Origin of the sequence: Pseudomonas koreensis (assembly GCF_012986595.1) — a bacterium.
Lineage (GTDB): Bacteria > Pseudomonadota > Gammaproteobacteria > Pseudomonadales > Pseudomonadaceae > Aquipseudomonas > Aquipseudomonas koreensis.
The window spans coordinates 168,887-226,557 of record NZ_JAAQYM010000001.1 but is presented as its reverse complement, the minus strand read 5'-3'; the positions used below and the strand labels follow the sequence as shown (position 1 = coordinate 226,557).

The 57,671-nt window shown below is 61.1% G+C and carries 50 protein-coding genes (2 of these 50 running past the window's edge); 27 read left to right on the top strand and 23 right to left on the bottom strand.

Features of this window, described 5'->3' with window-relative positions:
• The 3 genes from HBN98_RS01075 to HBN98_RS01065 form a co-directional block, all read right to left on the bottom strand.
• On the bottom strand, positions 1–3,973 hold the 5' portion of the coding sequence (locus HBN98_RS01075) for an RCC1 domain-containing protein (RefSeq protein ID WP_083366639.1). The gene continues 14 nt to the left of window position 1, outside the view; the window shows 3,973 of its 3,987 coding nt (coding positions 1–3,973); it begins with the start codon at positions 3,971–3,973; its stop codon lies beyond the left edge, outside the window.
• Between the two features lie 212 nt (positions 3,974–4,185).
• Positions 4,186–4,581: a YbaN family protein gene (locus HBN98_RS01070; protein WP_064586516.1), complete on the bottom strand. Its 396-nt coding sequence runs from the start codon at positions 4,579–4,581 to the stop codon at positions 4,186–4,188.
• Between the two features lie 10 nt (positions 4,582–4,591).
• Positions 4,592–5,179, bottom strand: coding sequence for a UPF0149 family protein (locus tag HBN98_RS01065; protein WP_064586517.1), 588 nt, complete (start codon positions 5,177–5,179; stop codon positions 4,592–4,594).
• A 400-nt stretch (positions 5,180–5,579) separates the two neighbouring features.
• Between HBN98_RS01065 and recQ the strand changes: the two genes are divergently transcribed.
• The 3 genes from recQ (at position 5,580) to HBN98_RS01050 (ending at position 10,177) form a co-directional block, all read left to right on the top strand.
• Positions 5,580–7,709, top strand: a complete 2,130-nt coding sequence (recQ, locus tag HBN98_RS01060) for a DNA helicase RecQ (RefSeq protein WP_083366638.1) — start codon at positions 5,580–5,582, stop codon at positions 7,707–7,709.
• A gap of 133 nt (positions 7,710–7,842) precedes the next feature.
• Positions 7,843–8,277: a MarR family transcriptional regulator gene (locus tag HBN98_RS01055; RefSeq protein ID WP_064586519.1), complete on the top strand. Its 435-nt coding sequence runs from the start codon at positions 7,843–7,845 to the stop codon at positions 8,275–8,277.
• 127 nt (positions 8,278–8,404) lie between these two features.
• Positions 8,405–10,177, top strand: a complete 1,773-nt coding sequence (locus HBN98_RS01050) for a type IV pilus assembly protein FimV (RefSeq protein WP_083369362.1) — start codon at positions 8,405–8,407, stop codon at positions 10,175–10,177.
• Positions 10,178–10,300: 123 nt separating this feature from the next.
• Here the strand turns inward: HBN98_RS01050 and HBN98_RS01045 are convergent, their stop codons facing one another.
• A complete protein-coding gene (locus HBN98_RS01045) occupies positions 10,301–12,502 on the bottom strand; it encodes a patatin-like phospholipase family protein (RefSeq protein ID WP_083366637.1) in 2,202 nt (733 codons plus the stop codon).
• Between the two features lie 71 nt (positions 12,503–12,573).
• On the opposite strand from HBN98_RS01045, the gene HBN98_RS01040 reads away from it, so the two are divergent.
• On the top strand, positions 12,574–12,861 hold the full coding sequence (locus HBN98_RS01040) for an Rdx family protein (RefSeq protein ID WP_083366636.1): 288 nt from the start codon (positions 12,574–12,576) through the stop codon (positions 12,859–12,861).
• Here the strand turns inward: HBN98_RS01040 and HBN98_RS01035 are convergent.
• Together HBN98_RS01035 and HBN98_RS01030 are read right to left on the bottom strand one after the other, a co-directional pair.
• Positions 12,855–13,748: a DMT family transporter gene (locus HBN98_RS01035; RefSeq protein WP_083366635.1), complete on the bottom strand. Its 894-nt coding sequence runs from the start codon at positions 13,746–13,748 to the stop codon at positions 12,855–12,857. The two genes, HBN98_RS01040 and HBN98_RS01035, sit on opposite strands and share 7 nt — an antisense overlap.
• 173 nt (positions 13,749–13,921) lie before the next feature.
• Positions 13,922–14,686, bottom strand: a complete 765-nt coding sequence (locus HBN98_RS01030; RefSeq protein WP_083366634.1) for an AraC family transcriptional regulator — start codon at positions 14,684–14,686, stop codon at positions 13,922–13,924.
• Positions 14,687–14,819: 133 nt separating this feature from the next.
• Here HBN98_RS01030 and HBN98_RS01025 point away from each other — a divergent pair, with 133 nt between their 5' ends.
• Complete coding sequence (locus HBN98_RS01025) at positions 14,820–15,635, top strand: UDP-2,3-diacylglucosamine diphosphatase (RefSeq protein ID WP_064586524.1); 816 nt, start codon at positions 14,820–14,822, stop codon at positions 15,633–15,635.
• An 87-nt stretch (positions 15,636–15,722) separates the two neighbouring features.
• Here HBN98_RS01025 and HBN98_RS01020 read toward each other — a convergent pair whose 3' ends face one another.
• Together HBN98_RS01020 and HBN98_RS01015 are read right to left on the bottom strand one after the other, a co-directional pair.
• A complete protein-coding gene (locus HBN98_RS01020; protein WP_083366633.1) occupies positions 15,723–16,313 on the bottom strand; it encodes an HD domain-containing protein in 591 nt (196 codons plus the stop codon).
• A 26-nt stretch (positions 16,314–16,339) separates the two neighbouring features.
• Complete coding sequence (locus HBN98_RS01015; protein ID WP_083366632.1) at positions 16,340–16,651, bottom strand: Mpo1-like protein; 312 nt, start codon at positions 16,649–16,651, stop codon at positions 16,340–16,342.
• Positions 16,652–16,815: 164 nt separating this feature from the next.
• Here HBN98_RS01015 and HBN98_RS01010 point away from each other — a divergent pair, with 164 nt between their 5' ends.
• On the top strand, positions 16,816–17,871 hold the full coding sequence (locus tag HBN98_RS01010) for an AraC family transcriptional regulator (protein ID WP_198402858.1): 1,056 nt from the start codon (positions 16,816–16,818) through the stop codon (positions 17,869–17,871).
• Here the strand turns inward: HBN98_RS01010 and HBN98_RS01005 are convergent.
• Positions 17,828–19,282, bottom strand: a complete 1,455-nt coding sequence (locus HBN98_RS01005) for a TrkH family potassium uptake protein (protein WP_064586528.1) — start codon at positions 19,280–19,282, stop codon at positions 17,828–17,830. The genes HBN98_RS01010 and HBN98_RS01005 overlap by 44 nt on opposite strands.
• A gap of 122 nt (positions 19,283–19,404) precedes the next feature.
• Between HBN98_RS01005 and HBN98_RS01000 the strand changes: the two genes are divergently transcribed.
• Complete coding sequence (locus HBN98_RS01000; protein ID WP_083366631.1) at positions 19,405–19,971, top strand: nitroreductase family protein; 567 nt, start codon at positions 19,405–19,407, stop codon at positions 19,969–19,971.
• A gap of 109 nt (positions 19,972–20,080) precedes the next feature.
• Here the strand turns inward: HBN98_RS01000 and HBN98_RS00995 are convergent, their stop codons facing one another.
• From HBN98_RS00995 to HBN98_RS00970, 6 genes are all read right to left on the bottom strand, one after another.
• Positions 20,081–21,421 (bottom strand): sensor histidine kinase, encoded by a 1,341-nt coding sequence (locus tag HBN98_RS00995; protein ID WP_083366630.1) that lies wholly within the window; start codon positions 21,419–21,421, stop codon positions 20,081–20,083.
• A 169-nt stretch (positions 21,422–21,590) separates the two neighbouring features.
• On the bottom strand, positions 21,591–22,040 hold the full coding sequence (locus tag HBN98_RS00990) for a Spy/CpxP family protein refolding chaperone (protein ID WP_047600020.1): 450 nt from the start codon (positions 22,038–22,040) through the stop codon (positions 21,591–21,593).
• A gap of 279 nt (positions 22,041–22,319) precedes the next feature.
• Positions 22,320–22,997 (bottom strand): response regulator transcription factor, encoded by a 678-nt coding sequence (locus tag HBN98_RS00985; protein WP_064586531.1) that lies wholly within the window; start codon positions 22,995–22,997, stop codon positions 22,320–22,322.
• A gap of 7 nt (positions 22,998–23,004) precedes the next feature.
• A complete protein-coding gene (locus HBN98_RS00980; RefSeq protein ID WP_064586532.1) occupies positions 23,005–23,415 on the bottom strand; it encodes an SH3 domain-containing protein in 411 nt (136 codons plus the stop codon).
• A gap of 283 nt (positions 23,416–23,698) precedes the next feature.
• Positions 23,699–23,998, bottom strand: a complete 300-nt coding sequence (locus tag HBN98_RS00975; RefSeq protein ID WP_007966019.1) for a YciI family protein — start codon at positions 23,996–23,998, stop codon at positions 23,699–23,701.
• A gap of 1 nt (position 23,999) precedes the next feature.
• Positions 24,000–24,596, bottom strand: coding sequence for a septation protein A (locus HBN98_RS00970; protein ID WP_064586533.1), 597 nt, complete (start codon positions 24,594–24,596; stop codon positions 24,000–24,002).
• An 87-nt stretch (positions 24,597–24,683) separates the two neighbouring features.
• Between HBN98_RS00970 and HBN98_RS00965 the strand changes: the two genes are divergently transcribed.
• The 6 genes from HBN98_RS00965 to rluB all read left to right on the top strand — a co-directional run bounded on the left by HBN98_RS00965 (position 24,684) and on the right by rluB (position 29,704).
• Positions 24,684–25,547 (top strand): PHP domain-containing protein, encoded by an 864-nt coding sequence (locus HBN98_RS00965; RefSeq protein WP_064586534.1) that lies wholly within the window; start codon positions 24,684–24,686, stop codon positions 25,545–25,547.
• Between the two features lie 13 nt (positions 25,548–25,560).
• Complete coding sequence (locus HBN98_RS00960; protein ID WP_007966016.1) at positions 25,561–26,190, top strand: L-threonylcarbamoyladenylate synthase; 630 nt, start codon at positions 25,561–25,563, stop codon at positions 26,188–26,190.
• Between the two features lie 123 nt (positions 26,191–26,313).
• Positions 26,314–27,012, top strand: coding sequence for a segregation and condensation protein A (locus HBN98_RS00955; protein ID WP_169841264.1), 699 nt, complete (start codon positions 26,314–26,316; stop codon positions 27,010–27,012).
• A gap of 11 nt (positions 27,013–27,023) precedes the next feature.
• Complete coding sequence (gene scpB, locus HBN98_RS00950; protein ID WP_083366629.1) at positions 27,024–28,004, top strand: SMC-Scp complex subunit ScpB; 981 nt, start codon at positions 27,024–27,026, stop codon at positions 28,002–28,004.
• A 145-nt stretch (positions 28,005–28,149) separates the two neighbouring features.
• Positions 28,150–28,341: a DUF1289 domain-containing protein gene (locus HBN98_RS00945; protein WP_003222773.1), complete on the top strand. Its 192-nt coding sequence runs from the start codon at positions 28,150–28,152 to the stop codon at positions 28,339–28,341.
• Positions 28,342–28,483: 142 nt separating this feature from the next.
• Complete coding sequence (gene rluB, locus HBN98_RS00940; RefSeq protein ID WP_083369361.1) at positions 28,484–29,704, top strand: 23S rRNA pseudouridine(2605) synthase RluB; 1,221 nt, start codon at positions 28,484–28,486, stop codon at positions 29,702–29,704.
• Positions 29,705–29,902: 198 nt separating this feature from the next.
• Here rluB and HBN98_RS00935 read toward each other — a convergent pair whose 3' ends face one another.
• Complete coding sequence (locus HBN98_RS00935) at positions 29,903–30,868, bottom strand: M29 family metallopeptidase (protein WP_083366628.1); 966 nt, start codon at positions 30,866–30,868, stop codon at positions 29,903–29,905.
• 71 nt (positions 30,869–30,939) lie between these two features.
• On the bottom strand, positions 30,940–31,077 hold the full coding sequence (locus tag HBN98_RS00930; protein ID WP_003222780.1) for a hypothetical protein: 138 nt from the start codon (positions 31,075–31,077) through the stop codon (positions 30,940–30,942).
• An 893-nt stretch (positions 31,078–31,970) separates the two neighbouring features.
• Here HBN98_RS00930 and HBN98_RS00925 point away from each other — a divergent pair.
• Positions 31,971–33,389, top strand: coding sequence for an amino acid permease (locus tag HBN98_RS00925; RefSeq protein WP_064586539.1), 1,419 nt, complete (start codon positions 31,971–31,973; stop codon positions 33,387–33,389).
• Positions 33,390–33,562: 173 nt separating this feature from the next.
• Positions 33,563–33,976 carry an alternative ribosome rescue aminoacyl-tRNA hydrolase ArfB gene (gene arfB, locus HBN98_RS00920; RefSeq protein WP_083366627.1) on the top strand — a complete coding sequence of 138 codons (414 nt, stop codon included), beginning with the start codon at positions 33,563–33,565 and terminating at the stop codon, positions 33,974–33,976.
• On the opposite strand, the gene HBN98_RS00915 is transcribed toward arfB, so the two are convergent.
• From HBN98_RS00915 to phhA, 6 genes are all read right to left on the bottom strand, one after another.
• Positions 33,973–35,160: an MFS transporter gene (locus tag HBN98_RS00915; RefSeq protein WP_169844032.1), complete on the bottom strand. Its 1,188-nt coding sequence runs from the start codon at positions 35,158–35,160 to the stop codon at positions 33,973–33,975. The genes arfB and HBN98_RS00915 overlap by 4 nt on opposite strands.
• A gap of 115 nt (positions 35,161–35,275) precedes the next feature.
• Entirely contained in the window at positions 35,276–35,458 is a 183-nt protein-coding gene (locus tag HBN98_RS00910; RefSeq protein ID WP_003222790.1) for a hypothetical protein, read from the bottom strand.
• A 70-nt stretch (positions 35,459–35,528) separates the two neighbouring features.
• Positions 35,529–35,660, bottom strand: coding sequence for a hypothetical protein (locus HBN98_RS27870; protein ID WP_257737112.1), 132 nt, complete (start codon positions 35,658–35,660; stop codon positions 35,529–35,531).
• Positions 35,661–35,936: 276 nt separating this feature from the next.
• Positions 35,937–37,136, bottom strand: coding sequence for an amino acid aminotransferase (locus tag HBN98_RS00905; RefSeq protein ID WP_083366625.1), 1,200 nt, complete (start codon positions 37,134–37,136; stop codon positions 35,937–35,939).
• The gene (locus tag HBN98_RS00900; RefSeq protein ID WP_003222798.1) at positions 37,136–37,492 is read right to left on the bottom strand and encodes a 4a-hydroxytetrahydrobiopterin dehydratase; all 357 of its coding nucleotides are present in this window, start codon (positions 37,490–37,492) and stop codon (positions 37,136–37,138) included. Before HBN98_RS00900 ends, HBN98_RS00905 begins: the two co-directional genes overlap by 1 nt.
• A 118-nt stretch (positions 37,493–37,610) precedes the next feature.
• A complete protein-coding gene (phhA, locus tag HBN98_RS00895) occupies positions 37,611–38,402 on the bottom strand; it encodes a phenylalanine 4-monooxygenase (RefSeq protein WP_047292472.1) in 792 nt (263 codons plus the stop codon).
• Between the two features lie 383 nt (positions 38,403–38,785).
• Here phhA and HBN98_RS00890 point away from each other — a divergent pair, with 383 nt between their 5' ends.
• From HBN98_RS00890 to rfbG, 12 genes are all read left to right on the top strand, one after another.
• Entirely contained in the window at positions 38,786–40,348 is a 1,563-nt protein-coding gene (locus tag HBN98_RS00890; protein WP_064586545.1) for a sigma-54-dependent transcriptional regulator, read from the top strand.
• Positions 40,349–40,620: 272 nt separating this feature from the next.
• The gene (locus tag HBN98_RS00885) at positions 40,621–41,361 is read left to right on the top strand and encodes a flagellar basal body rod protein FlgF (RefSeq protein ID WP_007965507.1); all 741 of its coding nucleotides are present in this window, start codon (positions 40,621–40,623) and stop codon (positions 41,359–41,361) included.
• Positions 41,362–41,406: 45 nt separating this feature from the next.
• On the top strand, positions 41,407–42,192 hold the full coding sequence (gene flgG / locus HBN98_RS00880; protein ID WP_003222804.1) for a flagellar basal-body rod protein FlgG: 786 nt from the start codon (positions 41,407–41,409) through the stop codon (positions 42,190–42,192).
• Positions 42,193–42,244: 52 nt separating this feature from the next.
• Entirely contained in the window at positions 42,245–42,940 is a 696-nt protein-coding gene (flgH, locus tag HBN98_RS00875; protein ID WP_027613958.1) for a flagellar basal body L-ring protein FlgH, read from the top strand.
• 27 nt (positions 42,941–42,967) lie between these two features.
• Positions 42,968–44,056, top strand: coding sequence for a flagellar basal body P-ring protein FlgI (locus HBN98_RS00870; protein ID WP_150113624.1), 1,089 nt, complete (start codon positions 42,968–42,970; stop codon positions 44,054–44,056).
• An 11-nt stretch (positions 44,057–44,067) separates the two neighbouring features.
• Positions 44,068–45,351: a flagellar assembly peptidoglycan hydrolase FlgJ gene (gene flgJ / locus HBN98_RS00865; RefSeq protein WP_083366624.1), complete on the top strand. Its 1,284-nt coding sequence runs from the start codon at positions 44,068–44,070 to the stop codon at positions 45,349–45,351.
• Between the two features lie 21 nt (positions 45,352–45,372).
• The gene (gene flgK / locus HBN98_RS00860) at positions 45,373–47,418 is read left to right on the top strand and encodes a flagellar hook-associated protein FlgK (RefSeq protein WP_083366623.1); all 2,046 of its coding nucleotides are present in this window, start codon (positions 45,373–45,375) and stop codon (positions 47,416–47,418) included.
• Between the two features lie 13 nt (positions 47,419–47,431).
• Positions 47,432–49,003 carry a flagellar hook-associated protein 3 gene (locus tag HBN98_RS00855; protein WP_083366622.1) on the top strand — a complete coding sequence of 524 codons (1,572 nt, stop codon included), beginning with the start codon at positions 47,432–47,434 and terminating at the stop codon, positions 49,001–49,003.
• Positions 49,004–49,112: 109 nt separating this feature from the next.
• Positions 49,113–52,715 carry a glycosyltransferase gene (locus HBN98_RS00850; RefSeq protein WP_083366621.1) on the top strand — a complete coding sequence of 1,201 codons (3,603 nt, stop codon included), beginning with the start codon at positions 49,113–49,115 and terminating at the stop codon, positions 52,713–52,715.
• A 229-nt stretch (positions 52,716–52,944) separates the two neighbouring features.
• The gene (locus tag HBN98_RS00845) at positions 52,945–56,613 is read left to right on the top strand and encodes a beta strand repeat-containing protein (protein ID WP_169844024.1); all 3,669 of its coding nucleotides are present in this window, start codon (positions 52,945–52,947) and stop codon (positions 56,611–56,613) included.
• Between the two features lie 255 nt (positions 56,614–56,868).
• Positions 56,869–57,642 carry a glucose-1-phosphate cytidylyltransferase gene (gene rfbF / locus HBN98_RS00840; protein WP_083366620.1) on the top strand — a complete coding sequence of 258 codons (774 nt, stop codon included), beginning with the start codon at positions 56,869–56,871 and terminating at the stop codon, positions 57,640–57,642.
• Positions 57,624–57,671 carry the start of a CDP-glucose 4,6-dehydratase gene (gene rfbG, locus HBN98_RS00835; RefSeq protein ID WP_083366619.1) on the top strand. It continues 1,035 nt past the right edge of the window, so the window shows 48 of its 1,083 coding nt (coding positions 1–48); it begins with the start codon at positions 57,624–57,626; the stop codon falls past the right edge of the window. Before rfbF ends, rfbG begins: the two co-directional genes overlap by 19 nt.

The following is a 57,671-nucleotide window of genomic DNA, read 5'->3' as shown; positions in this document are numbered from 1 at the left end:
AGAGCATCGCCCTGCGACTGGCTTTCAGTGCCAGCCCCCTTGTAGCAGCGGTGGCCAGGTAAGAGACCTTGCCTCTCAGAAGCTCCTGCACTGTGCTGCTGTCGCCACCGCCGCCAGCTACGCCCCAGGTGACAACACGGCCGTCGGACGTCAGGGCGGTGAACCCGGTGGTGTTGCTGTAAAGCGTCACCACGTTGATCAATTGATCCGCCACAGGCGTTGTATCCCCGCCCACCGTGACATCGCCCCAAGCGACCACCGTGCCGTTTTTGCGCAGTGCTGCGAACGCCTGGGAAGACCCACATACCTGCACAATGTCATCCAGAGTGGCGATGGGACCCGGCACCGAGCCGCCCTCTGCTGGCCTGCCCCATGCCACCACGCGCCCGTTGCCGCGACGGGCGGCAAAGGCGCGCCAGGTTGAGCTGACTTCGACAATATCTGTCAAGCCCTCGATCAGAGGGTCGATGGTGCCGCCATACTCCGGTGTGCCCCAGGCCACAACCTGGCCGGTGGCACGTCGCGCGACGAACGCCTGAGCGTTGGCGCAACTCAATTCGATGATGTCGGTCAAGACTGCGATGGCGGCAGGCACATCTCCGCCATAAGTGGCGTTGCCCCAACCGACAATCCGGCCGTTGGCCCGGTGTGCGGCGAAGGCCCCGAAGCTGCCGATCAATGTCTTGATATCGGTCAGCCCGGCAATTTCGCCCGGCACGCTTCCACCATTGGTTTCCAGCCCCCACGCCACCACGTGACCGGTGGCCCGCAACGCGGCAAACGCCTGCCCGGCAGACACCACCTGAGTAATGTCACTCAGTGCACTGACGGGGTCCGGTACGGTGCCACCATTGGCAGCGTCGCCCCATGCGACCACTTGCCCTGTCAACTTCAAGCCGGCGAAGGCGACGGAGTTGCCCACCACCTGTTTGAAGCCCAGAGGTGCAATACCGGCCATGCTGCCACCTTCGGCGGCGGTGCCCCAGACCACGACCGCACTGTTGGCGCGGCGGGCGGCAAAGGCACTGCGGGTGCAACTCACCTCGACAATGTCATCCATGGTGATGATGGTCGAGGGTATCGCTGCCCCGTAGGCAGCAAGGCCCCAGCCCACGACATCCCCCACATTGCGATGCGCAACATAGGCAGACTGCCCGGTGAGCGTTTGGTCATTGCCGTTGCCGAAGATGTTCGCCGGGTTCAGAGTCAGTGCGTCGTCCGTCGTGCGCACTTGCAGCGGCTGTTCCGGATGCGTGTCATACCAGGTACTGGCGGTCGTCCAGTGGCTGTCGTCCGGATATTTCCACTGCGCCTGCAATGGTTGGCCGCTTGTGGCATTGAACGCACTCAACACATGTGAAGCACCGGAGGACCTGTAGGTGCTGCGGTTGAAGCGGGCTCCCATGACTTTCAACAAACCTGCGCCAATCACCTCGCGGACATCGTAGACCGTCGGATCAGACGGTCCATCGGTCCCGCCTGCCTTGCGGGTGACCGTATAGGTGAGGGAAAGGCTGCGATCAAGGTTTTCGACAATGAACGCATGATTAACCCTGCCCACCGCCAGTTCGTTATCTTCCTGATCCTCCAGGACCGTGTGGGACTCTATGAATGTGGTATTGCCTTCCACTTTTATATGCACCTGATCGCCGGACTTAAGTGCGGCACTGGCTGCAATGATCACCGTAGCGCCCAGGGGGTAAACATCGTGAGGATTGATCTGGTCTTTTTGCGGGCCGCTGGCTTCCCGGAACGTGGCCACCGGCAGTTTCACGCCAGGCGCCGCTTCCACGCGCAATGTGTAATCCTCGCCGGTGGAGGTGCCACCTTCGAACAGCTCGACGTGATAACTGAGGGTGACGGTCTGGTTCAGGCTGGCCAGCACAATGGACCGAGCAATCCCAAACTCCACCTCCTTGCCCTTGTTGTTACCGGAAATAGTCTTGTCATAGTCCTCATTGACGCTGCCATCAGCGGTGCGCCACTTCATGTAAAAGTGATCGCCGGCATTCTCCGCACGGTTGGCGGCAATCAGCACGGTAGCCGAGACCGGCACGTCGGCCGGGTCGAGCACGCCATCAGGCGCTTCGCGTACTTTTGCCGGATCCAGCAATTGCTCTTGTGCCTGACCCACCGTGAATACCAACGGGTTTGAATAGCTGATCTTGCCCGTCGCAACGCGCAGAACCTGGTAGCGGACGGTGATTGTCTTGCCGCGGTTGGGTTCGATGTGCGTGGCAACGAACGCGACACTGAGAGTGATTCTCAGGTCCCCTCCGGCGGTCACGGCATTGAGTGTGATTGTGTTGCCTGTGGTGCCTGAGTTCTCGCCAGTCCAGGTGTAAGTCACTTGATCCTGAGACTGCCACGGAGATGCGATGGGCCGGGGGCAGGTGAGCACGCTGGTGCCAAAGGGCAGATCGTTCGGCTCCAGGGCGCCGTCTTTCTCACCCTCGACGCTTGGTTTGATCAGTTCAAACTGTGGCTCGCCCACCTGGAGCACCGCCGCGTGCACGGACTCCCGCTCGACGACCTGACCATTCTCGTCCGTCAGCAGAAGGTACCAAAACTCCAGGGTTCCGCCTTCGACGGTCTTGAGGTGTGTGCCTTCAACGACGATGAAGAAACCGTTGGGGTCGTCCGCTTGTTCGTCGTCCGGAACATGTAGGGGAATATCAGGCAGATAGGTGCTGCCGTCGGGACGGGTACCGAGCAAGAGCAGTTTGATACCGGTATCGGACTTGATGAGCTCGTCAAACGGTATGCGGATGCGGGTGCGCGGCAAATCGGGGTCGAGGGCGCCTTGTTGCGCATCTTCGGCAATCGGCGCCGACAGACGTTTGGCCTGCCCGATGACATTTACAAACTGCCCCCTGGATCGCAAGGGCTTGGAGCTGCCCGGACGTTGCAGCCAGAATGAGAAAACGATCTGGGTCTTGACCAGCTTGCGTACGGCTGCGATGGGCAGCTTGAAATCGTAATTGTGCGGGAGGTTGTCGATGGTCTGGGTGGGCGCAACGACTTCGATGGTTTCGCCCTCCACGGTGGTGCCACGCATCCGCACGTAGATGACGTCGTCAAGCTCGAACAGTGGGGGTTTGGCCGTGACCTGAACCGTGATGTCGTTATCGCCCAGTTTGTCGATATCAAGCACGTTGTTGAAGGCCTCATGGACGATAGGGGCGTCCAGCAAGTCCGTAGCCGTACTGACAAAGATGCGGGTTGCCTTGCTCCAGTCCTGCGATTGATTGCCGACGATGTCGCGCACCATGAAGCTGACCGCCAATCCTGTTTCGTTGGTGTCACCGGCACGCGCAATGACCTCAGGGGTGATTTCCACTTGGATGGGGTGGTTGGCCGGGTCGCTGATCTGTTCCGCAGTGACCGGAGTGGACTGCACCAAGAAACCACCCCAGCTCATGAAGATGACATCGCCCACGGCTATAAGCGGATACAGCAAGATGGTAATCAAGAAGCCTTTTTCGGCGATTGCCTTGTCCACGCCCTGGTCGATGATTGCCTGCGGGATCGACATCGACAGATTGGAGTGGCCATCCCCAGGGTCAGTGTCCTGGCCTCCGGGAAGTTCAAGTTTGACGTAGAGTTTGAGGGGCTGATCCGGGCGCTCTTCCTTCTGGCCGAATTGTTTTACTTCGTAGGTGAGCTCGTATGAGCCGGACTCCATTTTTTTTGGCGGTACCCATAAGGTAGAGGGCTCCCTGGTCTCGGCCGTATCTGCAATGGTGTGCTGGTCGACCTGCTCATGATTGAGAAACAGCTTGAGGCTGTCGCCGATAGCTTTACCGGGCCAGATGGGGATCTGGACTTGCAGGCCTTTCTCGGGAAAGTTGAGTCGTGCCGCCGCCAGGTTTATACCCCACCCGAGATCAGGCAGGATGGGCTGGGTACGCCCGGGGATTACCGGGTCTAGCAAGGACAGGGGGGCAAGGTTTTGCTGAGGCTGAGTGACCATGGTCAGAACTCCGGGCGAACTGTCGGGGACAAAGGACGTGGAGTTATTCAGCGCTGAAAGCGTCTCGGCTGGCTACTGTCAGAAATAACAGGTAGGAAGCTTTTTCTGACGAAAGGTCGTCGTCGATGTCAGTGGTTTCTGACTCGAAACCCTTGCGATAGAAGGGTGGCGTGTTGTTTTTGGATAAAACCGGAAATGTCGAGGAGATGGGGTCAGGATTTGTCCAGCGTCTTCTGGCGCAGGATATACACCGTCACCAGCACCGCACTGGTCAGCATGAACCCCCGCGCCCACGGCAGTGGCACCAGATAGCAGGAGAACAGAATGCTCGCCCACATCAGCCCGATCGCGTAGACCTTGCCCTTGAGTGGAATGCCATTACCGTCGAGGTAGTCGCGGATCCATGGGCCGAGTTTCGGATGTTCGACCAGCCAGCGATAGAAACGCGGAGAGCTGCGCGCGAAGCAGGCCGCTGCGAGCAGAAGGAAAGGAGTGGTGGGCAGGACCGGCAGGAATATCCCGATCACCCCCAATGCCACGCTGAGCCAGCCGATGGCCAGCAGGATGTAGCGCAACATCAGGGGGCGGTTGCCTATGGGGTTGTCCATAGGCCGGATCTTAGTGGTGACGTGGCTTGAGGATCGCCGGTTTTTCGTCTGGCGCCTGGCACAGCAGGTACAGCGCGGTCAGGGCTTCCGGGATCTGCACGATCATGTCGTCCATCAGGTTGGCGTCCTTGGCGATGTCTTCGAACTCTGGCTGTTCGTCGAACAGGCCCGAACCGACCATGATCGGCAGGAGCATTTCGCTGACTTCTTCTTCGGCGGTTTCGAACCAGGCGGCTTCACGCAGGAACACGCCTTCCATGAAACCGATGCACCAGCCGCGCAGTTCGGAGTCGTCCGGGTCGTCGCCCAGGTCCAGTTCGCACGGCAGCTCGAACTCTTCATCGGACGCCAGTTGACGGGCGATGTGCGCCTTGAGGCCGATCAGGGTGGCTTCGATCTCTTCGCGCTGCGCGTCGCTGCTGTAATGCGGCTCTTCGGCGAACAGGGCGTCGATCCACTCGCGCTCCGGCACTTCTTCTGCACAGATCGACAGCGCGGTCAGGTAACCGTGGGCGGCCACGTAATCCAGCGCCTCTTCGTGCAGCTCGTCGGCGTCGAGAAAGACTTGCAGGCGGGTTAGTTGCTCAGCGAAGGACATTACGGGGCTACCTTGGGGGAATAAACAATGCGGGAATTCTAGGCCTTCTTGAGCGCTCAAGCCAGCCGCACGGCAGATTTGCCCCGTCACGGCCTGGCAGATCCACCGCCTATCCCTGCAGGAGCTGCCGAAGGCTGCGATCTTTTGATTTTGTTTTTCAAGATCAACATCAAAAGATCGCAGCCTTCGGCAGCTCCTACAGGGGGAGCAGGGAGTTGTGTCTGGATGAGTCTTCTCAGCGGCACCCCCTGCCGGGGAGGGCTCGGGTATACTGCCGCGTTTTGCGCTCCCTGCTCGTATTGCGGTGGTCTGGCAATGCGCTCTTACGTTTTGTTTAAGCAGCTGTGGCTGTCCTGAACCAGCCTGTGCAGGGATGTTTCGGTAGATTTTTGGAGTTTCTATGCTCGAACAGGCTCAACGCGTCCTCAAGGACATCTTCGGCTACGACAGTTTCCGTGGCCGTCAGGGTGCAATCATTGAGCGCGTGGCCAGCGGCGGTGATGCGCTGGTGCTGATGCCTACCGGTGGCGGCAAGTCCTTGTGCTTCCAGGTGCCAGCGCTGTTGCGCGACGGCCTGGCGGTGGTGGTGTCGCCGTTGATCGCCTTGATGGACGATCAGGTCGCCACCCTCGAAGAGCTGGGCGTGGCCGCTGCGGCGCTGAACTCCACGTTGAGCGCCGAACAGCAGCGCGACCTCGCGGCGCGGATCAAGCGTGGCGAAGTGAAGATGCTTTATCTGGCGCCGGAACGTCTGGTGCAGCCGCGCATGCTGGCCTTCCTGCAAAGCCTCGAGATCGCCCTGTTCGCCATCGACGAAGCGCACTGCGTGTCGCAATGGGGTCATGACTTCCGTCGTGAATACCTGCAACTGGGGCAGTTGGCGGAGTTATTCCCGAATGTCCCGCGCATCGCCCTGACGGCCACGGCTGACAAGCGCACCCGCGAAGAAATCGTCGAGCGCCTGCACCTGCAGAACGCCGAGCGCTTCCTGTCGAGCTTCGACCGGCCGAACATTTTCTACCGCATCGTGCCCAAGGAGCAGCCGCGCAAGCAGTTGCTGGCGTTCCTTGCCGAGCGGCGCAGCGATGCCGGCATCGTCTATTGCCTGTCGCGCAAGAAGGTCGAGGAAGTGGCCGCATTCCTGAGCGAGCAGGGCTTCCCGGCGCTGCCGTATCACGCCGGTCTGCCCAATGATCTGCGTGCCTATCACCAGAAACGCTTCCTCAACGAGGAAGGCCTGATCATGGTTGCCACCGTGGCGTTCGGCATGGGCATCGACAAGCCCAACGTGCGTTTCGTCGCGCACCTCGATCTGCCGAAATCCCTTGAAGCCTATTATCAGGAAACCGGTCGCGGCGGTCGGGATGGCCTGCCGGCGGATGCGTGGATGGCCTACGGCCTGCAAGACGTGGTGATGCTCAAGCAGATGCTGCAGAACTCCGAAGGCGACGAGCGCCACAAGCGTCTGGAGCAGCACAAGCTCGACGCCATGCTCTCGCTCTGCGAAGAGACCCGCTGCCGGCGGCAGACCCTGCTCGCGTATTTTGACGAGGACATGCCCGAACCATGCGGCCACTGCGACAACTGCGTTGATGGCGTGCAGACCTGGGACGCCACCGAGCCGGCGCGTCAGGCACTGTCAGCGATCTATCGCACCGGTCAGCGCTATGGCGTCGGCCATCTGGTCGACGTGCTGCTGGGCAAGGACAACGAAAAGGTCCGCAGCTTCGGCCATCAGCACCTGTCGGTGTTCGGTGTTGGCAAGGCGCTGAGCGAGAGCGAATGGCGCTCGCTGTTCCGCCAGTTGGTGGCGCGCGGTCTGGCGGATGTCGATCATGAAGGCTATGGCGGCTTGCGCCTGAGCGACACCTGCCGGCCGCTGCTCAAGGGTGAAGTGACCCTGGAACTGCGCCGCGACCTCAAGCCGCAAGCCACCGCCAAAACCGCCAGCAAGAGCCCGGCCAGCCAACTGGTGCGCTTTGAGGAGCGCGAACAGTGGGAAGCCCTGCGTGCCCTGCGGCGCAAACTGGCCGAAGAACATGGCGTGCCGCCGTACGTCATCTTCCCCGACTCGACGCTGCTGGAAATGCTCCGCAGCCAGCCGACCTCGCTGGCCGACATGGCCCGGGTCAGCGGTGTCGGTGCGCGCAAGCTGGAGCGTTACGGCGAGGCCTTCCTCGAAGTGCTCGGCGGCGAGGCCGAAGCGCCGAAGGTGGTGGCCGACGTGCGTCACGAACTGATCACCCTGGCCCGCGCCGGCATGACCCCGATGCAGATCGCCGGGCAGCTGCAGTGCTCGGAAAAGAACGTCTACACCATGCTCGCCGAGGCCATCGGCAAGCAGCAGCTGTCGCTGGAACAGGCGCTGGATCTGCCTGAAGAGCTGATGGGCGAAGTGCAGGACGCGTTCCTCGACGGCGAGGGCGAGTTGCCGTCGGTCGCTGAAGTCGCCGAGCTGTTCGCCGGTCGGGTTCCGGAAGGCGTCCTTTACTGCGTAAGGGCTGCGCTGCAATCTGAATTCGAAATGTAAGATGGCGTTTGCGCCAACCGTCAGGCAGTTGTAACGATTCAGTACAGGTCGGCTCTTGCCTATAGCCAAATGTCATGCTTAGCTGACTAATAATTAGTTTTTCTCTATTTGTCAGTCTACTCATGAGTGTTTTATGCCGTTAACCGATCAACACCGCTTTGGCATGCAACTGGCCCAGATGTCCCGCGGCTGGCGTGCCGAACTGGACCGCCGGCTGGCGGGTCTGGGGTTGTCCCAGGCGCGCTGGCTGGTGCTGCTGCATCTGGCGCGTTTCGAAGACGCACCGACCCAACGCGAGCTGGCGCAAAGCGTCGGCGTCGAAGGCCCGACCCTCGCGCGCTTGCTCGATAGCCTGGAGAGTCAGGGCCTGGTGCAACGCCAGTCCGTGATGGAAGACCGCCGGGCGAAAAAAATCGTTCTGTGCGCGCCGGCGCTGCCGCTGATCGAACAAATCGAGACCATTGCCACGCAACTGCGCAGCGAACTGTTCGTCGGTATCGATGAGGCGGATATGAAGGTGTGCATGCGCGTTCACGGGCACATTCTGGCCAACCTGGAAAAATCTTGAGGCATAACTGCGCGCCGCTTTTTTGAGGGATTGCGCTGAGCAGACTATAAGAACTACTGGGCAATATCGTGTTCGTACCGGATGTGCGAACGCATAGAAGTCGGTTTTGCTTATTTAAGGGATGCTCATGCTCGCAAGTCGGCACGTGGTACTGCGCGGTGGCGCCAAATGGCTGCTGGTCGCTGGCGTATTCAGCTATTCGACCTGGTCGATGGCTCTGGGCCTGGGGGACATCACTGTTCACTCGGGCCTCAATCAGCCGCTCAAGGCCGACATCGCGCTGGTCGATGCCGGTGGCCTCAGTACCAGCGACCTCTCGGTGAGCCTGGCCACGGCCGATGAGTTCGGCCGGGCCGGGGTCGAGCGGGTGTTTTTCCTAAACGACCTTCAGTTCGCGCCGATCCTGCATGGCAATCGCCAGATGATCCGGGTGACCTCGCGCAAACCGGTCAAAGAACCCTTTCTGAATTTTCTGCTGCAGCTCAATCAGCCCAACGGCCGCTTGCTGCGCGAGTACACGGTGCTGATCGATCCGCCCGGTTCGCCGAACATCGTGCCGGCCACGGACGAGCCCGAGCCACGCCCGCAATCTTCTGAATTTCCCGCCGTTGAACCCGCCACGGCGGCGCCCCAGGCTGCCCAAGGCAAGCGCGACGTCGCACCTTCTGCGCCAGTGCCATCCACGCCTGCCGCACCGGCCAACGCGGCACTGACCGAGCAGTTGGCGGCCAGCGTGCTGCAGAACCAACAATTGCAAAAGACCGTCGATGAGCTGAACGCGAAACTGCAGGCGCAGGATGCCCAGATTGCCGATGGCAAAAAACAGGTCAGCGATCTGCAAACGCGTTTGACCGAGCTGCAAAAGCCGCCGGCACCGGCCATCACGCCGCCGGCACCTGCGCCAGCGCCCATCGCGCCGCCAGCCGAAGACGAAGGTCTCAACTGGCCGCTGCTCGGCGGTTTGCTGCTGTTGCTGGGATTGTTGGGTGGCGGGCTATTGATGCGCCGTCGCCGGCAACAGGCTCAGGATGTTGCGCCGCTGGCGATTGTCCCGGCAGGTCTTCCCCCGGACCTGGATGACACACCGGTCGCCCCCTCGGCCGGCATCAGCGCAGCACCCGAGCATCGTGAAGAACCGGCGGCGGGTGATGTGCTGGAGGCGGTGGGCATTTACTTGGCCTATGGGCGCCTGAACGAAGCCGTCGGGCTGTTACGCAATGCCTTGGACAAGGAGCCGGAGCGCGCCGATCTGGGGGTGCAATTGCTCGAAGTGCTGGGGCGCCAGGGTGCCAGCGCAGAATATGAGCAACAGGAACACCGGTTGCGCGGGGCGGGGGTTGATCCGCAGCAACTGGAGGCGATTCGTGCGCGGCATCCGAAGCTCAACAGTGTGGCTGCGATAGCGCCAGTGTTGCCTGTCATCGCCGCTGCACCGATTGCGGCGGCACAACCGGCGCCGGAGGATGAATTCGAGTTGAATCTGGGTGAGCTGTCGATGGCGTCCAGTTGGGATCTGGAGGACGGCCGCGCGACAGCCGATCAAACTTCAGCAAGCCCCTCCGCGTCGGGTTCGAGCCTTGAGATGTTGCCGACGGACTTCGAATTGCCCGAAAGCGTGAGTGACGAGGCCGAGCTGGAATGGATCCCCGAGCCGGACGCGCAGCCGCTGGACGATGACTTTCTCAATGCGTTCAGCGATCCACCGTCTTCACTCACCCTGGAGCCGCTGACGTTGCAGGAGCCGGAGCCGGCTGGCGGCTCGGAGAAACTCGAACAGGCGCAGACCTGCATCGATGACGGCGACATCGACAGCGCGATTGCCTTGCTCAATGAACTGCTCAAGGAAGGGGATGAGCCGCTCAAGCAAACGGCCAGAACCCTATTGGCCGGTATCCGTTGATCTGAGTGTCATGCGCTGCTGCGGTGCCCGTCCTGACGCCTTCGCGAGCAGGCTCGCTCCCACTGGGGTACGTTTTCCCCGTGGGAACGACGGTGCGACGATTCGACCTGCTCGCAAAAGTGGTTAGAACGTCTGCCCCAGGTTCAGATAAACCGCCTGCTCATTCGCATCGTTCAAGCCATAGGTGAAATTCAACGGCCCCAGCGGCGTATCGAAACCGATGAACACGCTGGCGGCGTTGATGTAGCCGCTGTCGAATTCATTGTCGTTGTTCCACGCCCGGCCCCGTTCCAGCGAGGCGCCGGCGTAGAGCGGGAAGTCCAGCGGCAGGTACGAACGCGGCGTCAACCGGCGGTAATACACCGCGCGCATCAGGCTGACGTTCTGCCCGGAAATCGAGTCCTGGCGGAAACCCGAGAGCTGTCGCGCTCCGCCGAGCAGGAAGCTCGAGGTCACCACATTGGTATCGTCCAGCGTACGGCCATAGCGCCCACCGAGAATCAGCGTATCCGGACCACGGCTCATGGCCTTGTCCAGTTTGAACTCCCACTGCCGGTAGCGCGTGTCCGAGCCCAGGCTCGGTTCGAATTGCAGCAATGTCAGGCTGATGTCCTTGCCCTCATGGGGGTAATAGACGTTGTCCAGCGAGTCGAACGAATATTTCAGCGAATAGAAGCCTTCGTTGAAGTGTTCGCTCGGCAGGTCCTGGTCGCCAATGCGCACGTCGGCCTTGCCCCAGGCCTCGCCCACGCCAAAACGCACTTCGCCGTTATTGCCGATCTGTCGACCGACATTCAGCGCCAGACCGTAGCGTTCGACCCGGTACTGGGCGACCGGATCATTGTCGAGCACCGCATCGACGTTCTGTGCCTCGAAGACCACCGAGGGTGCGATGAAATAGCGCGAGCCGACATCCAGCGGCTGGTAGAACTCGCTGTACAGCTCCTGTTTGTCGCCGATCTGCGCCCGGGTCAGCCATTCGGCGCCGAGGCGGTTGATGCCGTTGATGCGGTAGCTGGCGCCGAGGTTGAAGGCGCTGGAGCCACGCATGTCGTCCGACAGGTTCAGGCCCACCCGCAGGTAATCGGTGCCGCTGCGCTTGCCTCGCGCGCTGATCACCAGGGTGTGATCCTGGCCCTTGTGCACCACGCGATACTGCACCTGCTCGAAGTAGTCCAGGCCGTACAGCGTGCCCATGTCCGAGTGCAGCCGGCCGAGGTCCAGCGGCTCACCGATGGGCTGCCGGATGTAATAGCGAATCACGTCGTCGCCGACTTTCGAATCGTTCTCGACCTTGATCGCGGTGATGATCGGCGTGCGCTGCCCCGGAGCGCGGGCGGCAGCGAGTTCGGCGTCCTGGGATTGTTGGGGTTTGAGCAGGGCGAGACGCGCATCGAGAATCCGCGTGGCGCGGTAACCGGCGTCGATCATTTCCTGGGCCTTGCCGAAATCGGTGACGCCGAATGCCGCCAGCGCCGGCTGGATCAGCACGTCCGACGGCTTGAGGGCTGCCAGTTGCTCTTCGGAGTTGCGCCGGGTCATCAGGGTGATCGACTGGTTCAGCACGTCGACCACGGTGCTCAGTTGCTTGCGGTTGCGCAGCGGGGTACCGATGTCGACCACGATTGCTACGTCGACGCCCATTTCCCGCGCGACGTCGAGCGGAATGTTGTCGGTCATGCCGCCGTCCACCAGCAGTCGCCCGTCCAGTTCGACCGGGGCAAATACGGCCGGGATCGACATGCTGGCGCGGATCACCTGCGGCAGGTGGCCTTTGCGGAACACCACTTTTTCGCCGTTGGCGATGTCCGTGGCGACGGCGCGGAACGGGATCGGCAGTTTGTCGAAGTCCCGGGTATCACTGGTGTGCGCCAGCAGGCTTTCCAGCATCAGCGCCAGGTTCTGACCCTGAATCACCCCCAGCGGCAGGCCGAGGCTGCCGTCATCGCGAAAACTCAGTTGCTGTTTCACCAGAAAGTCGCGGTCGTCCTGCTTGCGGCGAAATGGCACGTCTTCCCGGGGTGGCGCGTCGGACAGCGCCTGTTGCCAGTCGATGTTCAGCGCGAGTTTTTCCAGTTCATCGATCTTGTAGCCCGAGGCATACAGGCCGCCAACCACTGCGCCCATGCTGGTGCCGGCAATCGCATCGATCTTGATGCCTTGTTCTTCCAGTGCCTTGAGCACGCCGATGTGCGCCAGGCCACGGGCAGCACCGCCGGACAGCACCAGGCCGACTTTCGGGCGAGGCGTTTCGGCAGCATGAACGCTGATATCAACAAAAAACGGCAGGAAGCCCAGCAGCAGGCAGAACAGCAATCGGCGCATGGTGAGTCTCGGGGCAAGCGATAAAGCCGGCTATTATAGCGGCGCCCTCTGTCTCAGGAGTTTCAGCGAACATGACCGTCGCCAAAGCGGAAATCGTCATCACCTATTGCACCCAATGCCAGTGGCTGCTGCGCGCCGCGTGGCTGGCGCAGGAGCTGCTCAGCACCTTTGGCGATGACCTCGGCAAGGTCTCGCTGGTGCCCGGCACCGGCGGGGTATTTCACATCAGTTGCGACGACGTGCAGATCTGGGAGCGCAAGGCGGACGGCGGTTTCCCGGAGGCCAAGGTGCTCAAGCAGCGAGTGCGCGATCAGATCGACCCTGACCGCGACCTCGGTCACAGCGACCGTACTCAGTGAGCCGCGGCTTCGGCGGCGACGGCTTTTTTGCTGGCGCTGCCTGACATCCGCGCCGAGACCACGATGGCGACGATGATCAGCGCGCCGCCGAGGAGCATGCGCAGCGTCGGGTTTTCATCGAACAGCAGCCAGGCGATGGTGATGCCGTAGACCGGTTCCATGGCGAACACCACGGCGGCGGTGCGTGCCTTGATCACCGCCAGGCTGGCGACGAACAGGCTGTGGGCGACGCCGGTGCAGAAAACCCCGAGCAGGCCGATCCACAGCCAGTCCAGAGCCCGCACTTCGCTGAGCTGTGGGGCGGCGACCGGCAGCAGACACAGCGCCACCACCACGTTCTGACACAGCGCTGCCTGCACCGCCGGAATACGCCCGGAGCTGGCGCGGTTGGTCAGCGAGAGCAGGGCGAACAGCAGGCCTGACAGCACCGCCCAAAGCAGGCCGGTGGTGGCACCGCTGGCGAGGTCGAACGCGGGGGTGACCAGCACCAGACCGACACTGACCAGCACAACCAGCACGATTTCATTGGCGCGGATGCGCTCGCGGAAAATCAGCCCTTCCAGAATCACCGTGAACGCCGGAAAACTGGCAAAGCCCAGCGTCGCGATCGCCACGCCGGCCACTTTCACCGCGATGAAAAAACTCACCCAGTGCCCGGCCAGCAACACGCCGCTGAGTGCCAAGCGCCGCCAATCGACCGCCTGCAGTTTCTGCCAGCCGTGTTGGCTGGCGAAGCGGGCAAAGAAGGCCAGGGCGAGCACGGCGAACGCGGCGCGTCCGAAGACGATCACCGCCGGCGACGCGGCAGCGAGTTTGCCGAACACACCGGTCAGGCCGAACATCAGAGCGCCGATATGCAGGGCGCCGAGGGCGGTACGCGGAGTCATTGCAATCCTTCTTGAGTCTGTCGATACACAACACCATCACTGTAGGAGCTGCCGCAGGCTGCGATCTTTTGATCTTGAAAAGCCAAAATCAAAAGATCGCAGCCTGCGGCAGCTCCTATAGGGGAACATGGGAGACATTGAAGCGTGTTGCGGCTCAGAAGTCTGTCGGCAGGCTATCGTCTTTTGTTGTAGGAATCGCGCCGAAGTCGTCCGGGCGAGGCACCGAATTCGCGCAGGACGGCGGCGCAAAAGGCACTTTGCGAACTGTAACCGACACGACTGGCGATCTCGCCGACGGGCAGGGCCGTCTCGCGCAACAGGCTGACGGCCTTGTGCAGGCGGCGACTGCGGATGTAATCCATCGGCGTCTGCCCGCATTCGGCCATGAACCGGGCGTGCAGGCGCGCGCTGGACAGGCCGGCAACCCGAGCCAGATCGGCGACTTGCAACGGATACGCGGCGTATTGATCGATGTGCGCATCCAGCGCCGCGTAAGGCAGGTGGCGGTGGGCGAGTTCAGCGGGGCGGGCGTGATTGAGGCTGGCCAGCAGCAACACCGCGCCTTGCTGGGCGATCAGCGGATCGCTGACCGGGCTGTTCGCCAGCCAACTGACCAATTGGCTTTGCCCCGCGTCGAGGGACAAGCGCGCCGGTTGATCGAGCAGGCGGCGACTGGCGTCGGCATGGTTGCCGAGGGAATCGCGCAGCCATTGCTCGTCCGGGATGTCCATGACCAGGCAACGGCTGCCGTCAGGGCTGCCGCAGGCGTGATGCGCGCCACTGGGGACGACCACGAAACTCTGCTGGAGCACCTGACTGCCACAGCCCTCGACCTCGAAATCCAGCGCACCCGACAGGCCGAACACCAGTTGCGCGTGGTCGTGGCTGTGTATGATCAGGTCGTGGGTGTATTGGCGCAGGGTCAGGATCGGACGCATGGCAAAGTCTCCGGGCAGGCCGCCAGTCTACACCGGCGCGCCGGGTCTGCGCTGTCACAGGACTGACGCACAGTTGTCATGGCCGATTAACCCGGCAGGCGCACTCTTGCGAAAACATCGCAGAGGGTTGCCCATGACCAGCGCCGAGCTCGCCAGACCCAGCCGTAAACAACGGGTGCGTACCCTGTGGATTTCCGACGTGCACCTGGGCACGCGCGATTGCCAGGCCGAGCACTTGTCGCAATTTCTCAAGGGCTACCACGCCGACAAGATCTACCTGGTGGGTGACATCATCGATGGCTGGAAGCTGCGCGGTGGCATGTACTGGCCGCAGGCGCACACCAACGTGATTCGCCGCCTGCTGACCATGAGCAAGCGCGGCACCGAAGTGATCTACGTCACCGGCAACCACGACGAGTTTCTGCGCCGTTATTCGAAGCTGATCCTCGGCAATATCCAGTTGGTCGACGAGGCGGTACACGTCACCGCGGATGGCCGGCACCTGCTGGTGATTCACGGCGATCAGTTCGATGTGATCACGCGCTATCACCGCTGGCTGGCCTTCCTCGGCGACTCGGCCTACGAGTTCACCCTGACCCTCAATCGCTGGCTCAACCACTGGCGTGCCCGTTATGGCTACGGCTACTGGTCGTTGTCGGCGTACCTGAAACACAAGGTGAAGACGGCGGTGAGTTTCATCAGCGACTTCGAAGAAGCCATCGCCCATGAATGCGTCAAACGCGAATTGCACGGCGTGGTCTGCGGGCACATTCACCATGCCGAAATCCGCAAGGTCGGCGAGGTGGACTACCTCAATTGCGGCGACTGGGTGGAGTCGTGCACGGCGTTGATCGAGCACTGGGACGGCACGATCGAGCTGTATCGACTGGCGGATGCCCAGGCGCGGGAGGCGCAGCTCAAGGCGGCCAACGTCGCTGAAATCGCCTGAGTCTTCGGTTGTCAGGGAGGGCCTCAGTTGGAATGCGATCGACTGTAGGAGTGAGCCTGCTCGCGATGAACCGCGTAGCGGTTCGCCTTACACCGGGCTGTGTTCGTCCATCGCCGCCTTGTAGATCGAGTGCTTCGGCTGGGCAAACAGCCGCTCCATCATCGGCTCGAAAAAGCTCAGCGGCAGGGTTTCATACGCCGGGTCAAACGCCGCCGCATCGTATTTGGCACAGAACTCCGCCGTCGCCTGATACTGCGGGTGCGCGGCGAATTGCTCGCGCAGGTGCCGGTCCATGCCCAGGTGATGAAAGAAATAGTAGCCCTGGAAGATGCCGTGCTTTTCGACCATCCACAGGTTCTCGGCGCTGACGAACGGCTTGAGAATCGCCGCCGCGATGTCCGGGTGGTTGTAGGAGCCCAGGGTGTCGCCGATGTCATGCAGCAGCGCACACACCACGTATTCCTCGTCGCGGCCGTCGCGATAGGCGCGGGTCGCGGTTTGCAGCGAATGGGTCAGGCGATCCACCGGGAAACCGCCGAAATCGCCCTCCAGCAACTTCAGGTGCGCGACGATCCGCGACGGCAGTTGCCGGGCGTAGGCACTGAAATCCGCGGCGATGATCGCCCAGTCTTCCTGGGTGCCGTCCTGCATGTGGGTGAAGCGCGCGTTGGCGTTCATCGGCAAGCCTCCTGGTGGATCGGGGTTCAGAACGCCACGCGGCCGAGGATCATGTCGCGGTACATGACGAAGTCGCCGAGCAGGCTGTACAGCGGGTGCTGGAAGGTCGCCGGGCGGTTCTTTTCAAAGAAGAAGTGCCCGATCCAGGCAAAGCTGTAACCGGCCAGCGGCAACGCGAGCAACAGCAGCCAGGCGCCTTTGGCGATGGTCATGGCCAGAATGAAAATCACCAGCGTGGTGCCGACGAAATGCAACCGGCGGCAGGTACTGTTGCTGTGTTCGCTGAGGTAGTACGGATAGAACTCGGCAAACGTGTTGAATTGTTTGATGTTTTCCACGACTGCGATCTCTGTGGTTATTGTTCTGACGGCAAGTTGTTCGGCGGGTAGCTTATTTGAGTCTAGAGTGAACAGTGGCATCAGCCAGTGACAATGGGCGCCACTTTAGTATCCTTCGCAAATCGGGTCGTGGCATGCGACCCATCATGTAAAAGAATAACGCCATGAGCGAACGAACGACTTCTGCAAGCTGGGCGATGGGGATTGTCAAAGCATTGGAGATGGACGGCCTGGATTGCCGGGTACTGTTCAAGCAACTGGGGCTCGATTACGCCGCCCTGGATGATCCGGATGCGCGTTTCCCGCAAGATTCCATGACCCGCCTGTGGCAACGGGCGGTCGAGCTGTCCGGCAACCCGGCGATCGGCCTGAACATGGGCAAGGTGGTGCGCCCGGCCTCGTTCCATGTTGCCGGCTACGCCCTGATGTCGAGCAACACCCTGGCCGAAGGTTTTCAACGGTTGGTGCGTTATCAGCGGATCATCGCCGAAAGCGCCGACCTGAGTTTTCGCCTGCTCGAAGAAGGCTATGCGCTGATCCTGACGGTGCATGGCGATCACCTGCCACCGACCCGCCAGAGCGCCGAAGCTTCGCTGGCCTGCGCACTGGGCCTGTGCGGCTGGCTGACCGGGCGCACGCTGCACCCGGTCAAAGTGTTGTTTCAGGGTGACGAGCCCGATGACCTGCAACCCTACAGACAAGCCTTCCATGCACCGCTGATGTTCAACGCGCCGTACGATGCGTTGATCTTCGAACGGGCCGACATGGAAGCACCGCTGCCGACCGCCAACGAAGCCATGGCGCTGTTGCACGACCGGTTTGCCGGGGAGTATCTGGCGCGCTTTTCCGAAAGCCGCGTGACCCACAAGGCGCGCCAGGTGCTCTGCCGTTTGCTGCCTCAGGGCGAACCCAAGCGCGATACGGTGGCGCAGACCCTGCACCTGTCGCAGCGCACCCTGCAACGGCGGTTGCAGGAGGAGGGCACCAGTTTTCAGCAGTTGCTCGACGACACCCGCCGCGAACTGGCCGAACAGTATCTGGCCCAGCCGAGCATGACCTTGCTGGAAATTGCTTACTTGCTGGGGTTTGCCGATCCGAGCAACTTCTTCCGCGCGTTCCGCCGCTGGTTCGATACCACGCCCGGCGATTACCGGGCGCGGCTGCTGCAGGCGCCGATCAGTGACGCCAAAAGGCCGGAATACACAGCACAAACACCGTAATGATCTCCAGTCGGCCGAGCAGCATGCCGAACGACAGGATCCACTTGGCCGCGTCCGGCAGGGTGGCGAAATTGCCCGCCGGGCCGATGGTCTCGCCCAGGCCCGGGCCGACGCCGGACACGGTACTGGCGGCGCCGGTCAGCGCGGTCATCCAGTCGACGCCGAGCAGCGACAGCAGCAGGGCGATCACGCAGATGGTGATGGCGAAGAAGAACGAGAAGGTCAGAATCGAGCGCACGATCTCTTCGTCGAGACGGTGACCGTTGTATTTCTGCTTGATCACCGCGCGCGGGTGAATCAGCTGGTTGAGGTTGGCCTTGAGCAGGATGTAGGCGACCTGAAAACGGAAGATCTTGATCCCGCCCGCCGTCGAACCGGAGCAGCCGCCGACGAAGCCCAGATAGAAAAACAGCATCAGCGAGAAGTTGCCCCACAGGCTGTAGTCGCCGAGTGCAAAACCGGTGGTGGTGACCACCGAGGTCACGTTCAGCGCCACGTGCCGCAGCGCTTCCAGCCAATGCAGCTTGGTGGTCCACCAGTACCAGGTGCCGAGCACCAGCCAGGTCACCAGCAACATGCCGATCAGGCCCTGCACTTGCTGGTCCTTGATCAATGCGCGACGGTTGCCGCGCATGGTCGCCACATACAGGGTGAACGGCAGGCTGCCGAGAATCATCACCACCACCGCGACCCAGTGCACCGCCGGCTGCGTCCACTTCGCCAGCGACTGGTCGGAGGTGGAGAAACCGCCGGTGGAAATGGCCGACATCGCGTGGTTGATCGCATCGAACGGGCTCATCCCGGCCCACCAGAATGCCAGGCTGCCGAGGATGGTGATGCCGACGTAGGCCGCCACGATCAGCCGCGCCACCATGTGCGAGCGCGGCATGACCTTTTCCGAGCGGTCCGACGATTCGGTCTGGAACAGGCGCATGCCACCGATGCGCAGCAGCGGCAGAATCGCCACCGCCATGCCGATGAAGCCGATGCCGCCGAGCCAGTGCAACAGCGAGCGCCACATCAGGATCCCCGGTGACATGGTGTCCAGCCCGCTGAGCACGGTCGAACCGGTGGCGGTGATGCCGGACATGCTTTCGAAGAACGAATCGGTGTAGCTGATGTGCTGGGTCAGCAAGAACGGCAGCGCAGCGAAAATGCACACCACCAGCCAGCTGCTGACGGTCAGCAGGTACATGTCGCGCGGGCGCAAGTGGATGTGTTCGGGGCGTCCGGGAATCACCAGCGCGAGGCCGGCGACGAAGGTGATCATGCTCGCCCAGATGAACGATGGCAGGTCGCTGGTGCGCTCGAAAATCACCAGGGTGGCCATGGGCACGACCATGGCGACGGCCAGGGTGATCAAGAAGATGCCGATGATGAAACCAATGATCCGTAAGGTCGGCAACGCCATGAAGTCCGCTCGGGCTGAAGTGGGAAAGGGCGCCATTCTACCCGTGGGGCAGGGCATGTAAACCGGCATCCCGTTGGCAGATGCAGCTAGAATAGCTGCACATTTTTCTCAGGAGGTGGCCGATGCAGGCTCTCGACGCGTTGCTCAACCGTGTTTCCGTTCCACGACTGGTCGAACCGGCCCCCACCGCGCAGCAGCGCGAAGCCCTGTTCGGCGCCGCCCTGCGTGCACCGGATCACGGCCACCTGCAGCCGTATCGTTTCCTGACCGTCGAAGGCGCGGCACGCGAGCAAATGGGTGAGTTGCTGGCTGAAGCGGCGCAGATGCAGGACGGCGAAGTCACCGAAGCGATGATCGACAAGGCGCGCAACGGCCCGCTGCGGGCACCGCTGGTGGTTGTAGTGATCGCGAAATTGCAGGACCACGTCAAATACCCGAAGGCCGAGCAATTGCTGGCGGCGGGTTGTGCGGCCCACGGCATTTTGCTGGCGGCATACGCCCAAGGGATTGGTGCGGTGTGGCGTACGGGTGATCTGGCGTATTCGAAGCATGTAGCCCAAGGGTTGGGCCTGGCCGAAGGCGAAGAGGTGATCGCGTTCCTGTACCTGGGTACGCCGCAGAAAGAACCGCGTGTGGCCGAGAAGGTTGATCTGGCCGAATTCGTCAGTGCCTGGCCGGATAAGGCCTGACACCACCGATCAAATGCAGGAGTGAGCCTGCTCGCGATAGCGGTGGATCAGACAACAATCTATAGACTGATCCACTGCTATCGCGAGCAGGCTCACTCCTACAGTTTGATCAGGGCTGGACCACCGCTCCCGGCACCAACGGCAATTCCAGACTGGCAATAAACCCACCCTGCGGATGATTGGCCAACGTCAAACTGCCGCCATGCCGCTCCGCCGCGCGCTTGGCAATCGCCAATCCCAGACCATGTCCCGCCGCCGTCTGCCCCGGGGCCCGGTAGAACGGTTCGCCCAACTGACTCAGATGTTCGGCCTGCACCCCCGGCCCGTGGTCGCGCACGCTGACCACAATCCGTTCGCCCTGACGCAAGGCCTGCATCTCGATCGCCTGGCCCTCGGGGTTGAAGCGCTGGGCGTTGCGCAGCAGGTTATCGACGGCGCGCTCGATCATGGTCGGCCAGCCGGTCAGGTTCAGGTGAGGCTCGGCGTTCAGGCGCACGGTCTGTTCCGGCGAGCCGAGCTGCGCATCTTTGTGCAACGTCGCCAGCAACGCATTCAAGTCCACCGCTTCAGCACTGGCGTTGTCGGCATCGACCCGCGCCAGCACCAGAATTTCGCTGATCAACGCTTCGAGGCGGTCGCATTCGCGGGTCAGGCGTGGCCAGAGTTTTTCCCGTTCTTCCGGGTTGGCCCGTTCCGCCAGTGCCAAGGCGATGCGCAAACGCGCCAACGGTGAGCGCAGTTCGTGGGAGACATCGCGCAGCAACTGGCGCTGGCTGCCGATCAGGCTTTGCAGGCGTGCGCCCATGCGGTTGAAGTCAGTCGCGAGCACGCCGAATTCGTCGCGGCGGTTGGCCAGTTTTGCCAGGCTGTTCTGCTGGTAGGTGGTCTGCCCCAGATCATGCACCGCGCCGCGCAAACGGCTGAGCGGGCGGGTGATGGAGAAGGTCACCAGCAAGCTGAACAGGGTCAGCACCACCAGCGCGATGCCCAGCGCACTCAGCGGCCACAGCAGGCTTTCGCGGTGCCAGGCGTCGAGTTCCGGGTGCGGGATGCGGAAGATGAACAGGTAGGTGTCGCCGGTTTTTTCGCTGGTGAACTCGTCGGTCAGACGGCGCCATGGCAAGCGTCGGTCGTCGTTGTTCTGCCGGGCTTCGAACGCGGCGGCGCGGCGCGGGAAGGTGCCGCGCACCACCGGGTCGCCGCTTTCGTTCAGCACCTGAACGTCGATGTGATATTGGCGTTTGCGCTGTTCGAGGATGTCCTGCGCGGCGTCTTCGCCCTGGGCTTCGTAGGTTTGCGTCCACTCGGCGGCCAGGGTGTTGAGGCCCGGATGGCGACTGAGGATCCACGCGTCCTGATTGAGCATGTGCCCAAGCAGAATGGACAGCCCGGCCACCAGAGCGATGGCCAGCCAGAAGCTCGCGAGAATACGCCAGAACAATGAACGCACAGAAAATCCTCAATCAAACACAAATCCCCCTGTAGGAGCTGCGGCACGCTGCGATCTTTTGATCTTGTTGTTAAAACCAAAATCAAAAGATCGCAGCGTGCCGCAGCTCCTACAGGCACAAATGCAAACAGGCCCATCGGGTTCAACCGATGGGCCATAGGTCAGAACATTATTGCGCTTTTTGCGGCTGTTGCGCCTTCCACGCTTTGAACTCGGCCCATTCGGCGCGGCGTTCAGCCTGTTTCTTCTGGATCTCGTCGAATTTCTTCTGTTGATCCGGTTTCAGCAGGTTGCGTACATCGGCTTCGGCTTTCTTGTGGTTGGCCGCCATCTCGTCCTTCATGGCTTTCTGGTCAGCCGGCGAGAGTTTTTCCAGGTACTTCTCGACCACCTGACGACGCTCGTGCATCTGCTCGCCCATGATCTTGCGGATCTGATCGCGCTGTTCGCGGGACAGGTCGAGTTGGCTGTACGGGCCTTTGCCGTGCTCGCCGTGCATCTGACCGCCGTGGCGTGGGCCGTCGAGCGGACCACCCATCGGGCCGCCATCTTGTGGCATGGCCATGGCGACGGTTGGCAGAGCGGCAGCGAACATCAGAGCGATAAGAGTCTTGCGCATGGTGTATCTCCTTGTCTCGTTCCCGGTACGTTCCGGATGAGTACAGATTACGGAGATCAAGGTCAGCGGCGGTCAGCGCTGCGTAAAGCTTGGGTAAAGACGCTTTGTCTCCAGCCTTACAAACCTCTGTGGCGAGGGAGCTTGCTCCCGCTGGACTGCGCAGCAGTCCCCTGTCGATCGTTCCCACGCTCTGCGTGGGAATGCAGCCTGGGGCGCTCTGCGTCCCACAGCCTAAAGATCGCAGCCTTCGGCAGCTCCTACAGGGGCAGAGCGTGCAATTCAAAGGCTGTAGTAGTAACCACGGCTGCGCAGGGCGACGATGCGCGGGCGGCCGTCGGGGTGGGGGCCGATCTTCTTGCGCAGGTTGCTCACGTGCATGTCGAGGCTGCGGTCGTAGAGGGTCAACTTGCGGCCGAGGGCCAGTTGCGCCAGTTCCTGTTTGTCCAGCGGCTCGCCGGGCTGCTTGAGCAGGGCTTCGAGCAAACGGCTTTCGGACACGGTGAGGGTCAGTTCTTTCTCGTCGATGCTGACCACGCCGCGCATCGGGCTGAAACTCAGGTCGCCCAGCTCGAGCTGGGTCGACACCGCGGCAGGGTGACTGCGACGCAGCACGGCGCGCAGGCGGGCGGTGAGCTCACGCGGATCGCAGGGCTTGGCCAGGTAATCGTCAGCCCCCAGCTCCAGACCAAGAATGCGGTCCAGCGGTTCGCCCCGGGCCGAAAGCATCAGCACCGGCAGGTCGGCGTGATCGTTGCGCAATTGCTTGAGCAGCTCCAGACCGCTGCCATCGGGCAGCATGACGTCCAGGACCACCGCCGCCGGAGCCGATTCGGCCAGGGCTTTGCGGGCACTCTGACCATCGTGGCAGGCGCGCACCTGGAAGCCTTCCTGGCTCAGCCAGCTACTCAGGAGTTCGCACAACTCCTGGTCATCATCAATCAGTAACAGCTCGCTCATGACTCACTCAATTTAGCCATTGCCGACGTTTTCGGCTTGCTCCACTGGCAAAGATACCGCACAGCAGCGCCAATAGCGCTACCCCGGCGCCCGTGACGAACCATTGCTGCTGTTCGGTCAACAGTCGCGGCAACGGGCTGGCCTGGGCTTCCTTGAGTTGCAGCTTCAGGCGCTGGTTCTCTTGGCGCAACCGGGCGAGCTGCGCGCTTTCGCGGGTGTTGTCGGCATTTTGCAGTTGTTTGTTCAGTTCTTCCCGCTGCTGCTCGCTGACCTTGAGGCGCTGCTGCAACTCGGTAATCTGGCTGCCGGCACTTAACGACAATGGCGTGGAACCGCCGCTTTCGGTGGTTTCCTCACCATGGGCGGGCGCCATGATCAACAACGTGACCCACATCAGACACAACGGACCTTTGCGCATTGCGATTCCTGCTAGCAAATGGATATTGGGCAGGTTGTCGGCAGGCAAACGAGAATAATGAGCGATTGAGAGCGGGGAGAACCGAGAAGGTTCAGTGCGGGTGGAGGAGATATTGCGGTTGATGATTTTTGTGGTGAGGGGATTCATCCCCGATGGGCTGCGAAGCAGACCTGAAATGGGAGCATGCGGTGTGTCAGGCACACCGCATTGAATGGCTTTGGGGTTGCTGCGCAACCCATCGGGGATGAATCCCCTCGCCACAGAGTCCCTCGATATTCCTTGGTTACGGCAAAACTTGCTTGAACGGCTTGACGATCACGTTGGCGTAGACACCGGCGGCGATGTACGGATCAGCATCGGCCCATGCTTGCGCAGCGCTCAGCGAGTCGAATTCGGCGACGATCAGGCTGCCGGTGAAGCCCGCAGCGCCCGGATCATTGCTGTCAACCGCCGGATGCGGACCGGCCAGCACGATGCGGCCTTCGCCCTTGAGCACTTGCAGGCGTTCCAGGTGGGCCGGGCGCGCGGCAAGGCGTGCTTCGAGCGAGTTGGCAACGTCGGTGGCAATGATTGCGTAGAGCATGTCAGTCCTCGGTTTTTGGTGTTGTGGTATCGGCGTCGTGCAGGTGACGGGACAGGTAGATGCCCTGGCCGACCAGGAACAGCACGGTCATGCCCAGGCTGCCGAATACCTTGAAGTCGACCCAGATGCTCTGGAAGGTGAACGCCACGAACAGGTTGGCGGCTCCGCAGAACAGGAAGAAGACGATCCAGGCGATGTTCAGGCGGGTCCAGACCGGATCCGGCAGGGTCAGTGCGTGGCCCATGATGCGTTTGATCAGCAGGCGGTCACCGATGAAGTGGCTGCCGATGAAGGCCAGGGCGAACAGCCAGTTGACCACCGGGGCTTTCCATTTGAGGAAGGTCTCGCTGTGGAACGCGAGGGTCAGGCTGCCGAACACCAGGCAGGCGATCAGGGTCAGCCATTGGCTCTTTTCCAGCTTGCGCTGTTTGATGAACAACGCGCCGTAGACCACCAGGGAGCTGATGATCAGCATCGCGGTGGCGCTGTAGATACCGCCTACGGTGACCTCGTGGCCGGCCAGGTCGACGACCCGTGGATCAAGTTTGTAAACGATGAAAAACAGCAGAAGCGGGATGAAATCGATGAATTGTTTCACAGTGAGAGCCAGAAGCTGGATGTGGCGGCATAATAACAAACATATGGGCGCGCGATAGCGCCAGCTGATTTGAGGTTACAACTCCCCGTGAATGTTGATTTGCACTGCCACAGCACGGCCTCCGATGGCGCCCTGGCGCCTGCGGTTCTGGTTGCGCGTGCGTTCGAGAACGGCGTGCAAGTCCTGGCGTTGACCGACCATGACACCCTCGAAGGCCTCGCCGAAGCGCGCAGCGCCGCCCACGAATTGGGCATGCAACTGGTCAATGGCGTTGAACTGTCCTGCACCTGGGGCGGCGCGACCATTCATGTGCTGGGCTACGGTTTCGACGTCAACGCGGCGCCTTTGGTCGAAGCCATCGCCAGATTGCACGATGGCCGCTGGCTGCGGTCCGAAGAAATAAGCCGCAAGCTCGCTCTCAAGGGCATGCCCGGTGCCCTCGACGGCGCCCGGCAGATCCAGCAGGAGCTGGGCGACAGCGGCAACGCCCCGGCCCGTCCGCATTTCGCTGACTGGATGGTGCGTGAAGGTTTTGTAAAGGATCGCGCCGAGGCATTCCGCAAATGGCTCGGCGCCGGCAAGCTGGGTGACGTCAAGCAGCACTGGCCGACCCTGGAAGAAACCGTCGAGACCCTGCGCGCCGCGGGTGCCTGGGTCAGCCTGGCGCATCCCTGGCACTACGATTTCACCCGCAGCAAGCGCCGAAAGCTGATTGCCGACTATATTCAAGCGGGCGGGCATGCGATTGAAGTGGTCAATGGCTTTCAGCCCGCAGAACAGGTGGGCAGCCTGGCAATCCTTGCCCGTGAGTTCGGTCTGCTGGTCAGCGCCGGCAGTGATTTCCATGGCCCTGGAGGCTGGTCCGAGATTGGCCAGTACCGGCCGGTTCCCGAGGACCTTCCACCCCTGTGGTGTCGGTTCAAACATGACACAGTTATTGCCGCCGTCTGAACAGGTAGAGAATGTGAGTCAATTTTTCCAGATTCATCCGGAAAACCCGCAAGCGCGCCTGATCAAACAGGCGGTCGAGATCATCCGCAAGGGCGGGGTGGTGATTTATCCCACGGACTCTTCCTACGCGATTGGTTGCCAGATCGGTGACAAGACCGCGATTGAGCGCGTGCGACGCCTGCGTCAGCTCGACGAGAAGCACAACTTTGCGCTGATCTGCAGCGACCTGTCGCAACTGGGCAACTACGCCAAGATCGACACCGGAACCTTCCGCATTCTCAAGGCCCATCTGCCGGGGCCTTACACCTTTATTCTCAACGCCACCCGCGAAGTGCCGCGCCTGCTGCTGCATCCGAAGAAGCGCACCATCGGTCTGCGGGTGCCGAGCCATCCGATTGCCCTGGCCTTGCTGGCTGAACTCGGCGAGCCGCTGATGAGCGTGACCCTGATCATGCCCGGCGACGAAGACCCGCTGAGCGATCCGTACGAAATGCGTCAATTGCTTGAACATCAGGTGGATCTGATCATCGACGGCGGTTTCGGCGGGATCAAGGCGTCTACCGTGATCGACCTGACCGGCGACGACCCGGAAGTGATCCGCGTCGGTTGCGGCGACCCTGCGCCGTTCATGGTCGAGGCCTGAATGTCCGCAGTGGAAACCGTTGTCGATCCCCAGGCCGGCGCTCAGCAGGAACTGCCGTTTGCCATGGTCTATGGCCAGGCGGTCACGGAGATGCCGCTGGACCTGTACATCCCGCCGGATGCACTGGAAGTCTTTCTCGAAGCCTTTGAAGGCCCGCTCGACCTGCTGCTGTACCTGATCCGCAAACAGAACATCAACATCCTCGACATCCCCGTGGCGGAAATCACCCGTCAGTACATGGGCTATGTCGAGTTGATGCAGTCGGTGCGCCTGGAGCTGGCGGCCGAGTACCTGGTGATGGCCGCGATGCTCGCCGAGATCAAGTCGCGCATGCTCCTGCCTCGGGCCGAGACGGTCGAGGAGGAAGAAGACGACCCGCGCGCCGAGCTGATCCGCCGCTTGCAGGAATACGAGCGCTTCAAGGCCGCTGCCGAGGGCATCGACGGCCTGAGCCGGGTTGGCCGTGATGTGGTGGTGCCCAAGCTTGACGCCCCGGAGGCCCGTGCACGCAAGCTGCTGCCGGATGTCGCGCTGGAAGAGATTTTGATGTCCATGGCCGAGGTGCTGCGCCGTGGCGACATGTTCGAGAGCCATCAGGTCAGCCGCGAGGCGCTGTCGACCCGCGAGCGCATGAGCGATGTGCTGGAACGGCTCAAGGGCGGCGGCTTTGTGCCGTTCGTCGAGCTGTTCACTGCCGAGGAAGGCCGCCTCGGCGTGGTGGTGACCTTTATGGCGATCCTTGAACTGGTCAAGGAATCCTTGGTCGAGCTGGTGCAGAATGAGCCGTTCGCCGCGATCCACGTGCGAGCCCGAGCCGAATAACGAGTCGAAACATGAACCTGACTGAACCCCGCGAGCTGGCGCCCCTGCTTGAAGCCTTTCTGTTGGCCTCGGGAAAGCCGCAATCGCTTGAACGCCTCTACGAACTGTTCGAAGAGGGCGAACGGCCCGAACCGCCAGTCTTCAAGAAAGCCCTGAGCCTGCTGGCAAAGTCCTGCGAGGGCCGCGCGTTCGAACTCAAGGAAGTCGCCTCCGGCTATCGCTTGCAGATCCGTGAGAAGTTTTCGCCGTGGGTCGGACGTTTGTGGGAAGAACGCCCGCAACGCTATTCCCGTGCGCTGCTGGAAACCATGGCGCTGATCGCCTATCGCCAGCCGATCACCCGGGGCGAGATCGAAGACGTGCGGGGCGTGGCGGTCAACACCAACATCGTCAAGACGCTGATCGAGCGCGAGTGGATTCGCATCGTCGGTTACCGCGATGTGCCGGGCAAACCGGCGATGTTCGCCACCACCAAGGCGTTTCTCGACCACTTCAACCTGAAGAACCTCGAAGACCTGCCGCCGCTGGCCGAACTGCGCGAAATGGAAACCGAGCCGGTGCTCGATTTCGACGACGCGCCAGTGCCCGCCGGCCTGCAAGAACTGGCCGACGCCAGCGCCGAACCGGAAGAGCCGAAGGAAGAAACCAGTTTCCACAGCTTGCTGCTGGAGCTGGACAGCATGGAGGAGGGGATCAAGACCGACTTCGATGATTTGTTGCGGGATGCGGCCGATGGCGAAGCGTCGACGACTGAGCCTGAAACCGAGATCGTTGAGACCGCCGAGCCGGTGATTGAAGTTGAACTTGAGGCCGAGCCCGAAGCCGAACCGGAAGAGGACATTCTTGGTGTTGCCGAAGCCCGTGAAAAGCTGTTGGCCGCCGTCGCCGCTCTCGAGCAACCGGCGCCAGAACCCGAGCTGAGCGAAGAAGAAGCCGAAGCCCGCGCGCTGGCTGAAGCGATCGAGGCCGAACGCCGCGAGTTCGAAGACTGACAATCAAATTTTCTGAACACTGAAGAACCCTGTGGGAGCGGGCTTGCCCGCGATTGCGGTGCATCAGACACAAATATGCTGGCTGACACTCCGTCATCGCGGGCAAGCCCGCTCCCACAGGGATCAATGTGTTCTGGAGAAAGGTATGAGCTCAACCAAAGACCCGTGCATCAGCCTCTGCAAATTCACCGACGACATCTGCCTCGGCTGTGGCCGCAGCAAGCGCGAGATCCGCGCCTGGAAGAAACTCGACAAGGACGACAAGCGCACGGTGCTGGCCGAAGCCGCGCTGCGCCTGATCAAACTTGGTGGTGCCGGTCGGCGGAAAAAGAAATAACTGTCGGTCGATCAGCTAGTCTCTGATGCGCGACGGCGCACATCCGCGTATGATTCGCGACCCTTCGGCGATCCCTTCGCCCGAAAACCAGATTTCAATGCTTCAGGCGCCGCCTGAACAGACCACACCGGGAGGTGCCCAGATGAGTGACATCAATCAGAAAGACGACCAGGAAATCGGCCCAGCAGGCGAAAAGCTGCAGAAAGTCCTCGCCCGTATCGGCGTCGGCTCGCGCCGTGACGTCGAAGCCTGGATCAGCCAGGGCCGGATCAAGGTCAATGGCAAAGACGCCACCCTCGGCCTGCGCGTCGACATGCACGACGCCATCACCATCGATGGCAAGGTGATCAAGCGCGAAGAGGCTGCCGAGTCGGTCCGCCGCGTGATCATGTACAACAAACCCGATGGCGAGATCTGCACCCGTGACGACCCGGAAGGCCGTCCGACCGTGTTCGACAAGCTGCCGCGTCCGAAAGAAGGTCGCTGGATCAACATCGGTCGTCTCGACATCAACACCACCGGTCTGCTGATGTTCACCACCGACGGTGAACTGGCCAACCGCCTGATGCACCCGTCCTACGAGATGGACCGTGAGTACGCCGTGCGCGTACGCGGTGAAGTCGACGACGAAATGATCGAGCGCCTGAAGGCGGGTGTGGTGCTGGAAGACGGCCCTGCGCGTTTCACCGACATTCAGCAGGCACCGGGCGGCGAAGGCTTCAACCACTGGTACCACTGCGTGGTGATGGAAGGCCGTAACCGTGAGGTTCGTCGTCTGTGGGAGTCCCAGGGTCTGGTGGTCAGCCGTCTGAAGCGCGTGCGTTTCGGTCCGGTGTTCCTCAACTCCGACCTGCCGATGGGCCGCTGGCGCGAAATGAGTCAGTACGAAGTCGACGTGTTGAGCGCCGAAGTCGGCCTGACGCCGGTGGCGATGCCGCAACTGAATGCCAAGAGCAAGGACAAGCTGGAGCGTATGCAGCGTAAATCGTCGCGACCGATGGCCAAGACCGAGCGCGTGCGCACTCTGCGTCCAGCCGCTGGCGCGCCGACCGGCCCACGTCCGAGCCGCGAGCCACAGATCGAAGGCGAGCGTCCGGCTCGCAAGCCTGTTGCCCGTGACGGCGAGCGCGCACCGCGTCCGGCTAACGGTCGCACCGAGCGTGGCGAACGTGGTGCACCTGCTGGTCGCGGTACGCCAGTGGCGGATCGTCCTGCGGACACCACCAGCAAGCGTCCGGCCAAACCGGCGCCGAAACGTCCGGGGATCAAACTGGTCGACGGTGACAAGCCATCGGGCAAGCGCCGTGGCGCGCCGGCCGGGTCTGGTCAGCGTCCGGGTTTTGGTCGCAAGAAGCCTGAGTGAAGCAGCTGTAAGCTTTGAGCGGCAAGCTTCAAGCTAAAGCAAAAAAACGCCAACCGCAGGGTTGGCGTTTTTTTTCGTCTGGTGAAAATGCTGTGGTGGCTTGTCCGGCCTCATCGCGGGCAAGCCCGCTCCCACATTGGATTTGCGTCGAGCATAAATCCCTGTGGGAGCGAGCCTGCTCGCGAAGGCGTCAGTCGCCTAAAACACAAACCGCCCGTCAAACACCGGCTTGTCATCCAGCGCCAACACCCCGCCGGAGAAAATCAGGTCCAGGTGATGACTGCCCTTGGCCCCACCGCCGAGGCCCAGGTGCAGACCACAGTGCCGTTCTTCGAAGCCGGCATTGCGCGCATACAGATCCTTCACCCCTTCGTTGGTGCCAATGCCCAGTTCTTCGATGCGCCGGTTCGACGGGTTGGCATCCAGGTACTTGTTGAAATCATGCTCCAGCCCCGGCACGTCGGTGGCGATGCGGCTGATCGTCGAGTTCTCGATCCACAGTTCCAGCGGCGATTCGAGCACGCCGTACTTGCGCGCAAAGGGGATGGTGCTGAGGAAGGTGCCCTTGAATTTCACATGACCGTTGATGGCTTCGCTGTGGGTGGCGATTTCGCCGGGGGCCAGGTCGAAGTTGCCGACGCCGTTGATGTCGGTCCACTTCTTGATGCTGCTCAGCGGCGTTTCGAACCAGGAACCGTGTTCGTCCTTGAAACTCAGCGTCGTCGCCTGGGACATGCGCTGGATCAAGTGGCTGTTGAGCCCGGCGATACGCTGCGGGGTGACGCTGAAGGTGTCGTAGAAATAGTCGCCGTAATCCTTGAACAGCAGCGACTTCTTCCAGTTTTCCGCCATCACGCCTTGTAGCGCACGGACAAATTCCGGGCCGTCGGGGCGCGGGTTGGGCAGGGTGGAAGAGTCGTAGAAGAAAATGTACAGATCGCTGTCGGCAATCGCCGTGGTCAGCGCTGCGGTGCTTTCCAGGTCCAGGCGTCGGGCGCTGAAGCTGAAGCGCGGATGATCGCCGGCCTGTTCGGCGATGGCGCCGGTCAGGGCTTCGTAATCGGCGGTGTGGCCGAGCAATACCCTGGCGGACTCAAGGCCGGCAAGGGCAGGGTGATGTTCGAGGTAGTAAAGGAAATGCGAGATCGCGCGGGGCTTATCCATGTGTCCTCCCTGACTGACCGTGAAGAAAGCGGCAGGCACGACCGGCCGGTTCGCGCCTGCCTGGGGATGTCTTACAGTGGCCACATCGCCGTGCCGAACGGAACGACCGCGTCGGCTTGCATCATTTCCACGGCGGCCTCATGGGTCGGTGCTTCAAACCATTCGTCCAGTTGCAGTTCGGTATCCAAGTCTTTTTCCAGTGCTTGCATGGTCGATCTCCTAGATGACTTTCACGGTTTTGACTGGCCGGTCGAGGTGGCCGGCAAGACGTGAAGAACCTAGTTCACGGCGTTTTGTAATGCAAAAAATTATTTATTTAAAATTTAAATAAACTTTTTATTCTGTTTTTAAACGCCGATTTTCTTATTTGAAAACAAAAAACTAAGCGGCCAATTTCATTAGCTAGCTTGCTACCGTCAATTTGCAGACGTCCTACAGAAATTTCCGAAATGGAAAATCTGCGTTACGCATCGTAAAGAAAAGTTTACGAAAAGCCCGGTAAAGCCCAGTGGATTTGGCACCTTGCCTATTCTGTAAGGAAAACCTGCCGAAGCCCGGCCACAAAGGCGTCACGCAAGGCTCTGGCGCGCTTGTTTCAGCGCCGTTTGCAGGGTGAGATGCGCCTCATGCCTGCCGTGCAGGTGCATAACAAGAAGGAGGCGCAATGAACGCCGTGATCGATCTGCACTTCTCTCCGTGGGACGGTTTTTCGCTCGTCCCCGTCGATGGCCTGCAAAGGCCTGACTCAATTTTTGCAGCCGCCCGAACATCTCGAGGCGGACCCACGCAATCCCGGCAAGCGCCACGCTGATCCAGCGGGGTCTGGCAGCAGGGGGTTAGCGGTGTACAATGCGCCGCGTTTTAACTGTGACCCTCTGCGTAATCGCGCAAACCTCAAGGCCATCCGCCTTGTTCACTCCGCCGCGCCACAAGCGTGTCGGGTTCGATTTCGTCACAGATAAAAACAAACAGGTGACGCATGACCGTTGTAAATAAGCTGAACTCCTGGTGCCTGCGCTGGGGTTTGATCGGGGCTGCCTGAAATCGCAACCTTGCAGCAACGTCTACTGAACATCATCAAACCTTGCGTGAGACCTTTTTCATGAGTGGACAAAACTCGCAATCAGGCGAGCTGAAACGCGGCCTGAAAAATCGCCACATTCAACTGATCGCCCTCGGTGGCGCGATCGGTACCGGATTGTTCCTGGGGTCGGCCGGGGTCCTGAAATCCGCCGGCCCGTCGATGATTCTCGGCTACGCCATCTGCGGCTTCATCGCCTTCATGATCATGCGCCAGCTCGGCGAGATGATCGTCGAAGAGCCGGTGGCCGGTTCCTTCAGCCATTTCGCGCACAAGTACTGGGGCGGCTTCGCCGGCTTCCTGTCGGGCTGGAACTGCTGGATTCTGTACATTCTGGTGGGCATGTCGGAGCTGACGGCGGTCGGCAAGTACATCCACTACTGGGCGCCGGACATCCCGACCTGGGTCACCGCCGCCGCGTTCTTCGTGCTGATCAACGCGATCAACCTGGCCAACGTCAAAGTCTTCGGTGAAGCCGAATTCTGGTTCGCGATCATCAAGGTCGTGGCGATCGTCGGCATGATCGCGCTGGGCAGCTACCTGCTGGTCAGCGGCCATGGGGGCCCGCAAGCCTCGGTCAGCAACCTGTGGTCCCACGGTGGCTTCTTCCCCAACGGCGTCAGCGGTCTGGTGATGGCGATGGCGATCATCATGTTCTCCTTCGGCGGCCTGGAAATGCTCGGTTTCACCGCCGCCGAAGCCGACAAGCCGAAAACCGTGATCCCGAAAGCGATCAATCAGGTGATCTACCGGATCCTGATTTTCTACATCGGCGCGCTGGTGATCCTGCTGTCGCTGACCCCATGGGACAGCCTGCTTGCGACCCTCAATGCGTCCGGCGACTCGTACAGCGGCAGCCCGTTCGTGCAGGTGTTCTCGATGCTCGGCAGCAACACCGCCGCGCACATCCTCAACTTCGTGGTGCTGACCGCGGCGCTGTCGGTGTACAACAGCGGCACCTACTGCAACAGCCGCATGCTGCTGGGCATGGCCGAGCAGGGCGATGCGCCGAAAGGTCTGGCGAAAATCGACAAGCGCGGCGTGCCGGTGCGTTCGATCCTGGCGTCGGCGGCGGTCACGCTGGTGGCGGTGTTGCTTAACTACCTGATCCCGCAGCAGGCGCTGGAACTGTTGATGTCGCTGGTTGTGGCAACGCTGGTGATCAACTGGGCGATGATCAGCTTCTCGCACTTCAAGTTCCGCCAGCACATGAACAAGACCGGGCAGACGCCGTTGTTCAAGGCGCTGTGGTACCCGTACGGCAACTACGTCTGCCTGGCTTTCGTCGCGTTCATCCTTGGCGTGATGCTGCTGATCCCGGGCATCCAGATCTCGGTGTACGCGATTCCGGTGTGGGTCGTGTTCATGTGGGTCTGCTACGTGATCAAGAACAAGCGCGGGGCGCAGCAGGCGCTGCACGCAGCGAGTGCTTCGAAGTAAGCGCTGACGCAAAAACGACAAACCCGGCCAATGTGCCGGGTTTTTTATTGCCCCTGTAAGCGCTGCCGAAGGCTCGGGGCGGGTTCGGACCAAAGATCAAAAGATCGCAGCCTTCGGCAGCTCCTACAGGATTGATGGCGTATCCTGCACCCTCTGAATACGGATGCTTTTCCATGCTGGTGATTTCCAACAACGTGCATCTGCCGGATGCCGAGATCGAACTGACGGCCATCCGCGCGCAAGGCGCCGGTGGGCAGAACGTCAACAAGGTCTCCAGCGCCGTACACCTGCGCTTCGACATTCCCGCCTCGTCCTTGCCCGAGTTCTACAAGGAGCGGCTGCTGGCGCTGCGTGACAGCCGCATCACCAGCGATGGCGTGTTGATCCTCAAGGCCCAGCAATACCGCACGCAGGAAGCCAATCGCGCCGATGCGCTGGAGCGTCTGGTCGAGCTGATCCTCAGCGCCACCAAGGTCGAAAAGAAACGCCGCCCGACCAAGCCGACCCTCGGCTCGAAGAAGCGCCGGCTTGAATCGAAAACCAAGCGCGGCAGCATCAAGGCTGGGCGCGGCAAGGTGGATTTCTAGGCTTCGCGGTACTTCGCCGTGTGCTTGTACAGGTACACGCTCAGCGCCAGTCCGCTGAGCGAGGCGAGGGCCGCGAAGAGGAAGATTGAGGCAAAACCGAAGCCGGCGGCAATCGCCCCGGCCAATGGCCCGGTGATCCCCAGCGACAAGTCGATGAACAACGAATAGGCGCCGACCGCTGCCCCCCGGCTGGAGGCCGGCACCAGGTTCACCGCTTCCACGCCCAGCGCCGGGAACACCAGCGAGAAGCCAAAGCCACTCAACGCCGCACCGGCCAGCGCCCAATGTGCGTCCGGCGCCAGCCACAACAGCAGCAGGCCGAGGGTTTCCACCGACAGGCAGGCAATCGCCACGCGAAAGCCGCCGAGGCGGTTGATCAGGTTGCCGAACAATAATCGAGCACCGATGAAGCTGGCCCCGAACAGGCTCAGGCACAGCACGGCGTTGTCCCAATGCCGGGTGGCGTAATACAGGGTGATGAACGTAGCGATGGTGCCGAAACCGATCGAGCCCAGCGCCAGGCCGCAACCGTGCGGAAAAACCTTGCCGAGCACATGCATGAACGGCAGGCGTTCGCCGGCGACAATCGGTGCGGCAGTCTTCGGCCACGCCAATAGCAGCCCCAAGGCTGCCAGCAGGATGATGCTGACGCCCATGCTCCACAGCCCCAACTGGCCGACCAGCCACACCCCGAACGGCGCGCCGACCGCCAGCGCACCGTAACTGGCGATGCCGTTCCACGAGATCACTTTGGCGGTGTTCGCCGCGCCGACCCGGCCGATGCCCCAGCCGATCGAACCGGAGCCCACCAGGCTTTCCGCGCTGCCCAGCACCAGACGGCCGATCAACAGGCTGATCAGGCTGAGCATCGGCAGATTTGGGGTCCAGGTCGAAATCAACATGAACACACCGCTCAAGCCACAACCGGCCAGACCGATCATCACCGCGCGTTTGCTGCCCTGGTTGTCGATGATCTTGCCGGCGTACGGACGGCTGAGCAGGGTGGCGAGGTATTGCACGCTGATCACCAGCCCGGCGATCACCGCGCCGAAGCCCAGGTCGCTGTGGACATAGCCCGGCAGCACCGCGAGCGGGATGCCGATGTTCAGGTAGCCGATGAAGGTGAAGAGGACGATGGAAACGACTTGCAGCGTGACCGCCAGGGGACGCTGGGGTTGTGACATAGAGGACGACATGGGGCAGGATCCACGGCAAAGCAGGATTAGATAGGCTGCTTATGATACCGGCGCGAATGCGTCAGGGGCGGGGAAAAGTAAAACTATTTGCCGGGTGGCGGAATCAGGGTTTGGCCGGGGCGACCAGTTGCGTGGTGACGAGGGCGGCGAGGGCGTTTTCTTCGCTGCCGAAACGGGCGAGCAGGGCGGCCTGTTTTTCCGGAGAGAGGCGGTTCCAGATCTCGATCATTTTCTCGGTGGCACCGATCAGGACGGCGGCTTGGCTTTCAGAGAATTCGTCGGTCATGGCGGGCTCGGTTTCAGGCAGTGTGGAAAGCGCATCTTAGCGCTTTCCACACGGTCTGTACGGCGGGGTTTTACTCTTCGCTGTCGGCCTGGCGGCTCTCAACGGCTTCTTTCGGCTCGGGCTGCCCCGCACCGGCTTGTTGCGTGGTCGTCTGCTCAGGTACGTGCAGGCTTGGGAAGGGGAGATTAGGAATCTCGTGCATGGTTGCGCTCCTCGCTAAGTCTGTTGATAGATCTGGTAGATCCGCGCTTCTTGAAAGCCTGCGCAGGATACAGCAGGAAAAATGACAATCAGACTTTTAATTCAAATTAATGCGACAGATGGCCGCAGGGGGGGCGTGGGAACGATCAAACCTACGGTCAGCGCAAAACAAATGTAGGAGCTGCCGAAGGCTGCGATCTTTTGACTTTGCTTGTAAAAACAAGATCAAAAGATCGCAGCCTTCGGCAGCTCCTACAGGGGTATTGCGGTGTCTGGACTATTTGCTGACGCTGACGTTGGCGATGGCTTCGGCCAGCAGCGCCAGACGCGTGGCGCCGATGCCGGCGACGTTGGCCCGGCCCGAGCTGACCATGTACACGCTGTGATGCTCGCGCAGCTGTTTTACCTGCTCCGGTGAGAGGCCGGTGTAGGAGAACATCCCGCGTTGCACGCCAATGTGCGCAAAGCGTTCGCGCAAACCGTGCGGCTCCAGCGCTTCGACCAGACCGCTGCGCAACTGGGCGATGCGCAAGCGCATGGCTTCCACTTCGTCGGCCCAGCGAGCTTTCAGCTCCGGATCTGCGAGGATGGTCGCGACCACTGCCGCGCCGTGATCCGGTGGGGTCGACCACAGGTTGCGGGCGATGTTGGCCAGTTGGCTGCGGATGTCGATCAGCTTGTCGGCGGTTTTCGCGCAGACGATCAGCGCGCCGGTGCGGTCGCGGTACAGGCCGAAGTTTTTCGAGCAGGAGCTGGTGATCAGCAGCTCAGGCACCTCGGCGGCGAACAGCCGGGTCGACCATGCGTCCTGCTCCAGCCCGTCGCCAAAGCCCTGGTAGGCAAAGTCGATCAGTGGCAGCAGGTCACGGCGGCGCACCACGTCCAGCACACGTTGCCAGTCGTCATGATTCAGGTCGAAACCGGTCGGGTTGTGGCAGCACGCATGCAGCAGCACCACATCGCCTTTCGGCACGTTGTTGAGCACGGCGAGCATGGCATCGACGTCGAGTCGGTTGTCGCTGCCCACATACGGGTAGTGACTGACCTTGACCCCGGCCGCGGCGAAGATCGTTTCATGGATCGGCCAGGTCGGGTTGCTCAGCCACACGCCTTTGCCCGGCAGGCATTGGGCTATGAAGTCAGCGGCCAGACGCAGGGCGCCCGTGCCGCCCGGCGTCTGGGTGGCGCCGGCACGCTGTTCGGCGATCAGCTTCGAGTCGGCGCCGAGCACCAGCTCATTGATGACCTTGCCGAACAGCGGGTTGCCGTGACCTCCGATGTAGGTCTTGGTGTCCTGGCTTTCGACCAGTCGCGCCTCGGCGATTTTCACCGCTTCGGGGATCGGCGTCAGGCCCTGGGCATCCTTGTAGACGCCAACGCCGAGGTCGAACTTGCGCGGGTTACTGTCCTGCGCATAGGCCTCCATCAAACCGAGGATCGGGTCGCCGGGTACCCGGCCGATGGCGTCGAAGTGCATTACTTGCGTCCTTCTGCGGTCTTGGCCACTTCGTCAGTGCGCGCGGCCATGATGAAGTCGTTGCGGTGCAGGCCCTTGATCGAGTGGCTCCACCAGGTCACGGTGACTTTGCCCCACTCGGTCAGCAGGCCCGGGTGGTGACCTTCGGCCTCGGAGATTTCGCCGACGGCGTTGGTGAATGCCAGCGCGTGTTTGAAGTTCTTGAACAGGAAGACTTTCTCCAGCTGCATGATGCTGTCGCGTACTTCGATGTTCCAGTCAGGGATCTGCTTGATCAGGATCGGCAGCTCTTCGTCGCTGACTTGTGGCGCATCGGCACGGCAGGCTTCGCAGTGGGCTTGGTTCAAAGTGGACATGGTGTGATTCCTGAAATCGAGTGTGTTTTTTTTATAGAAGCGATTGGGCCGTCAATGCCGTCACGCTAAACCAAAGTGACGGCGACTGACAGACTCAATTGTCAGCAAAAGTCGCGGATCACGCGGCTTTCGGTTTTGGCGGAAACTTGGGTGCGTGCAACCCCAGCTGCATGCCTTGCTTGACCATGCCCATGATGTCTTCGTGGGCCAGGTCGAACAGGCGCTTGAGGTTGGGCAGGACAAAGTACAGCGGCTGCAGGATGTCGATGCGATACGGCGTGCGCATGGCTTCCAGCGGATCGAAGGCCTGATGCTCAGGCTCGTCCGACAGCGAATAAACGGTTTCTTTCGGCGAGGACAGGATGCCGCCACCGTAGATGCGTTGGCCTTGCGGGGTGTCGACCAGGCCGAACTCGATGGTCATCCAGTACAGGCGCGCCAGGTACACGCGCTCTTCCTTGGTGGCCTGCAGGCCGAGCTTGCCATAGGTGTGGGTGAATTCGGCGAACCACGGGTTGGTCAGCAGCGGGCAGTGGCCGAAGATCTCGTGGAAAATGTCCGGCTCTTGCAGGTAGTCCAGCTCTTCACGGGTACGAATGAAGGTGGCGACCGGAAACTGTTTGCTGGCGAGCAATTCGAAGAAGGTCTGGAAGGGAATCAACGCCGGGACACGGGCGACCTGCCAACCGGTGGTTTCGCCGAGCACCTTGTTGATCTCGCCCAGTTGCGGGATGCGGTCGTGGGGCAGACCGAGTTTTTCGATACCGTCCAGGTATTCCTGGCACGCCCGACCCTCGATCACTTTCAACTGGCGGGTGATCAGCGTGTTCCACACCGCGTGTTCTTCGGCGGGGTAGTCGATAAAACCTTGCGCATCGGGCTCGCGAGCCACGTATTGCGTCTGCTTCATACTGCTCTCCTGCTAGGGGAATTCGTTCTTGTTATGTCCAGCGATGGGGTCAGATTTACCTCAGAGCAGGGAGGGATGCAGCAGGTTGCAGACGCACCTTGTAGGAAAAATCAGCGGATTTCGTAAAAAAATCGTTACGCTTTGGCGGGTATCTCGCGTTTGCGGTGATTTGCAGGTTTGAAAAGGGCTGTGGCTGTCACATAATCTTGACAACTATCTGCGCGCCTCGACAGAAAAGTCTGGCGTTAACACCTGTGGGAGCGAGCCTGCTCGCGAATGCGATCTGTCTGGCACATCAATGCTGAATGTGCCACCGCCTTCGCGAGCAGGCTCGCTCCCACAGGGATTGTGTTTAACCGCTCATCCTCGTCGGGCCTCTTTATATGCGTATCAAAGTCCATTGCCAGAACCGCATCGGCATCCTGCGCGACATCCTCAATCTGTTGGTGGAGTACGGGATCAACGTCGCGCGCGGCGAGGTCGGTGGCGAGCATGGCAATGCGATTTACCTGCACTGCCCGAACCTGATCAACATCCAGTTCCAGGCGCTGCGGCCGAAGTTCGAGGCGATTGCCGGAGTGTTTGGCGTCAAACGCGTCGGGCTGATGCCCAGCGAGCGCCGGCACATGGAGTTGAACGCCTTGCTCGGCGCGCTGGAATTCCCGGTGCTGTCGATCGACATGGGCGGCTCGATCGTTGCCGCCAACCGCGCCGCGGCGCAGTTGCTCGGGGTGCGGGTGGACGAGGTGCCGGGGATTCCGCTGTCGCGTTATGCCGAGGATTTCGACCTGCCGGAACTGGTGCGCGCCAACAAGTCGCGAATCAACGGCATGCGCGTCAAGGTCAAGGGCGACATCTTTCTCGCCGACATCGCGCCGCTGCAATCGGAACACGACGACAGCGAAGCCATGGCCGGTGCGGTACTGACCTTGCACCGCGCCGACCGCGTCGGCGAGCGTATCTATAACGTGCGCAAACAAGAGCTGCGTGGCTTCGACAGCATCTTCCAGAGTTCGAAGGTCATGGCGGCGGTGGTGCGCGAAGCGCGGCGCATGGCGCCACTGGATGCACCGCTGTTGATCGAAGGCGAAACCGGCACCGGTAAAGAGTTGCTGGCGCGCGCCTGCCACCTCGCCAGTCCACGCGGGCAGTCGCCGTTGATGGCGCTCAACTGCGCGGGGCTGCCGGAGTCGATGGCCGAGACCGAGCTGTTCGGCTACGGCCCCGGTGCGTTCGAAGGCGCGCGCGCGGAAGGCAAGCTCGGCCTGCTGGAGCTGACGGCAGGCGGCACGCTGTTTCTCGATGGCGTCGGGGAAATGAGCCCGCGTTTGCAGGTCAAGTTGCTGCGCTTTCTGCAGGACGGCTGCTTCCGTCGGGTGGGCAGCGACGAAGAGGTGTATCTGGATGTGCGGGTGATCTGTGCGACGCAGGTCGACTTGTCCGAGCTGTGCGCCCGTGGTGAGTTTCGTCAGGACTTGTATCACCGCTTGAATGTGCTGTCGCTGCACATTCCCCCGCTGCGCGAATGCCTCGACGGTTTGACGCCGCTGGTGGAGCACTTCCTCGATCAGGCCAGCCGCCAGATCGGTTGTTCATTGCCGAAACTGGCGCCGGCAGCGATGGATCGCCTCAGTCACTATCACTGGCCGGGCAACGTGCGACAACTGGAGAACGTGCTGTTTCAGGCGGTGTCGCTGTGTGACGGCGGGACCGTGAAGGCGGAGCATATTCGCTTGCCTGATTACGGCGTGCGTCAGCCGCTTGGCGATTTTTCGCTGGAAGGCGGTCTGGACGAGATCGTCGGGCGCTTCGAGAAAGCGGTGCTGGAACGCCTGTATTCCGAACACCCGAGCAGTCGGCAACTGGGCAAGCGGCTGGGGGTTTCGCACACCACGATTGCCAATAAGTTGCGTGAGTATGAAGTCGGTAAAGATCCCGAAGCTTAAGATCAAAAGATCGCAGCCTTCGGCAGCTCCTACAGGAATACGCATTTCAAATGTAGGAGCTGCGGCACGCTGCGATCTTTTGATCTTTTGCCGCCAAGCGGCATAACACCGCCGGTTTTTCGACTTCGATACATTTCAAATTTCCCCTCGCTTGCCCTCAAGTCCTTTGTTTGCCGGGCCGCAGGCCGCCAGAAAAAAGTTGGTCTGCAAATTGCTTATGGCTCAGCAGTACAGCGGTGGGCGGCAAACGTCCGGCATGCAGAGGAAAGAGTGTGGACAAGTACCTTTATGTGGCAATGACTGGCGCCAGTCAGAACGCACTGGCGCAAAAGGCGCATGCCAACAACCTGGCGAACATCTCCACCAATGGTTTTCAGCGCGACCTGGAGCAGGCGCGTTCGATGCCGGTGTTCGGTGACAGCTTTCCGGCGCGTGCGTTTGCCATGAGCGAGCGGCCCGCCACCGACTTCACCGCAGGTTCGCTGGTGCAGACCGGTCGTGACCTCGACGTGGCCGTGACCGGCAACGGCTTTATTGCCGTGCAGAACCCTAACGGCGGCGAAAGCTACGTGCGCACCGGCAGCCTCAACATCGACGCCCTCGGCGTACTGCGCGCCGGCAACGGCATGCCGGTACTCGGCAATGGCGGTCCGATCGCCGTGCCGCCAGAGCAGCAAGTCGAAGTCGGCGAAGACGGCACCATCAGTATTCGTGCGATGGGCGAAGGCCCGCGCGTCATGGCGGAAGTCGACCGGATCAAACTGGTCAACCCGGACATCAAGAACCTCAACAAAGGCCTCGACGGCTCGATCTACACCAAGGACGGCCAGCCTGCGCCGGCCGACGCCAACGTCAAACTGGTGTCGGGTTTCCTCGAGTCGAGCAACGTCAACGCCGTGGAAGAAATGACGTCGGTGCTGGCCCTGGCCAAGCAGTTCGAGTTGCACGTCAAGATGATGAACACCGCCAAAGACGACGACCAGGCCATGGCTCGGGTCTTGCAGATCAGCTAATTATCAGAACGTCGCGCCGTAAAACAGGCGCACGAGGAGAATCGAATGCTTCCGGCTCTATGGGTTGCCAAAACCGGTCTGTCCGCCCAGGACACCAACCTGACCACCATTTCCAACAACCTGGCGAACGTCTCGACCACGGGTTTCAAACGTGACCGTGCCGAGTTCCAGGACCTGCTGTATCAGATCAAGCGTCAGCCAGGCGCCCAGTCGACCCAGGACAGCGAACTGCCGTCGGGTCTGCAACTGGGTACCGGTGTGCGCATCGTCGGCACGCAGAAAAACTTCACCGCCGGCAGCCTGCAAACCACCGAGCAGCCGCTGGACATGGCCATCGACGGTCGCGGTTTCTTCCAGATCCTGCAGCCGGACGGCACCACGTCCTACACCCGTGACGGCACCTTCCACCTCGACTCCAATGGCCAGATCGTCAACGCCAGCGGTTTCGCCCTGGAGCCGGCCATCGTCATCCCGAACAACGCCCAGAGCTTCACCGTCGGCACCGACGGCACCGTGTCGATCACTGTGCCCGGCAACCCGGCCGCTCAGGTGATCGGCAACCTGCAAACCGCCGACTTCATCAACCCGGCCGGTCTGCAGGCTGTGGGCAACAACCTGTTCCTGGAAACCGCTGCTTCCGGCGCGCCGCAAATCGGCACCCCGGGCCTGAACGGTTTCGGTACCACGCTGCAGAACACCCTGGAAGGTTCCAACGTCAGCACCGTTGAAGAGATGGTCAACATGATCACCACTCAGCGCGCCTACGAGATGAACTCCAAGGTGATCTCCACCGCCGACCAGATGCTCTCGTTCGTAACGCAGAATCTGTAATCAAGTCTATGGGGCGGCCATGAGGTCGCCAGCAACACCGTGAGGTAGGGTCATGAAACGCTTCGTATCTGTTCTGGCATTGGGTGGGGTCGTCTCGCTCGCGGGCTGCGTCGCACCGACGCCCAAGCCCAATGACCCTTACTACGCCCCGGTGTTGCCGCGCACGCCATTGCCGTCTGCGGCCAACAACGGCTCGATCTATCAGGCCGGCTTCGAGCAGAACCTGTACAGCGACCGCAAGGCGTTCCGGGTCGGTGACATCATCACCATCACCCTGAACGAGAAGACTCAGGCGAGCAAGAACGCCAACTCGCAAGTGGCCAAGAACAGCAAGACCGGCATCGGCCTGACCTCGCTGTTCGGCGGCAGCGGCACCACCAACAACCCGTTGGGCGGTAACGACCTGAGCCTCGACGTCGGCTACAGCGGCGACCGTGCGACCAAGGGCGACAGCAAGGCCGCGCAGGGCAACACCCTGACCGGCTCGATCACCGTGACCGTGGCCGACGTGCTGCCCAACGGCATCATCGCTGTGCGCGGCGAGAAGTGGATGACCCTCAACACCGGCGACGAGCTGGTGCGGATCGCAGGTCTGGTGCGTGCCGATGACATCGCCACCGACAACACCGTGTCGTCGACCCGTGTCGCCGATGCGCGCATCACCTACTCGGGCACCGGCTCGTTTGCCGATGCGAGTCAGCCAGGCTGGTTCGACCGTTTCTTCCTCAGCCCGCTGTTCCCTTTCTAGGTGGCTACGTTGAATCTGAAAAGCTTCATGCTGGCGGCGGCCATGATGTCCGCCGCCTTTGGTGCCCACGCCGAGCGGCTGAAAGATATCGCCAGCATTTCCGGCGTGCGCTCCAACCAGTTGATCGGTTACGGCCTGGTGGTCGGGCTTAACGGCACCGGTGACCAGACGACGCAAACCCCGTTCACCCTGCAGACCTTCAACAACATGCTCTCGCAGTTCGGCATCAAGGTGCCGCCGGGATCGGGCAACGTGCAGTTGAAAAACGTCGCGGCGGTGTCGGTGAGTGCCGATCTGCCGGCGTTCGCTAAACCGGGTCAGCAGGTCGACATTACGGTGTCCTCCATCGGTAACTCCAAGAGCCTGCGCGGCGGCACCCTGTTGCTGACCCCGCTCAAGGGTATCGACGGCAACGTCTACGCCATCGCCCAGGGCAACCTGGTGGTCGGTGGTTTCGATGCCGAAGGGCGCGACGGTTCGAAGATCACCGTCAACGTTCCGTCGGCCGGTCGTATCCCGGGCGGTGCGTCGGTCGAGCGTTCGGTGCCGAGCGGTTTCAACCAGGGCAACAGCCTGACGCTGAACCTCAACCGTTCCGACTTCACCACCGCCAAGCGCATCGTCGACAAGATCAACGACATGCTCGGCCCTGGCGTGGCGCAAGCCATCGACGGCGGCTCGATCCGCGTCACCGCGCCGCTCGATCCGAGCCAGCGCGTCGACTATCTGTCGATCCTGGAAAACCTCGAAGTCGACCCGGGTCAGGCGGTGGCGAAAGTCATCATCAACTCGCGTACCGGCACCATCGTCATCGGTCAGAACGTGAAGGTTTCACCGGCCGCCGTGACCCACGGCAGCCTGACCGTGACCATTACCGAAGACCCGATCGTCAGCCAGCCGGGCCCGTTGTCCAATGGCCAGACCGCTGTGGTGCCGCGCTCGCGAGTCAACGCCCAGCAGGAAGCCAAGCCGATGTTCAAGTTCGGCCCGGGCACCACCCTCGACGAGATCGTGCGGGCGGTAAACCAGGTTGGCGCGGCACCGGGTGACCTGATGGCCATTCTCGAAGCACTCAAGCAGGCCGGCGCGTTGCAAGCCGACCTGATCGTGATCTGAGGCCGGCGACCATGGATATGCGCAAAGGCAGTCTGGTGGGCACTGGCGATTCGGGTTCGTACTCCGACCTCAATCGCCTGAACCAGCTCAAGGTCGGCGACAAGAACAGCGATGCGAACATGCGCAAGGTGGCGCAGGAATTCGAATCGCTGTTCCTTGGTGAAATGCTCAAGTCGATGCGTTCGGCCACCGAGGCGTTGGGTAAAGACAACCCGATGAACACCCCGGCCGCCAAGCAGTATCAGGAAATGTACGACCAGCAACTGGCGGTGTCGCTGTCCCGCGAGGGCGGTGGTATTGGGCTGGCCGACGTGCTGATGAAGCAGATGTCGAGGAACAAACCGCTGGCGCCGGGTGAGGCTGCTGCCGCATCCGCCGCCAAGCAGGAAGCGGCGAAAGCCGCTGCAGTGCCGACGCCGATTGCTGCCGGCACCACGGGCACCGGTCCGTTGTCGCGGCTCAATGGTGAGCGTCCGTTGTGGGCCTCGCGTTCGCTGCATGCGCCGAACACGCAGCTGGCGCACGCCAACGACATGGAAATGATCAACAAGCGTCGTCTGGCACTGCCGCCGAAACTGGCTGATCGTTTGCTCGCCGGTCTGGTGCCTTCCGCCACGCCGACGGTCGCCAATGCCTTGCCGCAACGTGCCGCGACCACTGCCGCCACCGGCGCCGGCCCGTTGTACAACGGCGACTGGCTGACCCGTGCCGAAGACGCCAAAGCGTCCGGCGGGCAGATGCAGATTTACGGCAGGGCGATGGCGCAGATCCCGCTGGCACCGGCCAAGCGCGCCTTCAGCTCCACCGACGAATTCGTCAACACCATGCTGCCGATGGCCAAAGAAGCTGCCGCCCGAATCGGTGTCGATCCGCGTTATCTGGTGGCGCAGGCCGCGCTGGAAACCGGCTGGGGCAAATCGGTCATGCGCGCCCAGGATGGCAGCAGCAGCCACAACCTGTTCGGCATCAAGGCCAGCAGCAACTGGACCGGCGATTCGGCCCGGGCAATCACCAGCGAGTTCCGCAACGGGCAGATGGTCAAGGAGACGGCGCAGTTCCGTTCCTACGCCTCGTACAAAGACAGTTTCCACGATCTGGTGACTTTGCTGCAGACCAACAATCGCTATCAAGATGTTGTGAAGTCGGCCGATAACCCAGAACAGTTTGTACGCGAGTTGCAAAAGGCCGGTTACGCAACCGACCCCAACTACGCGACCAAGATTTCGCAGATTGCCAAGCAGATGAACAGTTTCGAAAACTACGCTGCGGCCGGCGTTTCAACGACGCCTCTATAAACATACGGTAAGGTTTGAATCATGAGTTTGCTCAATATCGGGATGTCGGGGTTGGCCGCGAGTTCTTCCTCTCTGGCGACGACAGGTAACAACATTGCCAACGTCGACACCGCCGGTTATTCACGCCAGCAAACCGTTCAGAGCACCAAGGCCTCGCAACAGTTCGGCAACGTCTTCATCGGTACGGGGACGACCCTGGCCGATGTGCGCCGGGTCTACAACTCTTACCTCGAAAACCAACTGCACACCGCGACCTCGCTCAATAGCGAAGCGGCTGCGTACGGTGCCCAAGCGACTGGACTGGATGCCTCGCTGTCTGATACCAACACTGGCCTGACCGGTGTGCTGCAGAAGTTCTTCACCACGATGCAAGGCGTTGCAACCTCGGCGACCGACGACACGTCTCGTCAGTCGGTGCTGACCGGTGCGCAGGCCCTGACCAGCCGCTTCAATGCCCTGGCCAAACAGCTGAACGATCAGAACACCACGATCAATGGCAACCTGGGCGACATGACGTCCCAGGTCAACAAGCTGGCGACTTCGATTGCCAATCTGAACCAGAAGATCGGCGAGATTTCCACCAGCGGCGGCCAGCCGAACGATCTGCTCGATACCCGTAACGAAGCGGTGCGCCAGCTCTCCGAGCTGACCGGTGCACAGGTCGTTGAACGTGGCAGCAGTTTTGACGTGTATATCGGCACCGGCCAACCGCTGGTGATCGGCAACACCACCAACACCCTGAGCACCGTACCGAGCAAAGACGATCCGACGCGCATGGCCATTCAGATGGACCGCGGCTCCAGCGTCATCGATATCACGTCGGCCATGAGCGGTGGTGAAATCGGTGGTCTGCTGACCTATCGCAAAGAAGTGCTCGACCCGTCGCTCAATGAATTGGGGCGTGTCGCGCTGGTAGTGGCCGACCAGGTCAACAGTCAGCAAGCCCAGGGCATCGACAAGAACGGTGACTTCGGCGCAGCGATCTTCAACAACATCAACAGTGCCGCGCTGATCAGCCAGCGCAGCATCGCGCAGTCGGGCAACAGCGCCGGCTCGGGCAACCTCGATGTCACCATCAAGGACACCGGCAAGCTGACCACCAGCGATTATCAGGTGACCTTCACCAGCGCCACCAACTATTCGGTCAAGCGCTCCGATGGCACCGACATGGGCTCGTTCAGCACCACGACCACGCCGCCGCCCGTGATCGACGGCTTCACCCTGGCCCTCAACGGCGGCGCCCTGAGCGCTGGCGACACCTTCAAGGTGACCCCGACCCGTAACGCGGCAGCCAGCATTCAGACGGTACTGACCGATCCGAAGAAAATCGCTGCGGCAGCACCGTTGACCGGCGTGGCCAGTGCCAACAATTCCGGCACCTACACACAGCCGACGCTGACTGACACCGTTAATATCTACAACCCGGCCTCCCAGGCCGAGCTGCAGAATGCGCTCAAATACTCCACGCCAGTGAAACTGGTGTTCGGTGCGGTCGCCAGCGGCAGCCAGTCGTACAACATGGTCGACGCCAAGGGCAACACCATCGGCTCGGGCACCATCGTGCCGGGGCAGGCCAACACCCTGAACCTGAAGGTCGGCATGGTCGACTCCACCGGCGCGCCGGTGATGGACACCACGGTCACGCCGAACGTGCAGAAGACTTTCACCGTGCAGACCACCGTGGGCGCGACGCCGAAGTCCGGCGAAACCTTCACGATCAACCTGACCGGCGCGGCCTCGTCCGACAACCGCAACTCGCAAGCCCTGGTCGGCCTGCAGACCAAGCAGACCGTAGACACCGGCACCGGCAGCAAAGGCATCAGCCTGACCGACGCCTATAACAAGCTGGTGACCAACGTCGGTACTAAAGCGGCGCAGAGCAAGTCGGACAGTGAGGCCACATCGGTGATCCTGGATCAGGCCAAGGGCGCGCGTGATTCGCTGTCCCAGGTCAACCTCGATGAAGAGACCGGCAACCTGGTCAAGTATCAGCAGTACTACACAGCGTCTTCGCAGATCATCAAAGCTGCGCAGGAAACCTTCGCCACGCTGATCAACAGTCTTTAAGGAGTCGTAATTCATGCGCATTTCCACCGCCCAGTATTACGCGACGCAAGCTGCTCAATATCAGCGCAACTACAGCAAGACGGTCGCGACCGCCAACGAAGCGAGCAGTCTGCAACGCATCAACACGGCAGCCGACGATCCGATCGGCGCCGGTCGTCTGCTCAAGCTGGGTCAGCAAAGTGCAATGCTCGACCAGTATCAGGGCAACATCGACACCACCAAGAGCGCGCTGACTGTGCAGGAGTCCACGTTGAACTCCATCACCACGGCGTTGCAGCGCGCCAAGGAAATCGGCCTGGCGGCCAACAACGGTATCGCCACCGACGATGACCGCAAGGCGTACGCGGCGGAACTGGGCCAGATCCAGCAACAAGTGCTGGGCCTGATGAACTCCAAGGATGCCAACGGCAACTATCTGTTCTCCGGTTCCAAGACCGATACCGCGCCCTATTCGCAAAACACCGACGGCACCTACACCTACAACGGTGACCAAACCCAGATCAACCTGGGCATCGGTGACGGCATGTCGGTCGCGACCAACACCACCGGTTGGGACGCATTCCAACAGACCATCAATACCAGCCGCACCCAGACCACCATGACCGCTCCGGCGGTGGATGACGGTCGTGTGGTGCTGTCCAACGGCACGGTCGGCACTGCTGCGACCTACAACGCCAAATTCGCTGGTGGTCAGCCGTACACGGTCAGCTTTCTGAGCAGCACTCAGTTGAAGATCACCGATGCCTTGGGCAACGACGTAACGTCCGAGGCAAGTAAGAACGGCGTGATCAGCAACAGCAACGGTACCAACCAGGCCGTCAGCTTCCGTGGTGTCGACTTGAAGTTGAACATCAACCTCAAGGCCGGTGACACCAATCCTGACGCAGTCATCGCCGGTCACAGCTTCCAGCTGTCGGTCACGCCTGACTCGTTCACCACGGCGCGCAGCCCGGGCAATCCGTCGACCGCAGTGATCACTGGCTCCAGCGTGACCGACCAGGCGGCCTACAGCGCGGCCTTCCCGTCGGGTGGCGGCGCAGTGCTGAAGTTCACCAGCGCCACCGACTTCGATCTGTACGCGGCACCTGTGACCGCTGACAGCAAGCCGGTGTCGTCGGGCACCGTGGTCGGTGGCAACGCCACGGCTGCCGGTGTGACCTTCGCCATCGGCGGTACGCCGGGCGCGGGCGATCAGTTCTCGATCCAGTCCAACAACCACCAGACCCAGAATGTGCTCGACACCCTGGGTCAGATGGTCACGGCGCTGAACCTGCCGATCGATAGTGATCCGGTGGTCAAGCAGAAATTCCAAGGGGCCATGGAGTCGGCGCTGGGCAACCTCGACAGCGCCTCCAACCAGATTGGCGCTGCGGTGACCTCGATCGGTGCTCGCGGGCAGTCGCTGGATGACCAGGACACCACCAACCAGAGCCTGATCCAGGCCAACACCACGACCCAGGGCTCGATCCGTGATTCGGATCCGGCCGAGGTGATGACCCGCCTGACTTTGCAGCAGACCATGCTGCAAGCCTCGCAACTGGCGTTCAGCAAGATCAGTCAGTTGGGTCTGTTCAACAAGATCTGACGTTGGACGGGCGCGCAGGCGCCCGTTTGTCTCGTCCCTCAGTTAATGTTTTTTTGCGGTTTCATGGGCTCGCTTTACCGAGCGGGCTCGTACCGCCTGTGAGCCCGCCGTGAATCCACTCCCTCTCGTCAGCCTGGTCATTCCCGCCTTCAATCCGCGCTTCTTCGAACGCGCATTGCGCAGCGCCGTCAGTCAGGGTTATGGCCATCTCGAAATCATCATATGCGATGACAGTCGTGGTCATGAGATCGAAGCCATAGTCGCGGCGATGATCAAGCAGAGCGGGGTCGCCGTGCATTACGCGCGTAATCCGCGCACCTTAGGCATGGTCGGCAATCTGCAAGCCTGCCTGGATCTGGCACAGGGCGAATTCATCAAGTTTTTGTGTGATGACGATCAGCTGTTCGCCAGCTGTATCGAGCGTCAGGCCGAAGTGCTGGCCAATCGTGACGAGGTCAATCTGGTATTGGCCCAGCGTCTGTTCTGGGACGCCGACGACATGGTGCTGCCTTCACGTCTGGAAAATACGCCACTCTCACCGATCAGTGGCTTGTTCAAGGGGGAGGACCTGCTGGCGCTCTTCGAGACGTTCCCGTCGAACCTCCTCGGTGGTTTCAGTAATGCCCTGTTCCGTCGCGCCGACATTGTCGAGTTGCTGCCGGCGCTGACGCAGCCGGGCCACTGTTTTGTGGCAAGCCTCGATTTCGCGTTATTCGTGTGTTTGCTGCGACGCGGCAACGCGGTGATCTCCAATCATGTCTTGAGTATCGAACGCCTGTATCCGGATCGCCTGAGTGGCCAGCAAGTCATGAAGGATGCGTTGGCCGTCGAGCAGCAATGGTTGCTGCAAATGCTCAAGGCGCGCAGCGGAGAATCGGCGCCTGCGAAGGGGTGGGTGCGTTATGTGCCTATGCCCAAGGCGGATGAGTCTCCCCGGGTCTGGGTTGAACTGCCGCTGAGTCGCACACTGGGTACCAAACAGAGTGCCCAGATCTGGCAGGTCGGCGCAGACAGCCAGAGTTTTTCCGAACTCTATGCGAAATGGCTGGAGTGCCGCAAACTCAGTGACGTTCAGAACAGATTGCTGCCGGACACTCTGGCGAACTGGCCCTCCACACCGCGAATCGTGCCAATCGTAGTGGATGAGAAAGGCAGTCCGGCGGCGCTGGAACGTACCATGGAAAGTCTCGCCGCGCAGGTCTATCCACCCGAGTTGACGCTGGTATTGTCCATCGATTGCACTGAGCCAGTGCTGGACGGGCGCGTGTTCCATTTGCCGTTGCAGGACGATTACCTGCAACAGGTCAATCAGTTGCTGCCGCAGCTGGAAGGTGCTGACTGGTTTTATCTGCTGCGCGCCGGTGATCGTCTGGTCGCCCCGGCCTTGCTGATGATGGCCGAGCGTATCGCCTTCAACGGCGCCTTGCAGTGTCTGTACAGCGATGAAGGCAGCTTGCGTGCGGGGGAGTCGGTGGAGCCGGCATTCAAGCCCGACTTCAACCTTGATCTTATGCGCGCATACCCTTATGTCGGTCGCGCCCTGGCGTTCCGGCGCGAAACCTTTGTAGCACTCGGCGGCTTCGATTCGACGTTCACCGAACTCGCGCCCCACGACATGCTCTGGCGGATGGTTGAGGATCAAGGCACTCAGGTGGTGGGGCACCTGGCCGAGATTGCCATCGAATCGTCCTTCGACCTGGCGCAGTGGCTGTCGCTACCCGCGGTGACGCAAAACAACGCGCGATTGCTTTCGGCACATCTTGATCGCTTGGGAATCGCCCACGATCTGCGTCGTGGCAGTGTCGAGTTGCTCAATCGGGTCGATTACCGGCATGTCCATCGGCCGTTGGTCTCGATCATCATCTCCACTCGCGACCAGATTGCGGCCCTGCAACGCTGTGTCGAGAGTCTGCTGGAAAAAACTGCGTACAGCGAGTACGAGCTGTTGCTGGTCGACAATGCCAGTGAGACCACCGAGGCCCGTGCCTGGCTGGACGGTATGGCGCAACTGGGCAGCGAGCGCGTACGCGTGCTGACCTACCCGCAGCAGGGTAACGTCGCCGCACTGCGCAACTTTGCCGTGGCTCAGGCGAGGGGCGAGTACATCCTGTTGCTCAACCCCTACACCGTGATCACTCAGGCTGACTGGCTCGACGAATTGCTCAATCACGCCCAGCGCCCGGAAGTCGGCATCGTCGGCGCCAAGATTTTCAACCCCGATGGGTATGTTTTGCATGCAGGGCTCGTGCTCGGTCTGCAGGGGCCGGCTGGCCTGCCGTTTTACGGCCAGGCCATGCAGGCATCCGGGTATATGTTCCGCTTGCAGGCCGTTCAGGACCTGAGTGCTGTCGGTGCCGATTGCTTGATGGTGCGCAAGTCGGTATTCGATACGGTTGACGGTCTGGACGAGCAGAGTCTGCCGCGCATGTTGCATGAAGTGGACCTGGCCTTGCGCGTAGCCCGCCAGGGTTATCTCGTGGTGTGGACGCCTTATGCGGTGCTGGCGCTGGGCGCGCAGCCAGTCGAGGCGGTCATCAACGAAGAAGGCATCTCGCACAATCAGCAGGAAGAAACGTTCTTCAAGCGCTGGCTGCCGGTCATTGCCCGCGACCCTGCCTACAATCCCAATCTTTCGCTGCACAAGCACACCGGTTCGAGCTTCACACTCGAGCCAGGCCTGCGCACCGGCTGGAGTCCTTTCAGCAATAGCACCTTGCCGAAGATTCTCGGGTTGCCGATCAACGCCTCCGCGATCGGTCACTATCGGATCACGCAGCCGCTGATCGAACTCGAAGCGGCAGGTCGGGTCCAGGGGCAGATTCGCTACAGCGTTAACCTTCCGCCGATAGTTGAAATCGAGCGTATGTCGCCTGATGTGATCGTTCTGCAGGGGCGTTATACCGCGTCGTCGGCCGACGAAATTCCGTTGCTGTGCAACTACTTCAAAGCCCGGCGCATTTATGAGCTGGACGACTACGTCATCGACGTTCCTCATCGTAATGCGCATATCCGCAATATGCCGGACAAGTATGAGATGGAGCGTATTGTTCGCCGAGCGATCGGCCTGTGCGATCGCGTCGTGGTCTCGACTCAGCCATTGGCCAACGCTTTGTCGGACATGCATCACGACATCCGCGTGGTGCCAAACATGTTGGCGAAGGAATTCTGGTGCAACCTGCGCAGCCAGCGTCGTACCTCGAAAAAACCTCGAGTCGGCTGGGGCGGCGGCACCAGTCACCATGGTGACCTGGCGGTGATCGCCGATGTCGTGCGCGAACTGGCGGATGAAGTCGACTGGGTCTTTTTCGGCATGTGCCCGGATGATCTGCGTCCCTACATGCATGAGTTCCACGGTGTGATTCCGCTCGACGCGTACCCGGCGAAGCTGGCCAGCCTCAATCTCGATCTGGCCCTGGCACCGCTGGAGTTCCACATCTTCAACGACTGCAAGAGCAATCTGCGTCTGCTGGAGTATGGCGCCTGCGGCTACCCGGTGATTTGCACCGACACCGAGGCCTATCGCGGTTACCTGCCGTGCACGCGGATCAAGACCAACACCACGGATGAGTGGCTGCAGGCGATCCGCATGCACCTGGCCGACCCTGACGCCAGCTACCGCATGGGCGATGAATTGCGCGAGGTGGTGCTGCGCGATTACGTGCTGCGCGGCGATAATCTGCGCTACTGGGAAAATGGCTGGTTGGCGGACTGACAGATTCGCGCAACACCCCACCAAAAAAACAGGCGACCTTGCAGTCGCCTGTTTTTTTTCTCTGAAATTCGTCTTTGCATCAATCTCGATACAAATTTTGTCCGGTGGCTCAAGACACCGTCAGTTGCTGTCGATATCAACACATTCGTGAGTGTTTTATCGGTCGCGGCGATGACGTGTGAACGCCTGGCGAGCCGGTACTGGTTCTTAACAAGGCAAGGAAGAAGTAATGGCAGTAATAAACGGGACAAATGGCGCGGACACGCTGAACGGTACCAGTGACGATGACCAGATCAATGGTCTGGATGGCAACGACCTGATCAAGGGCAGTGCCGGGGCGGACAAGATCGACGGTGGCGCAGGTTTTGATACGGTCGATTATTCGGCTTCCGCAGCGGGGGTCAATATCGACATCCGGCCAGGCACCGGTCTGGCCGGTGTTGGCGGCGATGCGCAGGGCGATACCCTGACTGGCATTGAGAAGGTTATCGGTTCGGCGTTCAACGACAGCTTCACCACCGACGCTTACCTCTTCGCCACCTACGACGGTGGTGCAGGGGACGACATCTATTACGTCAATGGCGGTGGCGTGACGGTCATCGAACAGGCTGGCGGCGGCAACGATGAAGTACGCGTCAGCTACAAGGAACACGCGCTGGCGGCCAACGTCGAGCGCCTGACCTACACCGGCACGGCTTCGTTCACCGGCTGGGGCAATGCCAGCGACAACATCATCACCGGCGGTAACGGCAACGACATGTTCTATGGCGGTGGCGGTGCCGACCAGTTCTTCGGCGGTGCCGGTCGCGACACCGTGTCGTACCTCGACAGCACTGTTGCCATGAACATCAACCTGAAAACCGGGATCATCTCTGGGATTGGTGCAGGCGATACGTTCAACGATATCGAAGTCATCGCGGGCTCCAAATACAACGACACCTTCGTGGTCGACAGCCGGATTTCGGGCGTCGATGGCGGTGAAGGTTTTGATACCGTCGATTTTTCGACGTCGACTGCCGGCGTGAATGTCGACATCCGTCCGGGCACCGGTCTGCCAGGTGTCGGTGGCGACTCGCAAGGCGTGACCCTGACCGGCGTCGAGAAAGTCATCGGCTCGGCATTCAACGATAGCTTCACCACTGACGCCTACCTCTACGCGACCTATGATGGTGGTGCAGGGGACGACATCTACTACGTCAACGGTGGTGGGGTAACCGTCATTGAGCAAGTGGGCGGCGGCAACGATGAAGTACGCGTCAGCTACAAGGACCACACGCTGGCGGCCAACGTCGAGCGCCTGACCTACACCGGTACGGCTTCGTTCACCGGCTGGGGCAATGCCAGCGACAACATCATCACTGGCGGTAACGGCAACGACATGTTCTATGGCGGTGGCGGTGCCGACCAGTTCTTCGGCGGTGCCGGTCGCGACACCGTGTCGTACCTCGACAGCACTGTTGCCATGAACATCAACCTGAAAACCGGGGTCATCTCGGGGATTGGTGCAGGCGATACGTTCAACGATATCGAAGTCATCGCGGGCTCCAAATACAACGACACCTTCGTGGTCGACAGCCGGATTTCGGGCGTCGATGGCGGTGAAGGTTTTGATACCGTCGATTTTTCGACGTCGACTGCCGGCGTGAATGTCGACATCCGGCCAGGCACCGGTTTGCCAGGTGTCGGTGGCGACTCGCAAGGCGTGACCCTGACCGGCGTCGAGAAAGTCATCGGCTCGGCGTTCAACGATAGCTTCACCACTGACGCCTACCTCTACGCGACCTATGACGGTGGTGCAGGGGACGACATCTATTACGTCAATGGCGGTGGCGTGTCGGTCATCGAACAGGTTGGCGGCGGCAATGATGAAGTACGCGTCAGCTACAAGGACCACACGCTGGCGGCCAACGTCGAGCGCCTGACTTATACCGGTACCGGTTCATTCACCGGCTGGGGCAATGCCAGCGACAACATCATCACCGGCGGTAACGGCAACGACATGTTCTATGGCGGTGGCGGTGCCGACCAGTTCTTCGGCGGTGCCGGTCGCGACACGGCGTCGTACCTGGACAGCACGGTGGCGGTCAACATCAACCTGAAAACCGGGGTCAACTCGGGGATCGGCGCAGGCGATACCTACAACAGTATCGAAGTCATCGCGGGTTCCAAATACAACGATACCTTCGTGGTCGACAGCCGGATTTCGGGCGTCGATGGCGGTGAAGGTTTCGACACTGTGGACTACTCAACCTCGGCCGCGGCCGTGAATATCGATATCCGTCCGGGCACCAGTCTGCCGGGTGTCGGTGGCGACTCGCAGGGTGTGACCCTGGCCAACGTCGAGAAAGTCATCGGTTCGGCATTCAACGACACCTTCACCACTGACGCCTACCTTTTCGCCACTTACGACGGTGGTGCGGGCGACGACATCTACTACGTCAACGGTGGTGGCGTAACCGTCATTGAGCAAGTGGGCGGCGGCAACGATGAAGTACGCGTCAGCTACAGGGATCACACGCTGGCGGCCAACGTCGAGCGCCTGACTTATACCGGTACCGGTTCGTTCACCGGTGTGGGTAACGCGATCGACAACATCATCACCGGTGGCAATGGCAATGACCTGCTTTACGGTGGAGGTGGTGCCGACCAGTTCATCGGTGGTGGGGGCATGGACACTGTGTCCTATGACGACAGCACCGTGGGCGTCAGCATCAACCTGAAAACCGGCATCAGCACCGGGATCGCCACGGGCGATACCTACAACAATATCGAAGCGATCACGGGCTCGAAGTACAACGACATCTTCGTTGGCAACTCCGCAGCGCTGGCACTCAATGGCGGCACCGGCCTGGATATGGTCAGCTATGAGTCGTCGGACAGTGCAGTCACCATCGACCTGAAAACCAACGTCAATGCTGGCGATGCCGCTGGCGATACCTTTACCGGTATCGAGATCTTCCAGGGCAGCAAGTTTGCCGACACCCTGTCCGGAACAGCGCTCAATGACAACTTCGTGGGTGGCGCTGGCGCCGACGTGATCGACGGCCGTGAAGGCATCGACACCGTCTGGTACGTCAATAACACCACCGCCGTGAACATCAATCTGCAGACCGGTGTCAATCAGGGCGGTGATGCACAGGGCGATGTGCTCATCAACGTAGAAAGTCTCATCGGCTCCAACTTCAACGACACGCTGACCGGCAACGCGCTGGCCAACGGACTTGAGGGTGGTCTGGGCAACGACACCATCTACGGTGGCGATGGCAACGATGTCATTTACGGCAGTTTCTACACCCAGCTCGGGCCGTTCGCGGTCGACGTGGCTGCCGGTGGGCCGCAAGCCGACATGCTGTACGGCGGCAATGGCAATGACCTCATCATCAGCGCTCCGGATGACCGTGGAACGTTCGCCTTTGGTGAAGCTGGCAACGACACGATCCAAGTCGTCAGCGGTACTGCTGATGGTGGCGACGGTAGCGATGATTTGCTCGGTACCGGCGAAAACTTCGCGCTGCTGGGTGGCGCGGGCAATGACGCGCTGACTTTAGGCGGTAAAGTCACTTACCCGTGGCAAATGAAAGCCACCGGTTTTGCCAACGGTGGCGAAGGCGGCGATACCTATATCGTCAATACCGGCCTGCTGGTGACCATCCGTGATGACGGCACTAGCGGTACGGACACGTTGATCCTGAACAACATCCGTTCGGCTGATACGTTGCAACTGGACCGGGTGGGCAACGACCTGTACCTCAATGACGGCTACTTCTCTCCGTCCGACCCAACCGCCCAAGGTGTAAAACTGCAGGACTGGTTCGCTGGCTACAACACCATCGAACACTTCATGGCAGCCAACGGTGATGTTCTGCCGATCAATGATGGGTTCAGCATGTTTGGCTGATCTGCTCCAATCGTTGAAATAGCTCGATGAAAGGGATGAGTCCGGTGACGGATTCATCCCTTTTTTCATGGTTGCACGTACTGCGACACACCGCGCACCGAGCTGGCGCGTTTCCTGCAAGTCCCCCTCAAATCGCCATAAAACGAGCGCTCGCGGTCATTGCCCCTGCGCCCGAAACGGCAGAAAGGTTTAGCCAGAAGGCTGCAGAGCTCAAGAAAGCGACGCACAGCCCGGTGAAGAACAAGAGGGGAGACGATGAAGGCAGTAATTTTGGCGGGTGGCCTCGGCACGCGCATCAGTGAAGAGTCGCACCTCAAGCCCAAGCCCATGATCGAGATCGGCGGCAAGCCAATTCTCTGGCACATCATGAAGCAGTACTCCGCCCACGGAATCCACGACTTCGTGATTTGCCTGGGCTACAAGGGGTACGCGATCAAGGACTTCTTCGCCAACTACTTCCTGCATACCTCCGACGTCACTTTCAACATGCGCGAGAACCGCATGGACGTGCACCAGAACTACAGCGAGCCGTGGAGCGTCACCCTGATCGACACCGGCGAGGAAACCATGACCGGTGGCCGGCTGCTGCGTGCCGGCCGTTACCTCAAGGATGAAGAAGCGTTTTGCTTTACCTACGGCGACGGCGTTTCCGATCTGAACATTCGTCAGTTGGTCGATTACCACAAGGCTCATGGCCGCCTCGCGACTGTGACTGCCGTTCAGCCACCGGGGCGTTACGGTGCCTTGGAGCGCCAGGGTGATCAGGTCCTCGGCTTTACCGAAAAACCCCGTGGTGATGGCGGCTGGATCAATGGTGGCTTCTTCGTGCTGTCGCCAAAAGTGTTGCCGTACATCGCCGGCGATGAAACAACTTGGGAAGCCGAGCCTTTGGCCCGTCTGGCCCGGGATGAGCAGCTCAAGGCTTTCGAGCACGACGGTTTCTGGCAGCCAATGGACACCCTGCGCGACAAGAACCACCTCGAAGCGTTGTGGCAGAGCGGGGAGGCCCCATGGAAGCAATGGGCCTGAGTGCGGATTTCTGGCGCGGCAAGCGCGTA

Bases quoted from the DNA above. Each gene is read 5' to 3' on its own strand.
- HBN98_RS01070 (WP_064586516.1), bottom strand. From the start codon at position 4,581: ATGGACAACCCCATAGGCAACCGCCCCCTGATGTTGCGCTACATCCTG.
- HBN98_RS01065 (WP_064586517.1), bottom strand. From the start codon at position 5,179: ATGTCCTTCGCTGAGCAACTAACCCGCCTGCAAGTCTTTCTCGACGCC.
- recQ (WP_083366638.1), top strand. From the start codon at position 5,580: ATGCTCGAACAGGCTCAACGCGTCCTCAAGGACATCTTCGGCTACGAC.
- HBN98_RS01055 (WP_064586519.1), top strand. From the start codon at position 7,843: ATGCCGTTAACCGATCAACACCGCTTTGGCATGCAACTGGCCCAGATG.
- HBN98_RS01050 (WP_083369362.1), top strand. From the start codon at position 8,405: ATGCTCGCAAGTCGGCACGTGGTACTGCGCGGTGGCGCCAAATGGCTG.
- HBN98_RS01045 (WP_083366637.1), bottom strand. From the start codon at position 12,502: ATGCGCCGATTGCTGTTCTGCCTGCTGCTGGGCTTCCTGCCGTTTTTT.
- HBN98_RS01040 (WP_083366636.1), top strand. From the start codon at position 12,574: ATGACCGTCGCCAAAGCGGAAATCGTCATCACCTATTGCACCCAATGC.
- HBN98_RS01035 (WP_083366635.1), bottom strand. From the start codon at position 13,748: ATGACTCCGCGTACCGCCCTCGGCGCCCTGCATATCGGCGCTCTGATG.
- HBN98_RS01030 (WP_083366634.1), bottom strand. From the start codon at position 14,686: ATGCGTCCGATCCTGACCCTGCGCCAATACACCCACGACCTGATCATA.
- HBN98_RS01025 (WP_064586524.1), top strand. From the start codon at position 14,820: ATGACCAGCGCCGAGCTCGCCAGACCCAGCCGTAAACAACGGGTGCGT.
- HBN98_RS01020 (WP_083366633.1), bottom strand. From the start codon at position 16,313: ATGAACGCCAACGCGCGCTTCACCCACATGCAGGACGGCACCCAGGAA.
- HBN98_RS01010 (WP_198402858.1), top strand. From the start codon at position 16,816: ATGAGCGAACGAACGACTTCTGCAAGCTGGGCGATGGGGATTGTCAAA.
- HBN98_RS01005 (WP_064586528.1), bottom strand. From the start codon at position 19,282: ATGGCGTTGCCGACCTTACGGATCATTGGTTTCATCATCGGCATCTTC.
- HBN98_RS01000 (WP_083366631.1), top strand. From the start codon at position 19,405: ATGCAGGCTCTCGACGCGTTGCTCAACCGTGTTTCCGTTCCACGACTG.
- HBN98_RS00990 (WP_047600020.1), bottom strand. From the start codon at position 22,040: ATGCGCAAGACTCTTATCGCTCTGATGTTCGCTGCCGCTCTGCCAACC.
- HBN98_RS00985 (WP_064586531.1), bottom strand. From the start codon at position 22,997: ATGAGCGAGCTGTTACTGATTGATGATGACCAGGAGTTGTGCGAACTC.
- HBN98_RS00980 (WP_064586532.1), bottom strand. From the start codon at position 23,415: ATGCGCAAAGGTCCGTTGTGTCTGATGTGGGTCACGTTGTTGATCATG.
- HBN98_RS00975 (WP_007966019.1), bottom strand. From the start codon at position 23,998: ATGCTCTACGCAATCATTGCCACCGACGTTGCCAACTCGCTCGAAGCA.
- scpB (WP_083366629.1), top strand. From the start codon at position 27,024: ATGAACCTGACTGAACCCCGCGAGCTGGCGCCCCTGCTTGAAGCCTTT.
- HBN98_RS00945 (WP_003222773.1), top strand. From the start codon at position 28,150: ATGAGCTCAACCAAAGACCCGTGCATCAGCCTCTGCAAATTCACCGAC.
- rluB (WP_083369361.1), top strand. From the start codon at position 28,484: ATGAGTGACATCAATCAGAAAGACGACCAGGAAATCGGCCCAGCAGGC.
- HBN98_RS00935 (WP_083366628.1), bottom strand. From the start codon at position 30,868: ATGGATAAGCCCCGCGCGATCTCGCATTTCCTTTACTACCTCGAACAT.
- HBN98_RS00930 (WP_003222780.1), bottom strand. From the start codon at position 31,077: ATGCAAGCACTGGAAAAAGACTTGGATACCGAACTGCAACTGGACGAA.
- HBN98_RS00925 (WP_064586539.1), top strand. From the start codon at position 31,971: ATGAGTGGACAAAACTCGCAATCAGGCGAGCTGAAACGCGGCCTGAAA.
- arfB (WP_083366627.1), top strand. From the start codon at position 33,563: ATGCTGGTGATTTCCAACAACGTGCATCTGCCGGATGCCGAGATCGAA.
- HBN98_RS00915 (WP_169844032.1), bottom strand. From the start codon at position 35,160: ATGTCACAACCCCAGCGTCCCCTGGCGGTCACGCTGCAAGTCGTTTCC.
- HBN98_RS00910 (WP_003222790.1), bottom strand. From the start codon at position 35,458: ATGACCGACGAATTCTCTGAAAGCCAAGCCGCCGTCCTGATCGGTGCC.
- HBN98_RS27870 (WP_257737112.1), bottom strand. From the start codon at position 35,660: ATGCACGAGATTCCTAATCTCCCCTTCCCAAGCCTGCACGTACCTGAG.
- HBN98_RS00905 (WP_083366625.1), bottom strand. From the start codon at position 37,136: ATGCACTTCGACGCCATCGGCCGGGTACCCGGCGACCCGATCCTCGGT.
- HBN98_RS00900 (WP_003222798.1), bottom strand. From the start codon at position 37,492: ATGTCCACTTTGAACCAAGCCCACTGCGAAGCCTGCCGTGCCGATGCG.
- phhA (WP_047292472.1), bottom strand. From the start codon at position 38,402: ATGAAGCAGACGCAATACGTGGCTCGCGAGCCCGATGCGCAAGGTTTT.
- HBN98_RS00890 (WP_064586545.1), top strand. From the start codon at position 38,786: ATGCGTATCAAAGTCCATTGCCAGAACCGCATCGGCATCCTGCGCGAC.
- flgG (WP_003222804.1), top strand. From the start codon at position 41,407: ATGCTTCCGGCTCTATGGGTTGCCAAAACCGGTCTGTCCGCCCAGGAC.
- flgH (WP_027613958.1), top strand. From the start codon at position 42,245: ATGAAACGCTTCGTATCTGTTCTGGCATTGGGTGGGGTCGTCTCGCTC.
- HBN98_RS00870 (WP_150113624.1), top strand. From the start codon at position 42,968: ATGCTGGCGGCGGCCATGATGTCCGCCGCCTTTGGTGCCCACGCCGAG.
- flgJ (WP_083366624.1), top strand. From the start codon at position 44,068: ATGGATATGCGCAAAGGCAGTCTGGTGGGCACTGGCGATTCGGGTTCG.
- flgK (WP_083366623.1), top strand. From the start codon at position 45,373: ATGAGTTTGCTCAATATCGGGATGTCGGGGTTGGCCGCGAGTTCTTCC.
- HBN98_RS00855 (WP_083366622.1), top strand. From the start codon at position 47,432: ATGCGCATTTCCACCGCCCAGTATTACGCGACGCAAGCTGCTCAATAT.
- HBN98_RS00845 (WP_169844024.1), top strand. From the start codon at position 52,945: ATGGCAGTAATAAACGGGACAAATGGCGCGGACACGCTGAACGGTACC.
- rfbF (WP_083366620.1), top strand. From the start codon at position 56,869: ATGAAGGCAGTAATTTTGGCGGGTGGCCTCGGCACGCGCATCAGTGAA.